This window comes from Phreatobacter sp. AB_2022a (assembly GCF_026847585.1).
Classification (GTDB): domain Bacteria; phylum Pseudomonadota; class Alphaproteobacteria; order Rhizobiales; family Phreatobacteraceae; genus Phreatobacter.
The window spans coordinates 1-55,143 of record NZ_JAPSET010000034.1; the positions used below are offsets into that span (position 1 = coordinate 1).

Sequence of the window (55,143 nt, forward strand, 5' to 3'; positions counted from 1 at the left end):
CCGCAGGCGGTCGAGCCGCAGGGCGAGGTCGATACGGCGACAGGCGCGGAGCGCCGTCCGGTGCGGATCATCGGGCCCATCCTCGCGCCGCGCGCGGAGGCGCCGCGCGCGCCGAGCGGCGGCTGACCGGCGCCGCGGCAGGGCCATGCTGACCTCCATCCTTGCCTGGACCGCGCTCGCCGCCTCGATCCTGTGGCTCGCCTCGTTCTGGCCGCGTTATGTCGCCAATGAGCTCGGCCTGCCGGCGAAGGCGGTGCTGCTGCGCCCGTGGACGCCGGGTCTTGCGCCCTATCGCACCCACTGGCCCTTCCTTTCCTATGGCTTCTATCGGTTTCTCATCCGGCGCGGTCATGTGCTTGAAATGATTCTCGCCGTGATCGTCTTCGTCATGGTGTCGCGGGCGCTCAGCGTGTTCCTGAAGACGGCCAGCGCGGTCGCCCGCGTGCAGGCATGACGGAGTGGTTCGGGCGGAAGCCGCAGGTCGGCTCGCGCTGCGGTTGTCGCTGAACAGGATCATGGGCGCCCGCGCGCGCCTCAGCTTGCGTTGCAGCGCTTGCTGAACAGGATGATGCAACGCCCGTCGCGCTCGAAGGCCTTGAGCATGCAGCCCGCGCGGCCCAGCCGGCACCATTCGCCGCCGCCCGGCGCCGAGGCATGGGCTCCGGCCATGATCGGCTGCTCGCGCCACGCAGCGGCGTCTTTCCAAGGCGGAGGCGCCGGTGTCGCCGAAGCGATCCGGACGAGGCGCCTCGACAAGGCCCGCGCGAAGCCTGCGGCCGAGCCCGGAGCGGCCATTGCCGATATCGCCGTCCACCGCGGCTTCCTCGATCCGGCGAATGTCAACCGCATGTCAAGCGCCGCTTCGGCGCCCACCGCCGGTGCGGTGAGGCGGGGCTGGCCGCGCCCGGCCGCATCGGCGAGTGTGGACGGCCCGGCCGCGATGGTGCATGAAGGCGGCCGTCGTTGCATCTGTAACTATCTGCGGACGCTGATGAGACCGACCTCCGTGAGCGAGCCGGCGGAGCCGGCCTTCCAGTTCGCCTATCGGCGCTGCGCCGATCAGGACGCCTGCCCGCGCACGCGCCATCAGGTCGTCGTCGTCGGGGCCGGCCCCGTCGGCCTGACCCTGGCGCTCGACCTTGCCGCGCAGGGCGTCCGGGTGGTGTTGCTCGATGATTCCGACCGCATCGGGGAAGGCAGCCGGGCCATCTGCTTCGCCAAGCGCACGCTGGAGATCTTCGACCGGCTCGGCGTCGGCGAGGGCCTCGTCGACAAGGGCGTCACTTGGCAGCGCGGGCGGGTCTTCCTGGGCGAGGGGGAGCTCTACGGCTTCGACCTGCTGCCCGAGGGCGGCCACAAGATGCCGGCCTTCATCAACATCCAGCAATATTACGTCGAGGCCGCGCTCGCGGCGCGGGCACGGGCTCTGCCCGACAGGATCGATCTGCGCTGGCGCAACCGTGTCGCCGGTGTCGCGCAGGCTGCCGACGGCGTGACGCTGACCATCGAGACGCCTGATGGCCCCTATCGGATCGATGCCGACTGGGTGGTCGCCTGCGACGGCTCCCGTTCGCCGATGCGCGGCTTCATGGGGCTCGATTTTGCCGGCGAGGTGTTCGACGACCGCTTCCTGATCGCCGACGTCAAGATGACCGCGGCCTTTCCGACCGAGCGCTGGTTCTGGTTCCAGCCGCCGTTCCATTCTGGCCAGTCGGCGTTGTTGCACAAGCAGCCCGACGACGTCTGGCGCATCGATCTGCAGCTCGGCCGCGACGCGGATGTCGAGACCGAGAGGCGGCCGGACCATGTCGCCGAGCGCATCAGGCGCATGCTCGGCCACGACGACTTCACGCTGGAATGGGTCTCCATCTACACCTTCCAGTGCCGGCGGCTGGAACGCTTCGTCCATGGCCGGGTGATCTTTGCCGGCGACAGTGCCCATCAGGTTTCGCCCTTCGGCGCGCGCGGCGCCAATTCCGGCGTGCAGGATGCCGAAAACCTCGCCTGGAAGCTCAAGGCGGTGCTGGCCGGCGAGGCGGGGCCCGGGCTGATCGCCAGCTACGATGCCGAGCGCGGCGCGGCAGCGGACGAGAACATTCTCAATTCGACCCGCGCCACCGATTTCATCGCGCCGCCGGGGCCCGGCGAGAAGCGCTTGCGCGATGCCGTGCTGGAGCTTGCCCGCGGCACCGCCTTCGCCAAGCGCCTGGTCAATTCGGGCCGCCTGTCCACCGCCACCACCTATGACACCCCGCTGTCGACGCCCGATGACACGGTCTGGGGCGGCGCGGCGCGCCTCGGCGCGCCCGTGCCCGACGCGCCGGTGACCCTGGCCGATGGCCGGGCAGGCTTCCTGTCGGAATGCGCCGCCGGCGGTTTCGTGCTGCTTGCCGCCGGCGATCGGCCGCCGCCGCCGGCGCCCGATATCCGGGTGCTCGCGTGCGGCACCGATTTCAACGACGTCGAGGGACTGTTCGCCAGCCGTTTCGACGCGACGCCGGGAGCGGTCTATCTTCTGCGTCCGGACGGACACCTGACCGCACGCTGGCGCCACTTCGATGCCGGGGCCGTGCGCGCGGCGCGGCGCCGGGCGCTCGGATTTTCCTGACAGGCGGAGGCGCACCATGGCCCACCTCGACACCTCGCCGCGCTTCCCCGATCCCGATGCCGCATTTCGGCTGATCGTCGAGGCGCACCGCGGCCTGACCGAGGCGGCGAGCGCGGATCTGAATGCCCGCCTCGTGCTGCTGCTCGCCAACCACATCGGCGATCCCCAGGTGCTCGCCGAGGCTCTTGCCGCTGCCGCGGCAGCGAGCGAGGGCCGGCGGTCGGACCGCTCCTGAGCACCGTCCCGCACAATCGACTCTCATTGCGCGCAAAGCGGGAAGCGGCTGCGCGCCGCATCTTGCACGCACCGGAATCTTACGCATACGAGCCTCGTGGCCTTGCGCTATTGTGCGGCCACGCGCTGCGAATCTGGAACCTTTCCAACATGCGGCGCGATGATGATGGAGCTGGTCGATGGTCGCAGCCATCTCGCGCAGACGTTTTCTCAACACCACGCTGGTTGCAGGTGTCGCGGTCAAGGTCTCGCTGCTCGCACCGTCGGCCGAAGCCTCGCTGGTCCAGACGCCGCCGAGGCCCGGCCCGGACTGGCTGAAACCGGACGGCCGGCCGCGCTACCGGCTCGACGCGGTTGCCAAGGTGACGGGAGCCAAGACCTTCACACGGGACTACCGCGCGCGCGACCTGGAAGGCTGGCCGAAAGAGCAGTCGCATGCCTTTCTGATCCATGCCACCAAGGCCGACCGCAGCTTCGAGGGCATCGATCTCGCCGTGCTCGGCGAGGACCTGAAGCCCGACCGCGTGGTGCTCCATGAAAACCTGATTGCCGACGGCATCGTCGTGCCCAGCCAGGATTTTTTCGGCGACGTCTTCCTCGTTCCGAAAGGGCAGACGCCGCGGCTGCTCGGCCAGCCGGTCGCGCTGCTGATCTATCGTGATTTCGCCCGCTACGATGCCGCCAAGCGCCGCATCCGTTTCGACGAGAGCGTGGTGCGCTACGGCGCCAGGACCCCCTACAACCCGCCGCCGCATTACGGCGCCTCGCGCTATGTCCGCATCGAGGGCGACAGCCCGCAGGCCGAGGACCGTTTCTCGCCGCTGAAGGACGCGGTCATCTTCGCCAAGTTCAACGGCGACGAGCCGGCCTGGCCGGCCGCGGGCGAGGGCGACGCCATGGCCCGTGGCATGGCCGCGGCGAGCCAGATCGCCGAAGGCGCGGCCAGCGCCGGCCCGGACAAGCTGGTGTTCAAGCGCAACTACTTCTCCCAGTCGATCGATGCCTCGGCCATGGAGGCCGACAACGGCAATGTCTGGTACGATCAGGCGAGCGGCACGCTGCACCTGATGATGGCCACGCAGTCGCCCCAGGAGGTCGCCGAGGTTTCGGCCGAGATCGTCAGGCATTCGCGCTTTCCGCTGAAGGAGGTCGATCTCAAGGCCGGCTATACGGTTGGCTACGGCACCAAGGACCACTGCATCTTCCCCTTCTTCTGCGTCGTTGCCGGGCTCTATGGCGACGGCCGGCCGGTGCGGCTGGCCAACGACCGCTTCGAGCAGTTCCAGATGGGGCTGAAGCGCCACGCCTTCTGGATGGACAAGACGCTGGTCGTCGACCGCAAGACCGGCCGTTTCGAGACGCTGATCGGCCGCTATCGCAGCGATGGCGGCGGCCGGCCGAACTTCTCGTTCTCGGTGACCTTCGTCGGCGCCACCGCGGCGCAGTCGATCTATTATCTGCCGAAAAGCGACGTCTCGGCCATCGCGCTCGCCTCGCGCGGCGTCGAGGCCGGGTCGACGCGCGGCTACGGCACGCTGCAGTCGATGTCGGCGACCGAGATGATGATTGACGAGGTGGCGGCCGAACTCGGCATCGATCCGATCGAGCTGCGCCTGCGCAACGTCTTCAAGTCGGGCATGAAGAACACCCAAGGGGCGATCCCCGGCGGCGCGCTGCGCAACGAGGAGATCCTCGAACGCGCGCGCGCCCATCCGCTCTGGGCGGGCCGCCACGACAAGAAGAAGGCCTATGAGGCGGCCAATCCGGGCAAGCGCTACGGCGTCGGCTACGCCCATGTCCAGAAGGACTACGGCACCGGTGCGGAGGCGGCACTCGCTTCGCTCGAGATCGATCCGAAGGGGCGGCTGTCGTTCCGCCACGTCGCGCATGAAATGGGGCCGGGCGTCACCACCTCCCAGGCGATCATGGTCGGCGAGATCCTCGGCCGGGTTCCCGACGAGACCGAATACGGTGTCACGCGCTGGCCGCAGATGCCGCTGGAAACGGCCGACCAGCCCTATACGACCTCGCAGGAGGAAGAGGACCGGCTGAGCCGCAATCCGCGCTGGACGCCGCGCTTCACCTCGCCGATGAGCGCCACCAACAGCGCCTATTATCTCGGCCACGCCACCCGCGAGGCGGCGCGGCTGCTGCTCGACCAGATGGTCTGGCCGGCGGCCAAGTCGTTGTGGAGCCGCGGCATCGGTGGCGGCGCTATCGCGCCCTACAATGTCCGCCGCGAGGACCTGCGGCTCGCCCGCGGGCTGGTGCAGGCCGGCGGCCTGCCGCCGCTGAGCCTGGAGCAGGTGGCCGCCGAGGCTCATCGCCTCGGCCTCGTCACAGGCGTCACCGTGCACACTTTCAACCGCTGGCAATGGACCGAGGCCGAGTTCGATCTTCCCGGCGAGAGCCGCATGCGCCTGCCGCTCGACGCGCTGGCCCTGCGCTACGGCGAGGGCGCGCCGGCCGAACGCAGGGCGCTGATGACGACCGGGGGCTGGCATTTCGTCGAGCGCGCGGCGGTCCATTATCCGCCGACCCAGCGCAACAATGCCGGCGTCACCTATTATGCGCCGATGGCGACGCTGGCCGAGGTGGCGGTCGATACCGGCACCGGCAAGATCACGCTCCTGTCGCACCATTCCTATCTCGAATGCGGCCGGCAGGTGGTGCCGGAACTGGTGTCGGGCCAGATCCAGGGCGGCCTTGCCATGGGCATCGGCCACGCCCTGACCGAATATCTGCCGCTCTACGAGGACGGGCCGGGCGACGGCACCTGGAACTGGAACCGCTACGAGCTGCCGCGGGCGGCCGATGTCGCGGTCTGGACCCAGACGGCCGAGGTGCTGCCGCCGCTCTCCGACACCGATCCGCCGAAAGGCATGGCGGAAGTGGTGATGATCGCCGTCGTGCCGGCCATCGCCAACGCCGTCGCGCATGCCATCGGCAAGCGCTTCTACGAACTGCCGATCACCGCAGCCAAGATCAGGGGCGCACTGTCATGACCCTTGCCGAGAAGCCCCTGTCGCTCACCGTCAACGGCGAGAAGGTCGGGCCGGTCAGCGTGCCCGAGGATCTGATGATGCAGGATTTCCTGCATGAATATCTGAACCTGACCGGTGCGCGCATGGGCTGCGGGCAGGGCATCTGCCATGCCTGCACCGTCATCGTCGAGCGCGACGACGGCGTGCTGGAGGAGATGCGCACCTGCATCACCGGCGCCCACTGGTTCGAGGGCCGCAAGGTGCGCACCGTCGAGGGGCTCGCGCGGCGCGGCGCGGCCGGTGCGCTCGAGCTGACGCCGGTGCAGCAGGCCTTCATCGAGCATTTCTCGTTCCAGTGCGGCTATTGCACGCCCGGCTTCGTCATCGGCGCGACGGTGCTCATCGACCGGCTGAGGCGCAATCCGGTGCGGCGCGCCGATCTCGAGCGCACCATCACCGAGGCGCTCGACGGCCATATCTGCCGATGCACCGGATATGTCCGCTATTACGAAGCGGTGCACGACGTGGTGTTGAAGACACCTGGACTGGTCCGGGGCTGACGGGGCGAGCATCATGACCATGCGCGGGATCCTCAAGGCCCTGGCCGTCCTCGTCGTGCTGGGCGGCGCCGCAGCGGGCAGTGTCTTTTTCGGTCTGTTCGAGCGCAGCGTCGTGACGCGCGCCGTCGACCAGCCGCTGAGCGCCGACGAGATGAAGCGCCTCGCCGCGCGTGGCGCCTATATTGCCACGGCGGCCGACTGCTACGCCTGCCACACCGCCAAGGACGGCGCGCCCTGGGCCGGCGGCCTGCCGTTCGAGACGCCTTTCGGCACCATCTACGCCACCAACATCTCGCCGCACCGGGAGATGGGCATCGGCAACTGGACCCGTGCGGAATTCCACCGCGCCGTCCGCGACGGCGTCGGCCGGGGCGGCGTGCATCTCTATCCGGCCATGCCCTATGCCTCCTATCGCCTGATGACCGAGGCGGACGTCGATGCCGTCTACGCCTATCTGATGACACGCGAGCCGATGGCGGTGCCGAACGGGCCGAACGGCCTCGGCTTTCCTTTCAACATCAGGCAGTCGCTGACCTTCTGGAACCTCGTCAACCTGTCGGCCAAGACCGATATTGCGGTTGCCGGCCGGTCGGCGCTGTGGAACCGCGGCCGCTACGTGGTTGATGCGCTCGGCCATTGCGGCGAATGCCATACGCCGCGCAACCTCATGCAGGGCATGGAGCCTTCGGCCTATCTGCGCGGCGCGGTGATCGAAGGCGTCGAGGCGCCCGACATCACCAAGCCCGGCCTCATTGCCATGGGCTTCGACCCGGTCTCGCTCGCCCGCTTCATGAAGACCGGGCTGTCGGCCCAGGGTTCGATGACCAACCAGATGTTCGAGGTCGTGCATTTCTCCACCCAATATATGAGCGACGACGACCTGAAGGCGATGTCGGCCTATCTGTTCGACCTCGACACGGTGCCCGACACGGCAACGCCGCCACCGCCGCCGGCGCCCGCCGAGGTGCCGCAGGCGGTCGCGAGCGCCGGGCGCGCCACCTATCTCAACCTCTGTGCCGGCTGCCATGGTTCGGCGGGCGAGGGCATTCCCCACGTTGCCGTGCCGATGGCGACCAATGCCTCGCTGCGGCTCGTCAATGCCCGCAACTTCCTGCACACGACGCTCAACGGCATCCCCGCCCAGAGCTTCCCCGGGCTCGAGCGCATGCAGCCCATGCCCGGCTTCGCCGACAAGCTCGACGACCGGGCGGTGGCCGATCTCGCCAACTGGATGCGCGCGCGCTGGGGCGGCAGGGCACCCGACGTCACGCCTGAGGCGGTCGCGGCGATGCGCCACCGCGGGCATTAGCGGGCGATCGGATCGGACCGATCCGGCTTGCTGCAGGAGCGGCTGCGGCCCCGGGGACCGCCTGCCGGCTCCCACACCCATCCTGGTCAGGCCGCTGCGCCGGCCAGCTCGCCGCGCGTCTCCGGCAGCGGGAAGATGCGGTCATAGGCCAGGTTGAACACGAAGGCGTAGACCACATAGAAGCCGGCAATGGCGATATCCATGATGAAGGCGTCGATCAGGCTGATGCCGAGATACCAGGCGATCGCCGGCAGGAGCACGATCAGCAGGCCTGCCTCGAACAGGATGGCGTGGGCGACGCGCACGGGCAAGCTTTTGGCCACGCTGCCGGTGCGCCACTGCATCAGATGGTCGAAACCGAGATTGTAGAGATAGTTCCAGACGGTCGCGACGATCGAGCTGCCGATGCCGATGACGCCCATCTGCTCCAGGCGGATGCCGAACAGCCAGCTGCCGGCCGGCAGCACGATGGCAAGGCTGACGAGCTCGAACAGGATGGTGTGGCGGATGCGATCGGACGATGTGCGCATGATGAAACAGGCTCTGCATGACAATGGAATCTGCGCGCGTTCTATCGTTATTTGTGCTAGCATCAAGTTAGATACCATCTGATTGAGAGATAGATGGCGATATCCCTCGAGCAGCTCGAAGCCTTTGTCGCGGCAGCTGAAACCGGTTCCTTCTCGGCCGCGGCGCGTCGCCTCGGCCGGGTCCAGTCGGCCGTCAGCACCCATGTCGCCAATCTGGAGGTCGACCTCGGCGTGAAGCTGTTCAGCCGCACCGGCCGCTACCCGGTGCCGACCGCGGCCGGAACGCGGCTGCTGGCCGAGGCCCGGGTCGTGCTGGAGCGGCGCGAGCATTTCATCGGGGTTGCCGCCAGCCTCGAGGAGGGCGTCGAGGACAGGCTCGTGCTGGCCGTCGACGAGCTCTATCCGGAAAGCCGGATCGGCGAGCTGATGGCCTCCTTCGCGGCTGCCTTTCCGTCCGTCGAGCTGGAGATCCTGTTCCCGCTGATGGAGGATGTCAGCCGCATGGTGCTCGACGGCTCCGCCGATCTCGGCATCATGTGGCGGCAGGAGGTGCTGCCGCCCGCGCTCGGCTTCCACACCATCGGCTGGGTGCCGCTGCAGCTCGTCTGTGCGCCGGGCCATCCGCTCGCGCGCCAGCCGGTGGCGTGGGAGGAGCTGAAGCGCCACCGCCAGATCATGCTGGCAACCCGTTCCGACAGCCAGGAGAAGATGCGCCTGCGCGTCGCCGCGGAGGTCTGGTGGGTGGAAAGCCCCTGGGTCATCCTGGAACTGGTCAAGCATGGCATCGGCTGGGCCTTCGTGTCGGACCACGTCATCGCCGCCTCCTCGACCCGTCCCGACATCGTCATGCCGGCGCTTGCCTTCGACAACAGCGACTGGCCGGTGGCGCTGGAGCTCGTCTGGCACAAGCAGCGCAAGGCCGGGCCGGCGGCCTCGTGGCTGCGTGACCGCTTCTCGCGCCAGCCGATCGGCTTCGCCTTCCGCGGCGCCGGCGCCGGCAGGCCGTAGAGGCGCGGCGGAATCAGCTTAAGCTGGGGCCATCGTTCTGTTCGAGCCCTGCTGCAACGGCCGGGTGGCGGCGGGCGGACGGCGGCCGGAAGTCCGGGCGGTTCGTGCGCCTTCGCCCGTCACGGCGCGCCGGCGGAGGGCGGGAGACCATCCATGTTCAGCCATGTCACGGCCGGCACCAACGATATCGAGCGGGCGCGGGCCTTCTATGACGCCGTGCTCGGTACGCTCGGCTATGTCAGGCGCTGGAACTTTCCCGCCTCGTCCGGCTATGCGGCGAAGGACGGCACGCGGCCGCAATACTGGATCCTGAAACCCTTCGACGAAAATCCGGCGCGGGCCGGCAACGGCGCCATGCCGGGTTTCCTGGCGCCCGACCGCGCGGCGGTGGATGCCTTCTACCGGGCGGCGCTCGCCCATGGCGGCCGCGACGAGGGGCCGCCGGGCCTGCGCCCGCATTACCATCCCCACTATTATGGCGCCTATGTCCGCGATCCCGACGGCAACAAGCTCTGCGCCTGCTGCCATCAGGCCTATCCCGGCGACTGACCGCCCGCCGGCGGCCGCGCGCCCCAGGGGCCGCGCTGCTCGACCACGCTCGGCAGGTCCTGCCGGTCGCGGATCGCGGGCGGGTGAGGCGGCATGGCCTGCGGCAGCCGTCCGCCGGCCATGTCGACCAGCGCCTGGACGCGCTTGGTGGTGGAGGGATGGGTCGAGAACAGGTCGCTGAAATCGTCGGGATCGTTCTCGAAGCACATGTCCATGACGCCCGACGGGACGCCGTGGATGTCGGCCCGTCCGGAAATCTTCAGGAGGGCCGAGATCATCGCGTCGGGATTCTTGGTCAGTTCGACGGCGCCGGCATCGGCGAGATATTCGCGCGAGCGTGACAGCGACAGCCGCACCACGATCGCCAGGAACCAGGAGACGACGATCAGGGCGATGCCGATCAGCACCGCTACCATGTTGCCGCGCCGGTCGTCGTTGTTCGACGAGGACGTGCGCACGCCGCCGCTCGCGAACATGCGGAACACGACCTCGCCGATCAGCGACAGGACGCCGGCGATCACCACGGCGATGATCATCAGGCGGACGTCGCCGTTGCGGATATGGGTCAGCTCGTGCGCCAGCACGGCCTCGATCTCGTCGTCGTTGAGATTGGCGAGGAGCCCGGTCGTCACGGTGATCGTGAACTGCCTGTCGTTGACGCCGCTGGCAAAGGCGTTGAGCGCGTCGCTTTCGACGACGGCGAGCTTCGGCACGGTCATGCCGCGGGAGATGCAAAGGTTCTCCAGCATCTTGTAGAGCTTGGGATGATCCGTGCGGGCGATGCCTTGAGCGCCGGTCATGACGCCGATCAGCGCCACGTTGAAGCGGTAGCCGAGGAACACCCAAAGAAGCGTCCCAGCCGTGACGAAGGGCATGGCGCCGAGAAAGGTCCTGAACGTCTCCCACTTCAGGTTGGCGCCATAGGGCAGGCCGTTGAGCCCGTGGAACACCAGGATCAGCCCGAAGGTCATGACATAGGCGAGCAGGAACAGCCCGGCCAGCAGAAAGGCCGAGCGCACCTTGTTGTTGCGGATGTGGCTGTAGAGGCCGAAGGCCTGGCCCGGCATGGCCCTGGTTCCGCGCTGCTCAGAACTTCACGGTGGGCGGGGCCGCGTCCATGCTGGTCCGCGCCTCGGCTCCGACATCGAAGAACTCGCGGGGCGTGAAGCCCATCTGGCTGGCGAACAGCACGGCCGGAAAGGCCTGGATCGCCGCATTGAACTCGCTCACCGCATTGTTGAAGAAGCGGCGGGCGGCGGCAAGCTTGTTCTCGACATCGGTCAGGTCGGTCTGCAATTGCTGGAAATTGGCGCTGGCCTTGAGGTCCGGATAGGCCTCGGCGAGCGCCAGCAGCCGGCCGACCGCGCCGCTCAGCTGCTGTTCGGCGGCGGCCTGGGCCGCCGGGCCCTGAGCGGCCTGGGCGGCGTTGCGCGCCTGCACCACGGCTTCCAGCGTTTCGCGCTCGTGGCCGGCATAGCCCTTCACGGTTTCCACGAGGTTCGGGATCAGGTCGTGACGCTGCTTGAGCTGGACGTCGATGTCGGCAAAGGCCTGATTGACCCGCTGCCGCATGCCGACGAGCCCGTTATAGGTGAAGATGGCATAGACGACGAGAAGAGCGATGACGCCGAGGATAGCCCAGGCCATGAATGATCCCTCTTGAGTGGTCCCGTTTCGCGGGCGAGCCGGCACCGTGGCATGGCCTCGGCCACAAGGGAAGCCATCGCACAGACGCGCCTGTCGGCCCGCCACCCGCGGCCGCCGGCCAGTTTCACCGCGCCGGGCGCGTCCGCCGCGGCCCGGACGAGGCGGGTCTTGCGGGTTCGTCATGGCGCGCGGGACGCGTGCGGGCCACCACGTCGCGGACGCAGTCGATCAGACGGTCGCGGCCGGCATTGGCCTCGGCCGGCGACCAGATGGCGCGCGCCTCGTGCAGGGCGGTCGGGTGGTCGAGCGGCAGGAACACGGTGCCGGCAATGCCGGCATGGGACAGCGCGCGCGGCACCAGCGCCACGCCCAGCTCGTGCGCGACCAGCGCCACCACGGTCAGCCAGTGCCCGACCTCATGGACGATGCGCGGCTCGAAGCCGGCGCCGCGCAGCAGCGAGACGATATGGTCGTGATAGTGCGGCGCGAGCGGCCGGGCGAAGATGATCAAGGGCTCGAGGGCGAGGGAGGCCAGCGGAACGCGCCGCGAACGGGCCAGGGGATGCGAGGCCGGCAGGCAGCAGACGAAGGGCTCGTCCATGATCAGCAGCGATTCCATGCCCGCCGGCAGGGGCAGGCCATGGATGAAACCGATATCGATCTTGCTCTCGAACACGGCGGCGATCTGCGCCGCCGAGTTCATCTCGCGGATCTCCACGGTGAAGCCGGCATGGCGCTCGGCGAAGTCGTGCAGCATCTCGGGCAGGCCGCGATAGATCATCGACGGCACCAGGCCGACGCGCACCACGCCGCCCGGGCTCGTCGCGATCCTGCGGGTCAGCGCCTCGGCCTCGGCGAGCTGGCCGAGCAGCATGACCGCCCGTGCCGCAAAGGCTTCGCCGGCCCGGGTAAGGGCGACGCGCCGGCTGCTGCGCTCCAGCAGCTTGACGCCGAGATCCTCCTCGAGCTGCCGCACGCCGGTCGAGAGCGGCGGCTGCGAGATGTTCAGCCGCCGCGCCGCGCGGCCGAAATGCAGCTCCTCGGCCAGCACGGTGAAGTAGCGCAGCTGCCGGAAGGTCGGCGCCATGGCGGGTCTCCGCAGGTTCGCGGCCGGCTGGTCGATAGCCTTCTCGCTATTGCCGGATGCTAATTCAATATTGGAACCGGCGCACCCGCCGCGATAACGCTCGCCCCTGACCCGGGAGGAGCCAGATGATCGCCGAGACAGCTCTCGTCCACCGCAACATTCCCGACAGCACCGGCACCAATGCCTATCTCGGCGACCCCGACTTCGGCCGCCTGCTGCGCATCTACGCCGAGCCCGCGCTGGTCGCTGCGGTGGAGCCTCATTTCGTCCGCCTCGGCGCGCTGGTCCGTGCCGAGCTGGAGCAACTTGCGCTTGCCGCCGACGCCAATCCGCCGAAGCTGAGGAGCCGGACGCGCACCGGCGCCGACATCCAGATGGTCGACAAGCATCCGAGCTATGTGCAGCTCGAGCACTATGCCTTCGGCACGTTCGGGCTCGCCGCCATGTCGCACCGCGCCGGCGTCTTCGGCTGGCCCGAGCCGCTGCCGCCGGTCGTCAAATACGGCCTGACCATGCTCTTCGTGCAGGCTGAATTCGGCCTCTGCTGTCCCTTGAGCATGACCGATTCGCTGACGCGCACGCTCACCCGGTTCGGCGCTCCCGCGCTGGTGGCGCAGTTCCGCGAGCGGCTGGTCTCGCAGGACTTCGAGGACCTGTTCCAGGGCGCGATGTTCATGACCGAGCAGGATGCCGGCTCGGATGTCGGCGCCATCACCACTCGCGCAGCGCGGGCGCCCGACGGCACGTGGCGGCTCACCGGCGACAAGTGGTTCTGCTCCAATGCCGGCGCGGACCTTGCCATGGTGCTGGCCCGGCCCGAGGGCGCGGAGGCCGGCACGCGCGGCCTGTCGCTGTTCCTGCTGCCGCGCGTTCTCGCCGACGGCAGCCGCAACAGCTACCGGATCGTCCGGCTGAAGGACAAGCTGGGCACCCGCTCCATGGCGAGCGGCGAGATCGTGCTGGAAGGAGCGCAGGCCTATCTGGTCGGCGAGGAGGGCGCCGGCTTCAAGCAGATGACCGATATGATCAACATGTCGCGCCTGTCCAATGCCGTGCGCGCCGCCGGCCTGATGCTGCGTTCCGCCCACGAGGCGCTGTTCATCGCCCGGCACCGGCAGGCCTTCGGCCGCCATCTCGTCGACCTGCCGCTGATGCGCCGCCAGCTCGTCAAGCTGATCGTGCCCGCCGAGCAGGGCCGCTCCATGGCGCTGCACACGGCCGAGTGCCTGAAGCGCGCCGATGCGGGCGACGGCGAGGCGGCGAAGCTCATGCGCATCCTGACCCCGCTGCTCAAGTTCCGTACCTGCCGCGATGCCCGCAAGGTGGCCGGCGACGGCATGGAGGTGCGCGGCGGCAGCGGCTATATCGAGGAATGGTCGGACGCACGGGTGCTGCGCGATGCCCATCTCGGCTCGATCTGGGAGGGCACCAGCAATATCGTGGCGCTCGACGTGACCCGTTCCATCCGCCGGGAAGGCACGCTGGGCCCGCTGAAGGCGCATCTCGCCGGGCTTCTGGAGAGGCCGGGCATCCCCGCGGACTCGAAGGCCGCGCTCGGCCGGGCCTTGGAGCGCGCCGCAAGCCTCGCCGAGACGGTCGCCAACGACCGGGCCCGCGAGATCGAGACGCGGCGCATGGCGAGCGGCCTCTATCACGTCGCCTCCGCCATCGTGATGGCGCACGAGGCCGCGCGCATCGGCACCGACATGCGCCGCCTGGCGCTCGCCCATCTGGTGCTGGCCCACCGCCTGATGCCGCAGGATCCGCTCGGCCCTGCGCCGGATGGCGAGGCCGCCGCCATCGCGGCGCTCGTCGCCCAGCACGCCATCGACGAAGGCCTGGCGCTCAGCCTGCTGCCGGGCCGCAGGGCGTGAACGCGGGCGGCGGCGCGACGCTGGCTTCCACAGGGACGAGGCCGGCGGCCCCGGGCTGGATGGCCTGAACACCTCGGCCCGACCGGCCGTCGCGATCAAGAGCCGGGACGAACCCGGACATGACCGGAGGAGGACTTTCCATGAAACTGCTCTCGGCGCTGCTCGCGCCGGTCCTGTGCCTCGCCGCCCTTGCCGGCGCGCCGCCGGCCGTCGCCGATGATGGCCGGGTGATCCGGCTCGTCGTGCCCTTCGCCGCCGGCGGACCGACCGACGCGCAGGCCCGGCATCTTGCCAACGGCCTGCAGCAGCGGCTCGGCCGCAGCGTGGTGGTGGAGAACAAGCCGGGGGCGGGCGGCAATCTCGGCGCCGTCGAGGTGGCGCGTGCCGCGCCTGACGGCACCACCATCCTGTTCGGCACGTCGGGCCCGCTCGCCATCAATGTCAGCCTCTACCGCAACCTCGGCTATCACCCCATCGACAGTTTCGAGCCGGTGGTGATGGTCGGCGCGCTGCCCAACGTGCTCGCGGTCCATCCCAAGGTGCCGGCGCGCAGCCTCTCCGAGCTCGTCGCCTATGCCCGCGAGCGGCCGGGCCGGCTGTTCTTCGCCTCCTCGGGCAACGGCGCGTCCTCGCATCTGGCGGGCGTGCTGTTCAACGGCCGGCTCGGCACCGAGATCAAGCACGTGCCCTATCGGGGCACGGGACCCGCGCTCAACGACCTGATCGCCGGGCACGTGCACATGACCTTCACCGACGTGCTGACCGCCGCTCCGCACATCCAGGCCGGCACGATCAACGCCATCGGCGTGACCACGCTGGCGCGCTCCGATGCGCTGCCACAGGTGCCGACGCTGCACGAGCAGGGGCTTTCGCAGTTCGACGTCAGCGTCTTCTTCGGCATCGTCGCGCCCAGGAACACGCCGCGTGCGGTGATCGATCAGCTCAACAGGGCCTTCGTCGACTCCATGGCCGATCCCGCCCTGGCTGGGGTCCTGCGCGAGCAGGGCATCATCCGCGAACCGGACACCAGGCCGGAGCGGCTCACCGCGGTGATGCGTGCGGAGATCGACAAGTGGCGCGAGGTGGTGGCCGCCTCAGGCGCCCAGCTCGATTGAGCGCGACCGGCTTCGAGTTGACGGGATACCCCGGCCGTGCGGCGCCTAATGGCGGCTGCGGCCAGTGAGCCAGGGACCGATGGCGCTCCACGGCCGCTTCAGCGGCGTGCCGTGGGCCGGCCGCTCGTCGCGCGGCAGGGTCAGCGGGTGGATTTCGAGGATCGGCAGGGTGGGACCTGAATAGTTCTCGCTGACAAGAAGGCCCGATTTGGCGCCGCGCACCAGCACCGCGTCGGAGGGCGCGGCCGAAAAGACGGCTTCCCCGGGCACGCGCTCGCGGCCGATCAGCTTGGTTTCCTCGAAGGCGACGGCGCCGCCATTGTCGGCATGCAGGATATAGAGCAGCGGCAGCTGTTCCGCCTCCTGGTAGCCGATCGCCTCGACGAAGCGCCAGCTCTCCTCGATCACCTCCTCGGAAGCGATGTCGGCGGCGAGCGCCCGCCGCGCCGCGTTCATGCGGGCGCGTTTCGCGAAGACGCGGACCAGGCCCGTGCCGCCCCAGGCGGCGATCCACAGCAGCGCCGCGATCAGCCAGGTCCGGTCGGTTCCGAAGCTGAGGCCGGTGAGGAACTGCAGTCCCCAGGCCGCCAGCAGCACCAGCGGACCGATGAAGATCAGCGAGACGAGGCCGAGGCCGACGCCCGAGCCGACCTCGGCGAGGTCGGCCTGCGGCTGCAGGCGCAACTGGTCGAGCGCGCGCTCCAGGGCGGCGCGTTCGATCGTATCGGCGGGCCGCCGATAGGACAGTGACAGGGGCCTTTCGCGTGCCTCGACCATGGGTTTCATTCCGCAGCTTCCTGCGGCGTCTTGCCAGATGTTTCGTTCAGCAGTTCACGGATGGATTCTTGCGATTGTGAGGCGGACGGTTGCAGGCTCGGTTCCTGGGCGCGGGCGGGCGTGCCGCGGTCGAGCCCCGCCATCTTTTCCTGGGCCTCCGCCGCCTCGCGCTGGCGGTTCCACAATCCCGCATAGAGGCCGCCGCGCGCAAGCAGTTCCGCATGGGTGCCGCGTTCAGCCACCCGTCCTCCGTCGAGCACGATGATCTGGTCTGCGCCGACGATGGTGGAGAGCCGATGCGCGATGACGATGGCGGTGCGGCCCTCGGCCACCTTGTCGAGGGCGCCCTGGATCTCGCGTTCGGTATGGCTGTCGAGGGCGGAGGTCGCCTCGTCGAGAACGAGAATCGGCGGCGATTTCAGGATGGTCCTGGCGATCGCCACGCGCTGCTTCTCGCCGCCGGACAGTTTCAGGCCGCGCTCGCCGACCTCGGTCTCGTAGCCGTCGGGGCTGCGCAGGATGAAATCGTGGATCTGGGCGAGCTTTGCCGCAGTCTCCACCTCCGCATCGCTCGCGTCCCAGCGGCCGTAGCGGATGTTGTAGCGGATCGTGTCGTTGAACAGGACGGTATCCTGCGGCACCATGCCGATGGCCTGGCGCAGCGAGCCCTGGGTGACCTCGCGGATGTCCTGGCCGTCGATGGTGATGCGTCCGCCGGATATCTCGTAGAAGCGGAACAGCAGCCGGGAAATGGTCGATTTGCCGGCCCCCGAGGGGCCGACGATGGCGACCGTCTGGCCGGCCTCGACGTCGAAGCTGACCCCGTTGAGGATCGGCCGCGCCGGATCGTAGGCGAAGGAGACGTTGTCGAACCGGATGGCGCCGCCCTTGACCGCCAGCGCCGGAGCTCCGGGCCGGTCCTGGATTTCCGGGCTGCGCTCCAGGATGTGGAACATGGCCTCGATGTCGGTCACCGCCTGCTTGATCTCGCGATAGACCATGCCCATGAAGTTCAGCGGCTGGTAGAGCTGGATCATCATGGCGTTGACCATGACGAAATCGCCGACCGTGTTGCGGCCGGCGGCAATGTCGATCGCGCACATGACCATGGCCGCGGTCATGCCCAGGGTGAAGATGACGGCCTGGCCGGCATTGAGCACGGCGAGCGAGGTATAGGCCTTGGTCGAGGCGGCCTCGTATTTCGCTATGGAGACGTCGTAGCGGGCCTTTTCGCGCGCTTCCGCGCCGAAATATTTCACCGTCTCGTAGTTGAGCAGCGAGTCGATCGCCTTGACGTTGGCATTGTTGTCGCTGTCGTTCATGTCGCGGCGGATGCTGATGCGCCACTCGGTCGCCGCATAGGTGAACCAGAGGTACAGCGCCACCGTGACGAGAATGACCAGCACGTAACGCCAGTCGAACATCCACAGGAGCACGCCGATGATCATCGCGAGCTCGATGACCGTCGGCGCGAGCTGCAGCATCAGCATGCGCACGATGGTCTCGATGCCGTTGCGGCCGCGCTCCAGCACCCGCGTCAGGCCGCCGGTCTTGCGCTCCAGATGAAAGCGCAGCGACAGCTTGTGCATGTGCTCGAAGGTGATCAGCGCAAGCCGGCGTACGGCGTGCATCGAGACCTTGGCGAACAGCCCGTCGCGCATCTGGGTGATCAGCGCCATGACGATGCGGGCCAGGCCATAGGCGAGGGTGAGGACCACGGCCGGCGCCATCAGCCACAGCCACCAGGAGGCATCCTGGACCCGCGGCGCGGTCAGGGCATCGGTCGCCCATTTGAACGTGAAGGGCACGACCATGGTCACGACCTTCGCGACCACCAGCATCGCCATGGCCCAGACGACGCGCAGCTTCAGATCGGCCCGGTCCTGCGGCCAGATGAACGGCCACAGATGCACGATGGTGCGCGACAGCGCGCCGCCATCGGCGGAAACACGGGGGCGGTCGGGCGCGCGCGCCGGGCTGGGAGCGGATGTCGACAAGCGGGTCTCTGGTCCTTGGGCGCTCGTATCCCTCATCCGAAACACAGACGGAGCCCGGTTTTCGGGGCGAAGCGCTTCGGGATCGCGACACTTACGGCGTCTTTTCTGGAACCGATATAAGCATGAGTGCGGGCCTTTGCAGCGGCCGGGGCGCATGTCAGCCGCGCCATCGCCTTCGCCGGCCTTCGCTGCGGCGCAACAAAGGCCGATTTGGCAGGCTGACCGAAGCCGAGAGGCCGGCTATGGTGCAGGCGAGATTCACGCCCGGGGACCCGCCATGGCCACCATCCGTTCCATTTGCGTCTATTGCGGCTCGGGCAACGGCCATGCCGCGGTCCATCTGCAGGCCGCCAAGGAACTGGGAGCCGCCATGGCCACGGCCGGCATCCGCCTCGTCTATGGCGGCGGCGGCACGGGCCTGATGGGCGCGCTGGCCGGTGCGGTGCTGCAGAACGGCGGCCAGGTGACGGGCATCATTCCCGAATTCCTGAAGCGCAAGGAAATGGCGATGGACGGCGTTCAGGAGCTGATCACGGTTCCCGACATGCACGTCCGCAAGATGATGATGTTCCACAAGGCCGACAGTTTCGTCGCCCTCCCGGGCGGCATCGGCACGCTCGAGGAACTCGTCGAGCAGCTCACCTGGGCGCAGCTCGGCCGGCACCGCAAGCCGGTGGTGATCGCCAATATCGACGGCTTCTGGGATCCCCTCAAGGTGCTGCTCACCCATATGCGCGAAGAGGGCTTCATCCGCCCGGAGCTGGCGGTGAAATATACCCTTGTCCAGCACGCCCGTGACATCGTCCCGACCCTGCAGGCGGCGGTCGCCGACCTGCCCGATGAGGCGCTCGCCGAAGAGCACGAGCCGGTGCTGATCGGCAAGATGTAGGCCGCGGCGAGCCCTGCCATGAGGATGGTCCCGTGGGGAGTGCTGATCGTCGTCATCCTCGCGGGCCTGTTGATCGCGGCGGGCGGGCCGGGCCGGTTCCTGTGTCGTCATGATCGTGACGGCTGGCTGAACCAATGGCTGGAGGCGCGCGGCTCCGCCGCGTGCTACCGCGTGGAATAGCCGGCGATCGCCGTCATCTCGAAACGCCATGCCGGTTCGTGATCGCCGGCGCGCCATGGTGGCGCGCCGGACGGGAGGCGTCAGGACCGCAGCCAGGTCTGCTTGTAGATGTAGCCGTTGCGGTCGACATGCAGCACCACCTCGTCGCCCTCGCGCGTCGCTGCCCGCGCGACGACATGGCGGGGCTTTTCCTCGACGATGCGCCGGAACGTGAAGCCCGCCGCCGAGACGACGCGTTCCACCGCGGCCGGTTCCAGGTCGCGCCATTCGGCCACCCGATCCGCATCGTGATCGGCATCCTCGATTTCCCAGAGCCGGCCTGCAAGGTCGAAGGACACCGAAAGCCGGCGGCCGTCGGCGGCACGCGCTTCCGTCTCCAGATGGTCCTCGTCGCGGGTGAGCGGCGCGATCGGCGTCAGGCCGAGTGCCCGCAGCGTCTGCAGCGGCTCGGTCGCCCGCGTGCCGGCGGCGGGCTGCTGCACCTGCGCGGACGGCGGCCCGAGGATCTGGGCGGGCGCGGCCGAGGCGGCCAGCAGGCCGGCGGCGAGCGTGGCGGCCATGGCCGCAAGGGACGGTTTCGACGGGATCATTGCCATATTCTCCGGTTGAGTGACGCAGGCAGGATCACCGAAGGCTCCCGAACCCTTGCTGTTGACGCCGGTTCAGGTGCGGTTCAGGCCGCAGGCAGGCTCACCTCGACCCGCAGACCGGTCTCCGGCGGTGCGCGGTTCGACAGGACGAGGCCGCCGCCGATATCCGCGGCGATGTCGCGCGCAATGGCGAGCCCGAGGCCCGTTCCGAGCGACAGTTCGTCCAGCCGCCGTCCGCGCTGCGGCAAGGCCCGCAGCACGGTCTCGGGAATGCCGGAGCCGTCATCGCAGATCGTGACATGGATCAGGCCGGCGTCCGCCTCGACGCGGATCGCCACGGATCTGCGCGCATGTCTGAAGGCGTTGTCGACGAGGCCGCCGAAGATCTCGTCGAGGTCGTCGCGGGTCGCGTCTACCGTCAGCCCGCCCGGGGCGTCCAGCGTCACGGTGATCGACCGCTGGCCGTGGACGCGGCTGGCGACCAGCACTGCGTCGTCGAGCGCCGGCCGCAGGGCCGTCGCCCGTTGCCCGAAGGCGAGCCGGCCGCCGGCGCCTGCGCGCGCCAGCCGCCGGTCGACCTGTCTCCGGATCAGGTCCGCGGCGGCGGCCACCTCCCGGTCGGGCGTCGTTCCGCCGGCCGCGGAGCGCAAGGCGATGACCGACAACGGGGTCCTGATCGCATGCGCGAGGTTCTGTGCGTCTTCGCGTCCGCGCTCGGCGGCCTTCACCAGCGCGGCATGCAGGCGGTTCACGGCGTTGCCGACCGAATCCAGGTTGGCGATGCCCGTCGCGGGCACCCGCTCGCGCCGTCCCTTGCCGAGATCCTCGATGGCGCTCACCAGCGAACGCAAGGGCTTCAGCGCGTGGTGGATGAGCAGGCTCGTGCCGAGCACCAGAATGGTCCCGAGCGCGCCGGCGATCAGGAAGACCAGCCAGCGCGTCGCCGCGACTTCCGCGCCGATGCTATCCAGCGGGGCGGCGACGAAGAGCCTCGCATCGGCGGTGCCGGCAAGGCCGCGCTGCCGTATCGCGACCCGTTCGCCGAACGGACCGGTCGCCGGGCCGTCCCCTCCGCTCGCGAGGGCCATGGCGTTCCGGCCGGCGGTCGACCGCGACTGTCCGATGACCGCGTCACCGCGCCGGACGATCCAGTACCAGCCGGAGCGAGCGCGGTCGAAGGCGATCTCGTCCACGGGCCTGACGATTTCGAGCGTGCCGTCCACGTTGACGACGAGCGCGGTGGCGAGATCGCCGGCAATCCGTTCGAGCCGCGCCTCCAGTTCGCGCCGGGCGTAACCCTCGGCGAGCGTGCCGAGGACCCAGGCGAAGACGACGAGCGCGGCGAGCGTGCCGAGGGCGACGAGGCCTGCGACCCGCACCTCGATCGAGCGCATCACGGCGGCGGCGTCGCGTTCATGCGGTAGCCCGCGCCGCGGATCGTCTGGATCAGATCGTCGCCGAGCTTTTTCCGCAGCCGCGAGATGATGACCTCCAGCGAATTGAAGTCGCGGTCGTGGTCGTGGTCATAGACGTGCTCGGTCAGTTCGGCGCGCGAGACGGTCTGCCGCGGCCGATGGGCGAGATAAAGCAGGATCCGCGTCTCCAGCGCCGTCAGCCGGACCGACAGGCCTTCCCGCTCGACGCTGCCGGTCAGCGTGTCGATCGAGACGTCGCCGATGGCGATATGCGGCGAGGCATGGCCGCCCGCGCGCCGGATCAGGGCGTCGAGGCGCAGGAGCAGTTCCTCGATCCGGAACGGCTTGGTCAGATAGTCGTCGGCGCCGGCGCGGAAGGCGGCGGCCTTGTCGGCCAGCCGGTCGCGCGCGGTGAGCACCAGCACCGGCACCTTGGCCCCCGAGGCCCGCAGCCGGGACAGGATCGTCACGCCGTCGAGCACCGGCAGGCCGAGATCCAGGATCACCGCCGCATAGGGGCCTTCGCTGGCCTGATGCAGCGCATCCTCGCCGTTGCGGCTGACGTCGACGGCATAGCGGTCCGCGCGCAGGCGCCTTGCCACCTCGTCCGCAAGCGTTGCATCGTCCTCGACGAGCAGCAGCCTCATCTCCAATCCGCTCCGTCGCCCCGATGGATCCGGTTAGGCCGGGCGAGCTTAACCCAGCTTGAACCGCGCACGTCAGCAAAGGTTGGGGCAGGCCGTGGCGGTATCGGCAGCGCCAGGATCGTCAGCGAGGACAGGATGCCTCCGTTCACCCGCAGCTTCCATCCACCAGTCCTTCGCCTGTCATCAGCCGTGGCGGCTCTCGTCTCGTTTTTGGCGGTCGGGCTGGCCGGTCCGGCGCCGGCTCGGGCGCAAACGCGCCTTGCGCAGGTGACGATCGAGCAGGCGCTGAGCAACGAGGTACAGGTGAGGGGCCGGGTGGCCGAGATTTTCGGCGACCGGCTGCTGGTCGAGGACGCAACCGGCCGGATTCTCGTCGAACTGGCGGAGACGACCGAGAAGCCGGCCGCCGTCGCGGTTGGCCAGATCCTTCTGATCGAGGGCAGGCTGCGCGGCCGGACCATCGAGGCACGGCGCGTTGCGCTCGTCACCGAGGACGCTGCGTCCGGGCCTCCCGCCGCAGAAGGCCCGGCCGACGCCGCGCGGGTCGACAGGCTGCTCGGCGCATTGTCCCGCCCGGCGGATACCGCGACGATCCGCTCGACGCTGGAGGCGATCGGCCTCAGTCCCGCGGGGGCGCCGGTCCGCCGCAACAAGCATACCGAGATCCCTGCGCGCGATGCCCGAGGGCAGGCCTGGAGCGCTTCGCTCGATCGGTTCGGCCGGCTGGAGGAGATCGAGCTCGAGGATTACGACGACGACGATGTCCCGCCGCAGCCGCGCTTCGATCCGGCCGAGCTGGCGCGCATCGTCGAACGCGAAGGCTACCGGACCCGGGCCGCCGCCGAGCGGCGTCCCGAACATTTCGAGGTCATCGCCCTCAATCGGCAGGGCGACCTCGTCGAGGTTCACGTCGACTTCGCCGGCGTGATCTACAAGATCGTCTGGATCCGCTGATCGCGGAACCGCCGCGGTCCGCACCGCCGTTCATCGGCTGCCGGCGCCTTCGGCCGTGCCCGGATCTTCGGACCAGCAAGGCGGGCGCGGTGCGTGGCCGGGCCTGGTGTCGCTCATGTCGCGCGCGGGGATCGGGGCGTTCCGTCTTCCCGATTTCGGTCGATGCCGGCCACTGGCATTTGCCAGTATCGTCCGCGCGAGCGTGGACGTTATCTGGGCATTCAGCTGCCCCGTCCGGTCTCGTTTGCGCTTTTCCCGAGAAAATACTGAAATTATGAAGTGTTTTTGTTCGCGTCGACCCTGGTGAACGGGGCGGAAAGGATGGTTCATCCGGAAGCGGTGCGATTTCTACTCCAAGCCTCCGTTAAGGAAGGACTCGCGATGAGAAAGCTCCCGGCCGACCCCATCGGCGTGAAATCACTCGACGATCTGCGAAAATGCGAGGCCGAGATCGTCAGGCGCATCGCCGCTATGCCGAATGGCGGCAATCTCTTCTTGCTCGACCCGATGCGGCTTTTGAAGGATGTCGGCGTCGTTCTGGCGCCTGCGGTGGAAGTTGCGGTGCGCAAGTTGCATCCCGAACTCCCCGACGGCGTGGCCGAGGATGTTTACAAGGCGCTCGCCGCTGCGCCGCGCCAGAGCGTGCGGATCAACATCGAAGGGCTGTTCCGACTGCCGGCCAAGGGGGCGAAGTCATGACCGAGCTCGCCGGCTACGACCTGGTCACCGAAATCCGCGCCGGTCTGGTGGCGGATATGCTCGAAGCCAATATCGACATTCCCGGTCGCGGCCGGGTCGTCACCCCGTTCATGCACACGATGGTCCATGCGGACAATGGCCAGACCTTCAGCCTACAGATCATCGTCACGGCATTGGATGTCGATCTGCGGACGAACCAGCCGATCGCCGTCGAGATCCGGTTCGCCGATTCCGACGTCTCGACAGAGGGGATCCGCGTCTCGCCGCTCGACGGTACGGTGCGGGCGACTTTCGATCACCGCATCGAGGTGGGCGGAGGCACCGCCGTCCTTGTTCTGCGCGCGCGCCCCGAAAGCGCGGACGTCGCCTTCAGCGATGTGGCGAAAGGCGCGATCCGCAACGCGCTTGCCGGCACCGGCATGGACGCCGTCCGCTTCGAGGATACCGCCGATGAGGCCCTTCGCGGACTCGCAACGCTCGTCGGCGAGTTCAGGCTCGACCTCGGCATACCCGTAACGCCCGGCGTCGACGGCAGCATCATGCCGCGCACGGCCTATGCGGGGCTGGAGGTGTTTCCCTTCGGCGGAGCCGATCGTGCGGAACAGGCCATGGTGCTGGCTGGATTTCTGTTTGCCGGCAATGTCGGCAAGGGGCGCCCGCGGACGAAGTCCAGGCTCGCCCTGCCCATCGACCAGACGATAGCGGTGACGCTGTCGCCGCAGGCGTTCTGCCGTTTCTGCTTCTGCCCGAGCCTGATGGAAGGGCTGATGCCATCGTCCGTTACGATCGGCGGGATACGCATCCAGCGTGATCAGGCCTATCTCGACGGGCGTTGGGACCGGTTGCCCTCCATCTGCGCCGGGGCGAAAGAATTCGAGGTGCAGGACGGACTGCGGCTGACTCGGGTGGCCGACGCGCTGGGCGAGGGGCAGGTGATCCTCGACCTGGACTTCTACACGACCGGCTTCTGCTACAAGGCCTCCGGCTCGGTCCGCGCCTATCTCACCTTCGACATACGCGACAACCAGCTGGTGCCGTCAGCCAGGAACGACGAACCGGACGTCGATGTCAGCATTCCCTGGTACTGCTGGGTCGCCGCCTGGGTGGTGGGCAAGATCTATGCTGTCGCCGCGCTCGGCATTGCCAATGCGGTGGCGACGCTCGCGGCCGACGGCATCGCCAATGGTCTCGTGAAGTCCGCGCTGGCTGAGAATCTCTCCGCGATGAATGCCGGGTCTGCGGCGACGGGCCAGCTTGCCGTCACCTTCGAGCGCAGCGAGATCAAGCCGGACAGGTTCACGTTGAGCGGCAATGCCACCGTCAACATGACCGGGCACCGCGGGCATCGTTCGATCCGGCTCGAGGGCGGCGAAGGCACCCGGCAGCTGGTGAGCATGGAGACCGGCGAATGGACGACCAGGATCCCCTGCGACACCAAAATGGGGACCTTCCCGTACACCATTTCGCGCCTGGTCATCCCCTTCGAATACCGGGTCGTCACGTCCATGCTGCCGGCGCTGCGCTGCCAGTTCGTGCTGGGCATCTATACCGCGTCGGGCTACCGCGAGGTCGTGCTCGACCCCAAGGCGACCGCGGTGACGGTCGACAATGCGCTCGTCGAATTTCCGCAGCCGCTCGAGACCGGTGGCACCAAGATGGCGAAGGCGGTGCGGATCGAATATGCAATCGAGGGGCAGACGTTAAGCTTCCGGAACCGGCCGGAAGACGGCAACTATACGATCGAACTGCACGTTCGCGATTTCCGTGACTATCTCGGACGGCCGGTCGATGTGCGCCTGAGCGAGCTGCTGGCCTTTGCCTATGTCGACGGCCATTCGCTGTCGGTGGGAGGACTGTACGATTCCCTGGTGAAGATGTGCATCCTCAAGAAGCTGGAGAAGGCGAAGGTCGACCGCGATTTTCGCGAGGGCATGATCACCCGGCAGGACATCGTCAATCCCGTCATCACCGGCGATCCGGGGCCGGACATCCGCGACCTGTTCGAGCAGATTGCGTTTTCCGGCATGAAGCAGAGCGAGATGATGCCGCTTCTGGCCCAGTTGGGCGCGCTTGGCGGCGGCGCGGCAGCGCGCGCGCCGAATGTCCGCCAGCTGCAGGGACCATCGGTTCAAGGCCGGGTGGCGGCGATCCGACAGCAGGCCGCGGAGGATATTGCCGAGGCGATCAGGTCCTTGGGGGCCGGCGGCGGCCGGCACCGGACATTGCGGCGGAACGATTTCTGACCGCCCTTGGCGCCACCGGCGCGCAACGGGTCGCAGGCCCGCTTCGAAAGGCCGCCGGCCCCGGCACCCCCCGCCGGCCGGACCGGCGGGAGGTGCCTGTGCTCAGCTCGTGAAGAACTGCTGGGTCCCGTGCGCCTGGATGGCGTTGGCGAGCCGCGAGAGCGCATGGACATAGGCTGCGCTGCGCAGGGAAATGCCGCGATCCCGGGCAATGGCCCAGACGGCCGCGCCTTCGCGCTCCATCATGGTCTTGAGGCGCTCGTGCACCTCCTCGACCGGCCAGTAGAAGCCCTGCCGGTTCTGCACCCATTCGAAATAGGAGACGGTGACGCCGCCGGCATTGGCGAGAATGTCGGGCAGGACCACGATCTTCTTGCGTTCCAGGATGGCGTCGGCCTCCGGCGTGATCGGGCCGTTGGCGAGCTCGAGCACGACGCGCGCCTTCACCCGGTCGGCATTGCGCGCGTGGATCATGTCTTCCAGCGCGGCGGGAACCAGGATATCGCAGTCGACCGCGATGAGGTCGTCGGCGGAAAGCGCGGTAATGCCGTTCGTGCCCGCGAGCGCGACGAGGCTGCCCTGATTCTTCGCCGCCAGCAGGGCCTCGACGTCGAGGCCGTCGGCGCGCTGGATCGCGCCCTTGGAGTCGCTCGCCGCGACGATCCGGTAGCCGTCGGCGGCGAGCAGGCGCGCAATATGCTGGCCGGCATTGCCGAAACCCTGGACCGCGACACGCGCGCCAGGCTCCAGGCCGAGCTGATCGGCGAGGCGCCGGACGAGATAGTAGCCGCCGCGGGCGGTGGCGTCGTCGCGGCCGAGCGAGCCGCCGAGCGAGATCGGCTTGCCGGTGATCACGGCCGGCGCGGATTCGCCGACGATCGAGGCATATTCATCGGCCATCCAGCCCATGATCATCGAATTGGTGTAGACGTCGGGCGCCGGAATATCGCGATCCGGGCCGATGATCCTGGCGAAGGCCTGGATATAGGCGCGCGACAGGCGTTCCAGCTCGGCTTTCGACAGGGCATGCGAGTCGACGCGCACCGCGCCCTTGCCGCCGCCATAGGGCAGGTTCATCACCGCGCATTTGAAGGTCATCCAGAAGGCGAGGGTCTCGACCTCCTCGGCGGTCGATTCCGGATGGAAACGGATGCCGCCCTTGGTGGGCCCGCGCGTGTCGTCATAGCGGCAGCGCCAGGCCATGAACGATTTGCGCGAACCGTCGTCCATGCGGATCATGAGGCGGACCTTGGTCGTCTCGCGCGGATATTTCAGCTTTTCCAACACGTCGGGATCGAGAGCGACATGGGCTGCGGCTTCATCGAGGCGCAGGAGCGCCTGGTCGAGCATGGAAGTGGCCTGCAATTAATCTCACTCCTCGAGGGAAGGGCGCCTGTGGCCGGGCGGCAGTCTTGAAGGCCCGCCGTCGCATTCGACTGTCAGGTCGGTGAGGCGCCTATGTGCCGGAAACCGGCCGCCGGAGGCAAGCGGCCGGCCTCGTCCATTGGTCGGAGGCGCCCGGATGGCTGCGGTGACGTCCGGGCAGGCCGCTCAGACGTCGACGCCGTCCTTCATCAGCTTGTAGGTAATGCTGTCGGTCAGCGCCTGGAAGCTCGCGTCGATGATGTTGGCGGAGACGCCGACCGTGGTCCAGGTGTCGCCGAGGCCGTCCTTGCTTTCAATAAGCACGCGGGTGATGGCGCCGGTGCCGCCGTTGAGGATGCGGACGCGGAAGTCGACGAGTTCGAGATCTTCGATGAAGCGCTGGTACTTGCCGAGATCCTTGCGCAGCGCGGCGTCGAGCGCATTGATCGGGCCGTTGCCCTCGGCCGCGGAGATCAGCTCCTCATCGCCGACCTTCACCTTCACGGTGGCTTCGGAGAAGGAAACGAGGTCGCCGAGGGCGTTCCAGCGCCGCTCGACATTCACCTTGAAGCGCTCGACCTCGAAGAACACGGGCACCTCGCCCAGCATGCGCTTGGCGAGCAGGAAGAACGAGGCGTCCGCGCCCTCATAGGTATAGCCGAGGCTTTCCTGCTCCTTGATCGCCTCCAGGATGCGCACCACGCGCGGATCATCCTTCTCGACGGTCAGGCCGACGCGTTCGAGCTCGGCCAGCACGTTGGACTTGCCGGCCTGCTCGGAGACCAGCACGTGGCGACGGTTGCCGACGCTGGCCGGCGGCACGTGCTCGTAGGTTTCCGGCTCTTTCAGCACGGCGGAGGCGTGGATGCCGGCCTTGGTGGCGAAGGCGGAGGCGCCGACATAGGGCGCGTGCCGATTGGGCGAGCGGTTGAGCAGTTCGTCGAGCTTGCGCGAGAGCGTCGTCAGCTCGGCCAGTGCCGCCTGGCTGACGCCGGTCTCGAAGCGCTCCGCATAGGCCTGCTTGAGCATGAGGGTCGGGATGATCGAGGCGAGATTGGCATTGCCGCAGCGCTCGCCGAGCCCGTTCATCGTGCCCTGGATCTGGCGGCAGCCGGCCCGCACGGCGGCGAGCGAGTTCGCCACCGCCTGTTCGGTGTCGTTATGGGCGTGGATGCCGAGATGGTCGCCCGGCACGTGCTGCGTCACGGCGCTGACGATCTCGTAGACCTCCTCCGGCAGGGTGCCGCCATTGGTGTCGCACAGCACCACCCAGCGCGCGCCGGCCTCGTAGGCGGCGCGGGCGCAGGCCAGGGCATAGTCGGCATTGGCCTTGTAGCCGTCGAAGAAGTGCTCGCAGTCGAGCATGACCTCGAAGCCGCGGGCTTTCGCCGCCTCGACCGATTCCCTGATGCCGGCGAGGTTCTCCTCGAGTGTCGTGCCGAGCGCGACATGGACGTGATAGTCCCAGGCCTTGGCGACGAAGCAGATGGCATCGGCGCGGGCATCGAGGAGCGCCGCGACGCCCGGATCGTTGGCGACGGAGCGGCCGGCACGCTTGGTCATGCCGAAAGCGGTGAAGCCGGCCTTCGTGTTGCGCGGTTCGGAGAACAGCGCCGTATCGGTCGGATTGGCTCCGGGATAGCCGCCCTCGATATAGTCGACGCCGAGCGCGTCGAGCAGGGCGGCGATCTTCAGCTTGTCGTCCAGGGTGAAGTCGACGCCGGTCGTCTGCGCGCCGTCACGCAGGGTGGTGTCGAAAAGATAGAGGCGTTCGCTCATCGGGCGGTCTCGCGAGGGGCGTCCGGTCGGGCTCACGGGCCGCGCACCGGATCGCTTTGAGGGCAGGGGATCGGGGGCCGGTTCGCACTGCCGGCGGAACGGTCCTGGGGCCGGCCGCCGGCGGGAAGCGACGCGCTCAGCGCGTCACCTCCCAGGTGGTAATCGGCTCGCCCGTCGCCTTGTCCTTGCCGTCCTTCAGTTGAATGCCGAGCGCTGCGAGCTCGTCGCGCAGCCGGTCGGACAGTGCGAAGTCCTTGGCCTTGCGCGCGGCGAGCCGCGCGGCGACCAGGGTCTCGACCTTCGCCGTGTCGACGGCGTCGAGCGCCGTGGCCCCGGCGAGCTCTCCGGCGCGTGCCGGATCGAAGCCCATCAGGCGGAGGGCGGCGGCAAGGCCGGGGGCGTCCCCCGCCTTGTCCAGCGCATGCAGCTCGGCGATCGCCTTGGCCGTGTTGAGATCGTCGGACAGGGCGTCGAGGACCGGCGCGGGGACCGGGCCGGGCGCGATCCCGCCGATGGTCCGATACCAGCCTTCGAGCGTTTTCCAGCTCTCCTCCATCGCCTTCACCGTCCAGTCGATCGGCTGGCGGTAATGGCCCTTGAGCATGGTCAGGCGCAGCACCTCGCCCGGCCAGGCCTGGCCCTGCCAGCCGTCGAGCAGCTCCTGGATGGTGACGAAATTGCCGAGGCTCTTCGACATCTTGTCGCCCTCGACCTGCAGGAAGCCGTTGTGCATCCAGACATTGGCCATGACCTGGTGGCCGAAGGCGCAGGTCGTCTGCGCGACCTCGTTCTCGTGGTGCGGGAAGACGAGGTCGATGCCGCCGCCATGGATGTCGAAGACCTCGCCGAGGTGCTTCCAGCTCATGGCCGAGCACTCGATGTGCCAGCCCGGCCGGCCCGGCTCGACGATGCCGCACGGGCTCGGCCAGCCCGGCTCATGCGCCTCGCGCGAAGGCTTCCAGAGCACGAAGTCCATTTCCGAACGCTTGTAGGGCGCGACGTCGACGCGCGCGCCGGCGATCATGTCGTCCAGCGGCCGTTTCGACAGCTTGCCGTAGTCGGGCATGGACGGCACCGAGAACAGCACATGGCCCTCGGCGACATAGGCGTGGCCGGCGGCGACGAGGCGCTCGCACAGTGCCTTCATCTCCTCGATATGGTCGGTCGCGCGCGGCTCGACGGTCGGCCGCAAGGCGCCGAGGGCGTCAATCGCCCGGTGGAACCGCGCGGTGGTCTCTTCCGTCAGCTGGCGGATGGTGATGCCGCGCTCATGGGCGCGCTTGTTGATCTTGTCGTCGAGGTCGGTGATGTTGCGCGCATAGGTGACGCGGGCCTCGCCATAGGTCGCGCGCAGCAGCCGGAACAGCAGGTCGAAGACGATCACCGGCCGGGCATTGCCGATATGGGCGTCGTCATAGACGGTCGGGCCGCAGACATACATGCGCACGTTGTCCGGATCGATCGGACGGAACGCGTCCTTCGACCGGGTCAGCGTGTTGTAGAGCCTGATCGTCATGGCCATCCTCGCACAGCACGAACCGAGCACTCCGCTGGCCGGGCGTGATCTTTGGCTTCAGAAGGATGAGGCAAAGAACGTCTGCCGGCCAGCGCTGTCGCTCAGCCGCAAATAATCCCGGAAATGCAAATCATCCCCGCAGGGACCGAGAAACCGTTCATGGCGCTGAGATAGCGCAGATGAAAGGCGCGTCGTCAAGCTCGTCGATGGCCGTCCTGCCGCCGGAAGCGGGCTATCTGATCCACTCGCTGCAGCGCTGGATGTCGGCATTGGCGCCCCAGGGCATGATCGGAACCGACGAGGTCGAGTTCTGCGGCGAGCCGTCGATCAGCTTGTCCGAATAGATCATGTAGACCAGCACGTTGCGGCGGGCGTCGCAGCCGCGCACGATCTGCACGCGCTTGAAGAAGAACGAGCGCCCTTCGGAGAAGACCACGTCGCCCTGGCCGGTGCGGTTGCGGAAGCGGATCGGGCCGATCTGCCGGCACGACAGCGAAACTTCCGACAGTTGCTCGGCAAAGCCGAACGTGCCGGCCCAGCCGCCTTTTTCCGGCACGGTGAAGTGGCAGGCGACGCCCTCCACATCGGGGTCGTCGATGCCGTAGGTGGCCAGCTTGTCGTTCGGCGAGAGCAGGCGGAACACGGTGGAGCGGCGGAAGATCAGGTCGGGCCGCTCGCCGGCGGCCGGCGCTTCGCTGGCCGGCAGCGCGGCGGAGAGGGCGACGAGAAGGGGGGCGAGCACGGCGGCGGCAAGGCGGTGAAACATGGCGAAAGCTCTCTCGTCGAACCGGGGGCGGGAACGGCGTCTTGTCGGCGCAAGTCTAGCCGGCGCCTGCCATGTCCGGATAGCGTCTTTGGCGCGCAGGAGCTACGGGGCCGAGACGGAGAAGCTGCCGGCGTCAGCCGCCGTGGCCGCCGCCATGGCCGGGCGTACCCGCGGCTGCCTCCCGTGCCTCGTAATAGCCGGCGGTGAACTTCACCGACCAGCGCTGGAAGAACGAGCGGGTGCGCGTGCTGAGCGTTTCCGCATGGGGTTCGTGGGTCCGGCGGTACTCGATGGCGTAACGCGCCACCACCGGCCCGAGCACCGGCAGCCGGGCGAGACGCTTCACCAGCCAGCGCAGCGCGACGCGCAGGCCGCTGGCCGCCGCATCGACGAGGCGCCACAGGGCGTCGCGCAGGCCATGGAGGGCGCGGGTGGCGCCGGTCGCCCGGCCGGCGCGGCGGGTGGCGTGGATCGCGGCGATCGCGGCCTCGTCGCTCTGGCGATAGCGCAGGCCGAGCCTTGCGGCGATCGGCAGCGCCGCGATCCGCCGGCAGATCGCGGCAATGGCCTCCACCAGCGGGTGCTTGCGTGCCTGCGGCCAGGCGGCCGGATAGACCGGCAGGACCAGCAGCTTGCTCTTGGCGAGAATGGTCGCAACGCCGTGAAAAAGCTGCATCCAGGGCGGCAGGACGGCGGCCTTGGCGATCAGCAGCGCATGCACGGCGGTCGCCGCGCCGAACGAGATGGGGATCCAGAGCACTGCCGCCACGATGACCAGCAGCGCTGTGCTGGGGCTCAATGTCTTGCAGGTCCTGAACACCCAGGCCATGCCCGCCTCGAAGGCGTGATGCACCGCCTCCTCGAACGCCTTGTAGCTGATCTTGGCCCGCAGCCAGGCCCAGCCGCGGGCGAGCGCCTCGCGCCAGGCGCGCTTCTTGTCGCCGCCGAGCGGCAGGATGGCGACGATAGCCTGCATCAGGCGCGTCAGTCCGTCGCCGATCATCCGCAGGGTGAACAGCGGAAAGCGCATCACCTGCAGGAGGATCGGAAACAGGAAGTCGATGAGGCGGACGAGCAGGATGATCAGGGCGCGCGTCAGGCGCTTCAGCGCGACGAGGGCCGCCGCCAGCGGAATGAGCACGATGTCGTCGAGCGCCATGCCTCCGCGGATTCCGGCCGGCTGGGAAGCGGATTGCGGCGCATCGGTGCTCACTACGGGTCTCCGGAAGCAGGGAACTGACCGTCCATAGTTAGGCCGGGGAGTTGTGGCGAAAAGAGGTTGACGTTGCGGCATGTGCGCGCACCGGATCGTATTGCCGGCGGCCCGCAGGCCCCTCGATACGGCCCGGCCTGACGCCGCGGGCGTCCACAGGCACCGGCCGGGAAAAGGTTCCTTGCTTGTTCCCCTTGCCTTGCCGGCCTAATCAGAGGATCTGAGCGTCCCCCGATTCGCGAGGCCAAGACCCATGGGCGAACGTGTCCAGCCGCCCGGCGGCGGTGATGACGGCGTGGAAAGCATCAATCTGCGCGATGCGCTGGAGGAGCGCTATCTGTCCTATGCGCTGTCCACGATCATGGGACGGGCGCTGCCGGATGCGCGCGACGGCCTGAAACCGGTGCACCGGCGCATCCTGCACGCCATGCGGCTCCTGAAGCTGGACCCCGGGACGGCATTCAAGAAGTGCGCGCGCATCGTCGGCGACGTCATCGGCAAGTTCCATCCCCACGGCGACCAGTCGGTCTACGACGCGCTGGTGCGGCTCGCGCAGGATTTCGCCCAGCGCTACCCGCTGGTCGACGGCCAGGGCAATTTCGGCAATATCGACGGCGACGGCGCGGCGGCCTACCGCTACACCGAAGCGCGCATGACCGAGGTCGCGGCGCTGCTGCTGGAAGGCATCAACGAGGACGCGGTCGATTTCCGCAAGACCTACAACGAGGAGGACGAGGAGCCGGTCGTCCTGCCGGGCGCCTTCCCGAACCTGCTCGCCAACGGCTCCCAGGGCATCGCGGTCGGCATGGCGACGTCGATCCCGCCGCACAATGCGGCCGAGATCTGCGACGCGGCGCTGCATCTCATCGCCAATCCGAAATGCACGACGCACGACCTCCTGGCCCATGTGCCGGGGCCGGATTTCCCGACCGGCGGCATCATCATCGAGGGCAGGGCCTCCATCGCGGAAGCCTATGAGACCGGGCGCGGCGGCTTCCGCACGCGCGCCCGCTGGCACCAGGAGGATACCGGCCGCGGCACCTACCACATCGTGGTGACCGAGATCCCCTACGGGGTCACCAAGGGCCGCCTCATCGAAAAGATCGCCGAGCTGATCGTCGACAAGAAGCTGCCGCTGGTCGCCGATTTCCGTGACGAGAGCGCCGAGGACATCCGGCTCGTCTTCGAGCCGCGCTCGCGCAATGTCGACGGCACCTTGATGATGGAGAGCCTGTTCCGGCTCACCGAGCTGGAGAGCCGCGTCCCGCTCAACATGAATGTGCTGATGGACGGCAAGATCCCGCGCGTGGTCGGCCTGAAGGACGTGCTGCGCGCCTGGGTCGACCATCGCCGCGACGTCCTGCTGCGCCGCTCGCGCCATCGCCTGGCGGAGATCGAGCGGCGGCTGGAGGTGCTGGCCGGCCTGATCATCGCCTATCTCAACATCGACGAGGTGATCCGCATCATCCGCACTGCGGACGAGCCGAAAAAGGCGCTCGTCGCCCGGTTCGACCTGACCGAGGTGCAGGTCGAGGCGATCCTCAACATGCGCCTGCGGTCTCTTGCCAAGCTCGAGGAGATCGAGCTGCGCAAGGAGTATGACGAGCTGACGAAGGAGAAGGACGGCATCGTCAAGCTGCTCGGCTCGGAAGCGCTGCAGTGGAAGACGATTTCCTGGGAGATCGGGCGGGTCAAGAAGCAGTTCAGCAAGGACACGCCGCTCGGCAGGCGCCGCACCACGTTCGGCGAGGCCGTCGAGCATGACGAGGGTGCCATTGCCGAAGCTCTGGTGGAGCGCGAGCCGATCACCGTCGTCGTGTCCGAGAAGGGCTGGATCCGGGCGCTCAAGGGCCATGTCCAGGACCTCTCCTCGCTGTCGTTCAAGACCGACGACCGGCTGAAGATCTCGTTCCCCGCGGAGACCACCTCCAAGCTCCTGGTCTTTGCCACCAACGGCAAGGTGTTCACCCTCGAAGGCTCCAAGCTGCCGGGCGGACGCGGCGCGGGCGAGCCGATCCGCCTGATGATCGATCTCGAGCAGGAGCACGACATCGCCGACGTCATGCCCTTCAAGGGGGGCCGGAAGGTCCTGCTCGCCTCCCGCGAGGGCCGCGGGTTCGTGGTCGCGGAGGACGATCTCGTCGCCAATACCCGCAAGGGCAAGGGCGTCATGGGCATCGATCAGCCCGACGAGCTCGTGGCCGTGCGGGTGGTCGAGGGCGAGCATGTCGCGGTCGTCGGCGAGAACCGCAAGCTCGTCGTCTTCCCGCTCAGCCAGGTGCCGGAAATGGCCCGTGGCAAGGGCGTGCGCCTGCAGAAGTACAAGGGCGGGGGCCTTGCCGACGTGAAGACCTTCGCGCTCGCCGAGGGCCTGACCTGGAAGGATTCCTCCGACCGGACCTGGACTGTGGCCGAGAAGGATCTGGCCGACTGGCTCGGCAATCGCGCCGATGCCGGCCGGCTGCCGCCGAAGGGCTTCCCGAAGAACAACAAGTTCGGTTGAATACCCGCTCGATGCGGCAGCTCAAGCCGCACGCCAGAGCGGGAACCGATCATCATGAGCTTTTCGAAGAGCCTGGCGGCGGTCGCCGCCGTCGCCGCCCTCGGCCTTGCCGGCACGTTCGGAACCGGCGTGGTCGGTCCGGCGCCGGCGCTGGCGCAGAATACCGGCCAGGGCGCGACGCTGCAGAAGATCCGCGAGCGCGGCTACATCATGTGCGGGGCGAGCCAGGGCGTGCCCGGCTTTTCCCAGCCCGACGACAAGGGCGTCTGGCGCGGCTTCGACACCGACTTCTGCCGGGCGCTGGCCGCGGCCATCTTCGATGATCCCGACAAGGCGCGTTATCTGCCGCTCGCCTCCAAGGACCGCCTGATCTCGCTGCAGGGCGGCAATATCGACGTGCTCGCCCGCACCACCACCTGGTCGATCGGCCGCGAAACCAGCCAGGGTCTCGCCTTCACCGCGATCAACTACTACGACGGCCAGGGTTTCCTGGTGCGCAAATCGGCCGGCCTCAAATCGGTGCGCGAGCTCGACGGCGCGACCATCTGCGTGTCGCAGGGCACGACCAACGAGCTCAATCTCGCGGACTATTTCCGCACCCACAACCTCACCTACAAGGTGATCACCTTCGGCAGCCTGGACGAGGTCGCCAAGGCCTATGAGAACGGCCGCTGCGACGCCTACACCACGGACATGTCGCAGCTCGCGACGAACCGCTTCCTGATGCAGAACCCGGAGGACCACGTGATCCTGCCGGAGATCATCTCCAAGGAGCCGCTCGGGCCCTGGGTGCGCAAGGGCGACCAGCAATGGTTCGACATCGTGCGCTGGAGCCTGTTCGCCATGCTCGCGGCCGAGGAGCTCGGCATCACCCGCGCCAATGTGCAGGAGCAGCTCGCCAGCACCAATCCGGAAGTGCGCCGGCTGCTCGGCGTCGACGGCAGTTTCGGTGAGACCATGGGCCTCACCCGCGATTGGGTGGTGCGCATCGTCAGGCATGTCGGCAATTACGGCGAAAGCTTCGAGCGCAATCTCGGCTCCGGCAGCCGCATCGGCCTGCCGCGCGGCCCCAACCAGCTGTGGAACCGCGGCGGCCTGCAATATTCACCGCCGTTCAGGTGAAGGGTGGGGTGGCGAGTAGAATTTCTCTGATAATCTTGACTATTCCTAGCCGGCCCTAATTCGCCATTCGCCGCTCGCTATGCACCACTCGCCGCGTCCATCATCCCGGGCAGGGCCGCGGCCAGCGCGTCGACGGCGAGGCGCACCTTCTGCGGCAGGCGCGGGGTTTTGAGCCAGAGGACGTGGCTGTCGTAGAGAAAGGGGCGCCGCCCGGGCATGAGCGGCACCAGCGCGCCGCTCCGCAGCTGCTCGCGCATCAGCCAGCGCGGCAGCCAGGCGAGCCCCATGCCGGCGACCGCGGCATCGCGGACGGCGGCGAGATCGTCGAGCTTCAGCCGGCTCGGCGGCAGGATTTCGCGCGGCGGCCCGGCATCCTCCGGGAACAGCCATGGCCGCAGCCTGCCAGGACGGCCATAGAGGATCGCCTGGTGGCCACTGAGATCCTCGATCCGCTCCGGCCGGCCATTGCGGTCGAGATAGGCGGGCGCAGCGCAGACGGTCATCGGCTGGCGCGCGACGAGCCGGCCGACGACGCCGGCCCGGTCGTCCAGCGGGCCTGTGCGGATCGCCAGGTCGAAGCCCGTTTCGGCAAGATCGGTGATCGGATCGCTCAGGGAGAGTTCGAGCGCGAGGCTCGGATGGCGGCGGGCGAGGTCGATCAGCACCGGCGCCGCGCAGAGCTGGCCGAACAGGACGGGCATGGCCACTTTCAGCGTGCCGCGCGGCTCGCCCCGCTCGTCGTCGGCGAGGGCGTCGGCGGCCTCGGCCTCCGCGAGCACCAGGCGGCAGCGCTCATAGTAGGCCTGCCCGAGATTGGTCAGGCTCTGCCGGCGCGTCGTGCGGTTGATCAGGCGCGCGCCGAGCCGCTCCTCGAGGAAGCGCACGTGCTTGCCGACCATCGGCGCGGACAGGTCGAGCGCTGCAGCGGCCGCCGCGAACGAGCCGAGATCCACCGCCCGGACGAACACGGCCATGCTGGTGAGTCGATCCATTTTTCGAAACTCCTGGTTTCGACTGAATGTCGCATTCGCTGATTTATCAAAGGGCGAAGGTACGCACATAGATCATTCCGCCTATTTGATTTGGAGTGAGCCCGTGACACGCGTCGTTCGTTTTCATCGTCATGGCGGCCCGGACGTGCTGCGCATCGAAGAGGTCGAGATGCCCCACCCCGGACCGGGCGAGGTGCAGATCCGCGTCAAGGCGCTGGGACTCAACCGGGCCGAGGCCCTCATGCGCCAGGGCCGCTACATCCAGACGCCGCGCCTGCCTTCGGGCCTCGGCCTGGAGGCGGCCGGCACCGTCGAGCGGCTGGGCGCGGGGGTTGCAGGCTTCGCCCCGGGCGACGCCGTCAGCGTCGTGCCGCCGGTTTCGATGGAGCGCTGGCCGGCCTATGGCGAGCTTGCGACCTTCCCCATGGAGCTCGTCGTCCATCATCCCGACGCGCTGAGCTTTGAGCAGGCCGCGGCCACCTGGATGGCCTATGTCACGGCCTATGGCGCATTGATCGACATTGCCGGGCTCGGCCGCGGGGACGTCGTCGTGGTCACGGCCGCATCGAGCAGCGTCGGGCTGGCCGCGCTGCAGATCGCCCGGCGCGTCGGCGCGACGGCGGTCGCCGTCACCCGCACGTCGACCAAGCGCATGGCGCTGCTGGCGGCGGGCGCGCCGCATGTGGTGGCGGCGGCGGAAGAGGACCTCGCCGAGCGTCTGAAGGCGATTGCCGGCCCGGACGGGGTGCGGGTCGTCTTCGACGCCGTCGGCGGTCCGCTGTTCGGGCCGCTCGCCGCGAGCATGGCGCGCGGCGGCATCCTGATCGAATATGGCGGCCTCAGCCCCGAGCCGACGCCGTTCCCGCTGCTCGATGTGCTGGCGAAGAGCCTGACCTTCCGCGGCTATCTCATGCACGAAATCGTCGGGGATCCCGCCCGCCTTGCGGCTGCGAAGGCCTTCATTCTCGACGGACTGGCGGCGGGAGCGTTCCGTCCGACGGTCGCCAGGACCTTCCGTTTCGACGCGATCGTCGAGGCCCATCGGTTTCTGGAATCGAACGAGCAGTTCGGCAAGATCGTCGTCACCCTGTGACGGCGACGCGCGCCGGCCGCGGCGGTCATCCGCCCGGCGGCATCGTTTCGAAGACCGTCAGCGACGGATCCATCACGTCCCAGGCATGGCCGCGGATCGCATAGGTCACGGCTTTGGGCCGGAACCGGCCGGGATCGTCCAGGCTGCCGGGATGGAACGCGATGACGTCGGGCGAAGCCTCGAAGTCGAGATAGACGGGCGAGCCGCAGGTCGGGCAGAAGGCGTGGATCTTCACATTGCCGCTGTCGCCGGCGACCCGCCAGGTCGTCGCCTGGCCCTCGATCCGCACGCTGCCGCGCGGGCTGAAAGCGAGATAGGAGGAATGGCCGGTGCCGCTGCGCTTCTGGCATTCGCGGCACTGGCAATGGATCTGGGCGACCGGTTCGCTCGTCGCCTCGTAGCGGATGGCGCCGCAGGCGCATCCGCCGGTCAGGGGCTTGGTCATCGTCTCGGACCTTTCGGACATGGAGGGTTCACGCCGCCGCCGCGGCGCCGTCGATGGGTTTTGCGAAAACGTTCAGCGGCCGGCCGGTTTCGAGGAAGGACTTCAGGCTGGAGAGCACGCACGGCCAGCCCTTGCTGACGCCTGCCGCCATGGCGCCGCCGGCCTCCAGCTCGTCGTGGGTGACGGTGAGGCGCACCATGCCGTCGTCGTAAGGGGTGATGTCGAAGGTGACGCGGCTGTGCTTTTTCGGGTCGGGAAAGCTTGCCGGGCTGGCCCAGGTGATGACGAGCCGCTTCGGCGGCGTGTTCTCCACCACATGGCCCGAGATCTTGACGCTGCGATCGGAGACCGCGACGTGGTCCCAGCGCGAGCCGGGGGCCCAGTCGGACACGTTTTCGTGCCCCCAGTAGCGGCCGGCGATCTCCGGCCTGGCGATCGCCTCGAACACCCTCTGCGGCGTCGCGGCGATATAGGTCACATAGACGAAGCTGGTGGTCGCCTCGGTCATTCTACTCTCCTTCGAGTTCTTTCTTGAGGTCGTGCAGAAGACTGAGGCGCGGGCGTTCGAACTTGCGCACCCAGCGCTCGTAGACCTCGTGCAGGGGGACGGGGTTGATGAAATGAAGCTTCTCCCGGCCACGCTTCAGCGTGGTCACGAGATTCGCGGCCTCCAGCAGGTCCAGGTGCTGCGTGACGGACTGGCGCGCCATGTCCAGGTTTTCGCAAAGCTGGCCGAGCGTCTGTCCGTTCCTGCCATGCAGAAGGTCCAGGAGCCTCCTCCGGGTCGGATCGCCCAGAGCCTTGAAGACCTTGTCAGCGTCCATCGTCCTCAACCTTCATTGCGGCGAGAATATGCAGGTAAATACCTGCATGTCAAGGCGAGCTGATCCGGCGACCGGCGCGACCGGCATCCGGCGCCGGCCGACGGGCAGGGGGCAGCTCAGGCGGGACGACGATGTCGCGATGGTTGTCGGCAGGGGAGATCGAGCCCGATCGGACGGGCGGGCTTAAGCCCTAGCCCCGCGCGGGCTCGTCATGGCGCACCCAGCCTTCCGGATGCAGCCGTTCCTGCGGCAGGAAGCGGGCCTTGTAGTCCATCTTGCGCGAGCCCTCGACCCAGTAGCCGAGATAGACGTAGGGCAGGCCCATGGCGCGGGCCCGGGCGATGTGGTCGAGGATGACCAGCGTGCCGAGCGAGCGGTCGGCAAGCTCCGGCTCGAAGAAGGAATAGACCAGCGACAGGCCGTCCGCGAGCACGTCGGTCAGGACGCAGGCGACGAGCTCGCCTTTCGACCGGCCCGTCACGGCGGTGTCGGCGTCGCGGCGGCGATATTCGACCAGGCGCGTCGTCACGTGGCTGTCCTCGACCATCAGCGCATAGTCGAGCACGGTCATGTCGGCCATGCCGCCGGAGCGGTGGCGCCAGTCGAGATAGGCGCGGAAGATCGAATATTGCTCCGAGGTCGGCACGGCCGCGCGCATCTCGCCGGTCAGGTCGGCATTGGCCTTCATCACCCGGCGGAACGAACGGGTCATGACGAAGTCGGCCACCGGTACGCGCACGGAGATGCAGGCCCGGCAATTCTCGCAGGCCGGCCGGTAGGCGATCGACTGTGAGCGGCGGAAACCGCCCTGGGTCAGGATGTCGTTGAGCTCGCCGGCCCTCGGACCGACGAGATGGGTGAACACCTTGCGCTCCATCTGGCCGGGCAGATAGGGGCAGTCCGTCGGCGCGGTCAGGTAGAATTGCGGTGTGTCGCGCGGCTGCTGGGTCACGGCTTCAGGCTCGCTCCACGGAATCGGGGCCACGCCACCCATCCGGCCCTTTTCATACGATAGTATGCGCGGGCGCGATCACAAGAGGATTGCGGGCGAAGGCTAGCCGTGCATGCCGGGATGGAGCTGCCGCGCCTGGCCGGGCGTGAGGCCGAACTGTGCGCGGAACGCCGCGCCGAAGGCAGGCACGCTGTCGAAGCCGGCAATGGCCGCGGCCCGGGCCGGCGTGGCCCCCGTCGCCAGGGCGCTCAGCGCCGCGGTCAGCCGGACCTGCTGGCGCCATTGGCGGAAGCTCATGCCGGTCTCGGCCCTGAACATGCGCGCCAGCGTCCTGCTCGAGGCATTGGCGACGGTCGCCCAGTCCTCGAGGTTGCGGGTGTCATCGGGGCGCGCGAGCAGCGCGCTCACCACCCGCCGGAGCCGGGCGTCCCGCGGCAGCGGCAGGCCGAGCGGCAGGGGGGAGGCGCGGCCGATCTCGTCGAGGGCCAGTTCCGAGAGGTGATGGCCGCGTCCGCCCGGCTCCCAGTCCACCGGCTCGGCGCAGGCGGCGAGAATGACCTCGCGCAGCAGGCCCGAGACGGCGATGACCTTGGCCGCCCTCGCGACGCGGCTTGCCGCGTCCTCGCGCATGAACAGGGCGCGCATCGCCACCGGCCCGTCCATGCTGATCGCGTGCTCCGCATCCGCCGGCAGAAACAGGCCGGTGGTCGGCGGGACCAGATAGTTCGATCCGCCGGTGTCCACCCGCATGACGCCGGAGATGGCATAGAGCAGCTGCGCGCGCGGGTGGCTGTGCATGCCCGTCGACAGGCCGGCCGGATAGTTGCGCGCGAAGCCGACGACCGGCCGCGGCGCGGTCTCGAACGGCAGGATCTCGGCCTGTCTGGTTGGCGACAGGAATTGGCCAATTGTCTCCATTCGACCAGACTAGACTAAAGGCCGCTCCGCTCAAGGGACGGGCGGAAGCCACGAGGACAATGCCATGGATGCAGGCCTGTTTCAGAAGATCGGCTTCGTCACAGCCGACCAGCTCACCGATGGTCCGAATACACCCGGCCAGAACCGCAGGAAGGCGCTGGAGGCCGGGCCGCTCTGGGTCGGCCAGTGCCACGTGACGGCGCTCGCCGCGCCGAGCCAATGGCACCACCACCAGGAGTTCGACAGCGTCATGTACATGCTGTCGGGCCGCATTCGTGTCGACTACGGCGAGGACGGCACCGAATCCTTCGAGATCGGCAAGGGTGACTACGCCTATTTCCCGCGGCGGGCGATCCATCGCTGCCAGATCGTCGAGGGCGGCGACGATGTCCACTACGTCTTCGTCCGCCTCGGCGAGGGCGAGACCGTCGTCAATGTCGACGGACCCGGCGGATTTGCGCCCGGGCCGTCGCCGCGCGGCCAGGCCCGCTAGCGCCGGTCGGCCGCCTTGCCATAGTCGGTGATGTTGGGCGAGCCGAAGCCGGCTCGCCCCCTGACGTCGCGGAGCAGCAGCCAGCCGCGCGCGCCATTGGCGCAGCGCAGCTGCAGCCATTCGTCGTCGGGAACGCGCGCGCCGGCATCGACCTCCACCGACTTGTCGAACAGCTCCTGCGAGCCGGTATAGGTCCGGCCGTCGTAGCGGAAGCGGAACTGGCCTTCGGCGAGGCCGGCCAGATAGGTCCAGGTGGCGCCGGCGGGCAGGTCGAGCGTCCGCGCGCCCCGGCTGTCGCTGACACGGGCGGTGAAGGGCGTGCTGACGCGGTAGGACGCGGTCTTCGTATAGGTCACGTAGCGCAGGCCGTCGCTCGCGTTGCGGGCGGCATTCCAGGGGTGGTAGGTCGCGCCGCGGCGCATCCGGCAGGTGAGGGTTGCGGGCGCCTGCGGATCGGGCCGGTTGCGGATGGAGATGGTGACATCGTCATCCAGGGTGAAACCACCGGGATATTCGCCGGGCCAGAAGTTCGACCGGTGCCAGTCCGGACCATAGGCCGCAGGGCGTGGGGCGGCGCTGGCCACCGGTGGCAGGGCCAATGACGCGACGAGGCCGACGATCGCGACGCGCAGTTCCATGGGCGCCTCCAAGGGTTGCGGCCGACCGGCGCCCTGCGCGCGGGCACCCCGACCCCGGGACAGGGACGGCCGGCGGCATTGGGCACGATGGCCGCGGCCGATTGATGGCACCGATCCGACCAGCCGCCTCGGCCCGCCGCCATTGCCGCGCCTTGCGGGGGCTTGCGGAGGGCGCCGCGCCGGCCATCATCGCCGCTGCCGGCGCCTGCGCGGCCGGGTCCGCGCTCAGCTGATGTCGCCCCTGCCGGCACCCGCGCGGCGGCCGTATCCGCCCTCAGCTGATGTCGCCCCTGCCGGCACCTGTGCGGCCGGGTCCGCACTCAGCTGATGTCGTCACTGCCGGCGCCTGCGCGGCCGGGTCCGCGCTCAGCTGATATCGTCACTGCCGGCGCTTGCGCCTCCGGGGCCGCGCTCAGCTGATATCGTCGCTGCCGGCGCTGATCCGGGTCGCCGGCAGGCCTTCGGCCGCCAGCGCCTCCATGATCTCGTGCGCATGATTGCTGTCGCGGGTTTCCAGGGTGATGTCGAGCTTGGTGCCCTTGGCCGGCGTGTCGAGAAAATGCCGGCGGTGCTCGACCTCGAGGATATTGGCGCCCATCCGGCCGATCAGCGTCGCGATGCTGCCGAGCAGGCCGGGCCGGTCGGGAATGGTCATGCGGATCGCGACGATGCGGTCCTCGCGCTCGAGCTCGCGCACCATGATCGAGGCGAGGATCCGCGGGTCGATATTGCCGCCGGTGAGGATGATGCCGACCCGCTTGCCGCGGAACCGGCCGGGTTCGGCGAGCAGCGCCGCGATGCCGGCGGCGCCGGCGCCCTCGGCGATCAGCTTCTGCTGGGTGAGGCAGAAATTGACGGCCCGTTCGAGCTGGCTCTCGCTGACGAGGACGATGCCGGAAACGTGCTCGCGGACGATCGGCAGCGTGGTCTTGCCGGTGAACTTGACCGCGATGCCCTCGGCGAGCGTCGGGCCGCCGCAGGGCCGGTCGCCGCCGTGGATGGCGTTCCACATGGACGGATAGAGCTCGGCCTCGACGCCCACGCATTCGATCGACGGGCGGATCGCCTTGGCGGCGAGCGCATTGCCGGCGATCAGGCCGCCGCCGCCGATCGGCACGATCAGCATGTCGAGATCGGGCTGGTCCTCGAGCATTTCGCAGGCGACCGTGCCCTGGCCCGCCACCACGTGCGGGTCGTCGTAGGGATGGACCCAGACGAGGCCCTCGGCGGCCTGGATCGCCTCGGCCCGGGCCTGCGCCTCCGCCAGCGTCTCGCCGTCCAGCACCACCCGGGCGCCATGGCTGCGCGTCGCCGCCACCTTCACGAAAGGCGTGGTCACCGGCATGACGATGGTGGCGGGGATGCCGAGGCGGCTGGCGTGCAGCGCCACCGCCTGCGCATGGTTGCCGGCCGACATGGCGATGACGCCGCGCTGGCGCTCCTTCTCGCCGAGGCTGGCGAGCTTGACCAGGGCGCCGCGCTCCTTGAACGAGTTGGTGACCTGCAGGTTCTCGTATTTGATGAAGACCTCGGCGCCGGACATTGCCGACAGCGCCGGCGCGGGCAGCATGGGCGTGCGCATGACCCGGCCCCTGATGGTCTCGCGCGCGGTCTCGATGGCGGCAAAGGACAGCATCACACGGGCCTCCCATTCGTGTCGAACAGGCCGGTGGGCCTGACGACGATCAACAAGACGAGCGCGGTATAGACGGCTATGTCGCGCCATTCGATAGGCAAATAGCTCGACCAGGCGGTTTCCGCGAGGCCGAGCACCAGGCCGCCGACGAAGGCGCCGGGCACCGAGCCGACGCCACCGAGAATGGCGGCGACCAGGGCCTTCAGGCCGAACACCGTGCTGATGCCGAAATGGACGGAGCCGAAATGCATGGCATGGGCGAAGCCGGCGGCGCCGGCCACCGCGCCCGACAGCGCAAAGGTAAGGGCGATCAGCCGGCCCTGGTCGATGCCGCACAGCGCGGCCATGCCGGGATCGTCGGCGAAGGCGCGCCAGGACCGGCCGAACCGGGACGCGCGCATCAGCCAGACGAGGCCGAGCGCGGTGGCGAGCGCGAAGCCGGCGACGCTCATCTGGTTGAGCGTGACGGTCGTCACGAAGTCGCCCGCGCGCACGACCGGGATCGGGCCGGAGGCGATCGGTGGTGCCCACCGGGCGGCCGCGCCATGCGTCAGGCGCAGGGCCTCGCCCAGGGCCACGGCGAGGCCGACCGTGGCCATCAGCACGGCCTGGCCGTTCCGCCGGCGACCGATGAGCGGCGCGACGACTGCGCGGCCGACGGCGAGATTGGTGGCCGCGGCGGTCAGCGCGCCGACGGCGAGCGCCAGACCGAGCGCCGGGCCCGGCCCGAGGCTCGTCGCCGTGATGGCGACGAGGCCGATGGCGGCATAGGCGCCGGCAACGGCAATCTCGCCGAAGGCCAGGTTGATGCGGCCGATGAGGCCGTAGACGAGGGCGAAGGCGGTGGCGAGCAGGCCGTAGAGCGTGGCCGGCACCAGCCCGTTCGCCGCCTGCTGGAGGCCGTAGGCGAGCGGCATCGGCACGGCGGGGACGGCAGCTTCCGCCTGCCGGCGGGCTGCGGCCGCGGCGGTGATCGCGGCATTGCCGAGCCACCAGCGCTTCAGGATCTGCAGCCGGACCGGGCTGAGCGGCCCGCGTTCGGTCTCCAGTCGCACGAGGTCGAAGCGGGCGGTGTCGGCGCCGCCGCCCGCGAAGACGCAGATGAGGTGATGCGATCTGTTCTCCTGGCCGGGCTCGCGCGCGAGATAGGCGATGCGCACGGCGTGCTCGTAACCGGCGACCGGGCCGTAGCGGATCTCGCGGATCGCCGTGCCCTCGGCATGCAGCGCCGGCATCACGTCGCGGCAGATGCGCAGGTGGTCGGGCGCGACCACGCTGGTGCAGGCGCCGAGCGCGAGGCCGGCAGCCATGATCGGCCAGAGCCGCCAGGAGAGCCTGGCGCTCCGGGCGAGCGCCCGGCGCGGCCGGCCCGGCTGCGCGGCCGGCTTCAGCTCAGCCTCTGGCGTTGAGGAGGTCGGCCGCCCGCGGCGCGAAATAGGTCAGGATGCCGTCGCAGCCGGCGCGCTTGAAGCCGATGAGGCTCTCCATCATCGCCCGGTCGCCGTCGATATAGCCGGCCCGCGCGGCGCCCTCGATCATCGCGTATTCGCCCGACACCTGATAGGCGTAGGTCGGCACGCCGAAGGCGTCTTTGACGCGCCTGCAGATGTCGAGATAGGGCATGCCGGGCTTCACCATCACCATGTCGGCGCCCTCGGCGAGATCGAGCTCGACTTCGCGCAGGGCTTCGTCGCTGTTGGCCGGGTCCATCTGGTAGGTGCGCTTGTCGCCGATCAGCGTCGCCTTGGTGCCGATCGCGTCGCGGAACGGCGCGTAGAAGCCCGAGGCATATTTGGCCGCATAGCTCATGATCTGCGTCTCCTCGAAGCCGGCGGCGTCGAGGGCCGACCGGATCGCACCGATCCGGCCGTCCATCATGTCGGACGGGGCGATGCAGTCGGCGCCGGCCTCGGCCAGCGCCAGCGACTGCCGGCAGAGGATGGCCACCGTCTCGTCGTTCAGGATCCGGCCGTCCGCGGTCAGGACGCCGTCATGGCCGTGCGAGGTGTAGGGATCGAGCGCGGCATCGGTGATCAGCCCGATCTCGGGCACGGCCTGCTTGATCGCGCGCACCGCCCGGCACATCAGATTGTGCCGGTTCTCGGCTTCCGACCCGGTCGGGTCGCGCAGCGCCGGGTCGACATAGGGGAAGGGGGCGAGCGCGGGAATGCCGAGCTTGGCCGCCCGCTCGGCCTCGCGCACCGCTTCGTCGATGGTGATGCGATCGACGCCCGGCATGCTGTCGATCGGGGTGCGCGGCTCCGGCGCATCGATCAGGAACAGCGGCCAGATCAGGTCGTCGACGGTCAGCGTCGTCTCGCGCACCAGGCGGCGGGTCCAGTCGGCCTTGCGGTTGCGGCGCAGGCGCGTGGCCAGCGACAGTTTTTCTGCTGATACGGCCGAGGGCAGCGGCGGGTGGCCGCGGAGCGCGCGGATCGACATGGTTTTCTTCCCTTAGGGCGCCGAGCGTGTCCGAAGCCCAGGCAGGATCAGCCCTAGCATCCCGGTCCGGTCGCGAACAGCCCCGCCGGCGATGTTCTGCGATACGTATTCGGCGAGGGCTGGCCAGTTATCTCACTTGTGTGCCTCAATTGTTCTGCGGTCTCGGCCGAAGTGCCGAGTCGCGCGACGCGAAAGGGAGCACAGTGATGGAAAGTCTTCTTCCTATTCTGATCCAGCTTATCGCAGGCGCCGTTGGCGGCAATATCGCCGGCAAATCAGCCCCCAGTCTCGACCAGGGCACCTTGATCAACTCTATCGGCGGTCTGCTGGGCGGCGGTCTCGGCGGGCAGATCGTCGCGGCGGTCCTGCCCGGGTTGCTGGCCGGCGGCGGACTTTCTCTTAGCGGTATTCTCTCCAGCCTCGTATCGGGCGGTGTCGGCGGCGGTGTTCTGCTGGCGATCATCGGAGCGGTCAAGAACGCCATGGGCAGCCGCTGACCGACCTTTCCGAATTCCCTCCGGCCTCTGCCGGGCGGCCGTATTGACCGCACCGGCGCCGGGCTCCTAATCCATTGGCGGAGGTGACCGCCAATGGATTTCGTTCTGTCCGAAGACCAACAGGCCTTCCAGGCCGTCGCGCGCGACTTCGCGCGGGACGAGATGGAGCCGCATGCGCGCGACTGGGATGCCGGCTCGGTCTTCCCCGAGGAGACGCTGCGCAAGGCGGCGGCATTGGGATTCGCCGGCATCTATGTGAAGGAGGACGTCGGCGGCACCGGCCTGTCGCGGCTCGACGCGGCGGTCATCTTCGAGGAACTGGCCAAGGGCTGTGTCTCCACGACCGCCTATATCTCGATCCACAACATGGCCGCCTGGATGATCGACACGTTCGGCCATGAGGACCTGCGCCGGCGCTACCTGCCCGATCTCTGCAGCATGAAGCACTTCGCCAGCTATTGCCTGACGGAGGCGGGCGCGGGCTCCGATGCGGCCTCGCTGCGCACGCGCGCCGTCAAGGACGGCAATTCCTACGTGATCAACGGCGCCAAGGCCTTCATATCCGGCGGCGGGCGCTCCGACGTCTATGTCGTCATGGCCCGCACTGGCGGCGAGGGCGCGCGTGGCGTCTCCTGTTTCGTGGTCGACAAGGACACGCCGGGCCTCAGCTTCGGCGCCCAGGAAAAGAAGCTCGGCTGGAAGAGCCAGCCCACCGCCGTCGTCGATTTCGACAATGTCCGGGTGCCGGCCGAGAATCTCGTCGGCGAGGAGGGCCAGGGCTTCAAGATCGCCATGGCCGGTCTCGACGGCGGCCGCCTGAACATTGCCGCCTGTTCGCTCGGCGGCGCCCAGTTCTGCCTCGACCGCACGATCGGCTACATGAAGGACCGCAAGCAGTTCGGCGCGCCCCTGAGCGATTTCCAGGCCCTGCGCTTCCGGCTCGCCGACTATGCGACGGACCTGGAGGCGGCGCGCCTGATGGTGCATCGCGCCGCCGTCGCGGTCGGCGCCAAGGAGCCGCGCGCCACCACCATGGCAGCCATGGCGAAACGGTTCGCGACCGATGTCGGTTTCGAGGTGGTCAACGGCTGTCTTCAATTGCATGGCGGCTACGGCTATCTCAACGACCATCCGATCGAGCGCATCCTGCGCGACGTCAGGGTCCACCAGATCCTGGAAGGCACCAACGAGATCATGCGCGTCATCGTCTCGCGCGACCTTCTCGGCTCCTGACAGCAAACGGTTCAATTTCCCGCCCCATGTCCTCATCGAACAGCCGATCCGATACCTCCGAAATCCTCATCGAGCGGCGCGGCAAGGCCGGCTTGATCACGCTCAACCGGCCGGCGGCGCTCAACGCCCTGACGCTCGGCATGGTGCGCGCCATGCGTCCCGTGCTGGAGGCCTGGGCGGTCGATCCGGCCGTCACCCGGGTCATGATCATGGGCGCCGGCGACAAGGCCTTCTGCGCCGGCGGCGACATCCGCGTGCTGCACGATCTCGGCAAGGCCGGGCGGCAGGACGAGGCGCTGACCTTCTGGCGCGAGGAATATGAGCTCAACATCCTGATCAAGCGCTTCCCCAAGCCGTTCATCGCGCTTGTCGACGGCATCGTCATGGGCGGGGGCGTCGGCGTCTCGGTCCATGGCAGCCACGTCGTGGCGGGCGAAAAATTCGCCTTCGCCATGCCCGAGGTCGGCATCGGCTTCTTCCCCGATGTCGGAGGCACCTATTTCCTGCCGCGGATTCCCGGCGAGATCGGCACCTATTTCGCGCTCACCGGCGCGCGCATGAAACAGGGCGACGCGCTGTCGACGGGCCTTGCGACCCATGCGGCGGCCTCGGCCGCCTTCCCCGCGCTGATCGACGCCCTGACGCAGGCGGATGCGGTCGATTCGGTGCTCGAGGCCGTCGCCCGCACCTCGACCGTGCCGCAGTCGATCACGGCCCGCCGCGGCCTCATCGACCGCGCGTTCCGTTTCGATAGGGTCGAGGAGATTCTCGCCGCGCTCGATGCCGAAGCCGCCGCCGAGCCCTGGGCCGGCGAGACCGCCGCGTCGATCCGCCTGAAATCGCCGACCTCGCTCAAGATCGCACTCGCCCAGGTGCGCGCCGGCAAGGCGATGAGCTTCGAAGCGGCGATGGCCGCCGAGTTCCGCATCGTTTCGCGCCTCTGCCGTGGCCACGACTTCTACGAGGGCGTGCGCGCCGTGATCATCGACAAGGACAACCGGCCGGCCTGGCGGCCGGCCGAGCTCGCCGCGGTGACACGCGAGATGGTCGCCGGCTATTTCGCACCGCTCGGCGCAGGCGAGCTGGTGCCGCCGGCGGGACCTGCCTCATGAGCACGACCAAGCCGAGGCTTGGCGGCGATGCGCCGATCCAGGCCCATGCCGCCGCGCGTCTCGACTGGGTGCGGATCCTGACCTGGTTCCTGCGCGGACTGGCCCTGCTCGCGCTCGGCCGAGGCCTGTTCCATTGGGCGGTGATCTGCGGCTTCCAGCAGCTCGACGGCGTGGAGTTCGAGCAGCTTGCTCCGGGATTGCAGACCGCGACGGTGTTTTTCGCCGTCATCGAGCTCGTCGCCGGCGTCGGCCTCTGGCTCACCGCCGCCTGGGGCGGCGTCGTGTGGATCCTCGCCACCATGGTGGCGCTGGTGATCGACGTCTCCGCGCCGATGGGCATGCAGGGCTGGGTGGAGACCGCCGGCCGGCCGCCGCTGGCATCGGCCGGCGATGTCGCGCTCGTTCTCATCTATATCGTGGTGGCCACCATGGCCGCCCGCCAGATCGACCAGGGCAGCGCAGACTGACCCGCAGCACCCGGGCAGGACCCGTGAGGAGGATATCATGAGCACCATCGCGTTCATCGGCCTCGGCAATATGGGCGGCCCGATGGCGGCCAACCTCGTCAAGGCCGGCCATACCGTGATCGGCGTCGACGTCACGGAGGCCGCGATCGCGCGCCATGTCGCCGCCGGCGGCGCGCGCGCCGCATCGATCGCCGAGGCGGTCGCCGGCGCCGATGCCGTCGTCACCATGCTGCCCTCCGGCCGCGAGGTGAGCGCGCTCTATCTCGGGCCGCAGGGCATCGTCGCCCACGCCAAGGCCGGGGCGCTCTTCATCGATTCCTCGACCATCGACGTCGACACCGCCCGGGCGGTGGCCAAGGCCGCGGCGGAGAAGGGTTTCGCCATGCTCGACGGGCCGGTCTCCGGCGGCGTCGGCGGGGCCGCCGCCGGCACGCTCACCTTCATGTGCGGCGGCGAGGACGACACCTTCGCCCGTGCCAAGCCGCTGCTCGAACAGATGGGCAAGACCATCGTCCATGCCGGCGGTCCCGGCAACGGCCAGGCGGCCAAGATCTGCAACAACATGATCCTCGGCATCACCATGATCGCCACTTCGGAGGCTTTCGTGCTCGCCGAGAAGCTCGGGCTCGACGCCCAGAAGCTGTTCGACATCGCCGCCAAGTCGTCGGGGCAGTCCTGGTCGCTCACCACCTATTGCCCGGTGCCCGGCCCGGTGCCGACGAGCCCGGCCAACCGCGACTATCAGCCGGGCTTCACCGCGGCGATGATGCTGAAGGACCTGAAGCTCGCCCAGGACGCGGCGCGCTCGGCCAATGCGGTAACGCCGCTCGGCGCCGAGGCGGCCTCGCTCTACGGCCTGTTCGCGGCGCAGGGCGGCGCACAGACCGACTTTTCCGGCATCGTCCGGTTCCTGCGCGGCCAGTGAGCGATCCGCTCAGCGGTGGGGCACGACGCCCCACGGCTGCAGCACACTGGACGAGCCGGCCCAGGTGATCCGCTCGATGCGCCAGTCGCCGGTGGTCAGCCGCCGCAGGCCGACCGCGATCCGCTGCGGCTCACCGTCGGTGGCGATGCCGGCAATGGCGGTGGTGTCGCCCGCGTCGATGCTGCTGATCTGAGCGGCCGGCCCGAAGGTGAACGGCAGGACGCCGGCCCGGTCGGCCGCCAGCATGATGTTGTCGAACGAGACGGCAGGATCGGCGAGCGCATCGTCGCTTTCGTCGCCGCCATTGCGTTCGCCGACATGCGCGCCGGGCAGATTCATGCCCCGGACCTTGGGAAACAGCGGCTGCAGGCTGAAATAGCGCGCGATCGTGCCGGAAAAGCCGGCCTTCGCCCGCGGCGACAGCAGAAAGAACACGGCGAAATAGTCCGACCGGCGATAGGTCCGGATCAGCGTCGTCAGGGTCGCCGCCGGCGAGCTCATGTCGAGCCTGTCGAGAAAGGTGCGCTGCGGCGACGGGCTCTGGGCCCGGCTGGTGGCGACGCTGAACGGCGCGGCACAGGCGAGTGCGAGCAGAACCGCCGCAGGCCGCAGCAGTCCGGTCATCCTTCGGGCCGTAGCTCCGGCAGCCGATAGTCCGCGAGAGTGGTGATCGTCGCCATTCGCCATGTCCTCAAGCCCACCAGGAATTCCCGTGCCCCGCCGCCATAGCCGCGCCGGCTGATGGCGAACAGGTTCACGCCGTCGCGGCGTGGAGTGTACCGGTAGGCATTCCATTCGATGATCGTGGCATCGCCTTGTCCGGCGCTCATCACGAAATCGAGGATGATCTCGCCGCGCGCCTCGTTGCGCAGGACCTGGTAGTTGACGACGGGATCATTCGCCTTGCGGCGGTCGAGCGTATTGATCTGGCTGCCGGCAGCGGCCGCGACGGTGATGCCGGAGGTCAGCGTTTCCACGATCAGCATGGCGGCATAGCGTTCCAGCCGCTGGCCGGCGGGCAGGTATTCCTGTTTGACGTAGGTCGGGTTCGGCCGCGCGCTCCAGGCGAGGAAATAGTCGGCACCGTCGAAGCGGATCGGTCCGGGCAGGCCGATATGGTCCTTGGCCGGGCCCGCCTGCGCCGCGGCCGGCCCGCTGCCGGCAAGGGCGACAAGCGCGGCGGTCAGCGTGCGGCGGCTCAAGCAGCGGTGCGTTTCGGACATGGCGCGGCTCTCCATCACTCCTGGCCTCGACTTTGGCCATCATCTGCGGCCGGCGCCGCGCCTCCCGCCAGTGCCGGGGCTTGGGCGCGCTTGCTGGCCATGGCGCGGGGGGCGGCATCGCGCCGGATATGCCCAAGGAAGTATAAATGGCCGATGGTTGATTGAACCTATCCGCCATCAGGCCGATGGTTGACCGTCCCTTGCCGAATTCGGCGGTGGTCGCGATCGAATTCGAGTCAAATCCGTCAGGACCGGGCTTCGGATCGTGAATCGTTTCTTGCCGCAATTGCCTGAGGTTTATGAAGAGAAAACAAGAGATTTTCAAAAGATCAATTCAAGATCTTGTTCAGCCTGTGAGGGTTAAGCCGCCTTCATCTTGTTTTTTGGGCAGCTCTTAAAACTCGCGGGCCTAACTTGGCTGCCGACACGGACGGAGAACAGGGCCGTCCAGCCGAGGGCAAAAAAACGCTCCGGCACCCGCAACAGGATATGAGGCGTCACCATGACCACGGCTGCAAAGACCCGCGATGTTACCGCCCCCCCCATTTCGCCGGAGCGCCAGGAGCGCTTCGAGGCGATCAGCCCGGCCTATCTGGAAGCGCTCACCCTCATCGAGCGCCTGCACCGCCGCCTGCTCGACGTGATCAAGGACGAGTTCGACCGGCGCAACCGGTCCGACATCAATGCCGTCCAGGCGCTGCTGCTGTTCAATATCGGCGACCGCGAGCTGACCGCCGGCGAACTGCGCACCAAGGGCTACTATCTCGGCTCCAACGTCTCCTACAATCTCAAGAAGCTGGTCGAGATGGGCTATCTGTCCCACCAGCGCTCGCGCGTCGACCGCCGTTCCGTGCGTATCAGCTTGACCGACAAGGGCCACGAGGTCGCCGATGTCGTCGGCGCGCTCTATGCCAAGCACGTGCGCACCGTGGAGCAGGTCGGCGGCATCTCGCTCGACGACTTCAAGGGCCTGAACAAGGCGCTGCTGCGGCTCGAGCGGTTCTGGACCGACCAGATCCTCTACCGGCTCTGACGTTCGAGGGGCGGGGGCACCCATGACGTCTATCCTGTCGGATTGGTCGATGCTGCTGGCCGGCATCGCGCTTGTGGTCATCCTCGGCGAGAACGCGCTCGCCGTGGTGGGCGGCGGCGGCTGGTTCGGCCGCGACGGAAGGTAGGCGGACGACCTTTTGGCGCCGCCGCGCCGGACTGCCGGAAGGCCCCGCGCCTTGCGGAGCGGAGTGTCGATTTGCAGGGCGAAGCCGACGGCGGTTGCGATGTCCGTCGGCTATGATACGGACGACCGAGCCGGCAGGCCCCAGGGCCGTTCGCCGGCTTTTTCTATCCGAGGCCCGGCAGGGCTTGCGCGACGGCGGCTCCGGCGAGAGCCGCGATGAGCGTGGCGGTCGCCTCTGCCGGGCGCTCCGGTGTCGAGAGGCTCGCGAAGAAGCCGTAGCTCGTCAGGGCGAACAGCACGTCGACGAGATCCTTGGTTGCGCCGTCGGGCGGCGTCCGATCCTTCGTCATACGCGCGACCAGCACGGCGAGGGCCTGGCGGCGGCGCTCGTTGCGCGCCTTCAGGGCCTCGACGAATTCCGCGTCGCCGAGGCTTTCGGCGTGGACACGCTCGGTCACGCCGCGCTCGAAATCCCAGAAATGGCAGAAGACGGCGACCAGCCGCCGCAGGCCGGCATGCGGATCCGGGTCGGCCATGGCCTCGCCCAGCCGGTGCAGGCCGGCCCGCCGCGCGCGATCGTCGAATACGGCTTCGAGCAGCGCCCGGCGCGAGCCGAACTGGTTGTAGACGGTCAGCCGCGTCACCCCGGCCGCCTTCGCCGTTGCTTCCAGCGAAAAGGCGCCGGCCGCGCCGGGGCTGCCCAGCACGGCGGTGGCGGCGGCCACGATCCGGTCGCGCGTCTGCGCGGCGGCTTCGGCCCGGCGCGGGCTCTTGTAGGGGCGCGAGCTCACGGTTCTTGACACTCCGAATTGACTATACGATATGTATATCAAATTTCGTCCTGGCCGGGAGGACTTGTCGATATGCAGTTTCCGATCATCGTCGTTATCGCATTGCACGTCATGGCCGCCACGTTCTGGGCGGGATCGACCTTTGCCCTCGCTCGCCTCGGCGGCGCCGGGGCAGGCCCGCTGTTCCGGCCGCAGATGGGCGCCGCGACGGTCGCCATCATCACCGGCGGGCTGCTCTGGTGGTTTCTGCATGGGGGCCTGTCCGGCGCGCCGGAATGGGTGCTCGGCGCCGGCGCATTCGCCGCCCTGGCCGCGGTCGCCGTGCAGGCCGCGGTCATCGGCCCCGTCCATGGCCGCCTCGACAGGGGCGAGGGGCAGGGGATGTCCGGCGCGTCGCCGCGCGTTGCGATCGGTCATCGGGTGGCGGCGGGCCTGCTCGCGGTCACAGCGCTCACCATGGCGATCGCCCGTTTCGTCTGACCGGCAGTCGATCGTCACCCCGGCCAAGGAGCCCATCATGTCCAGCGATCTCGCTCGCCCTGTCATCTATCCCGATCTCGAGGGCCGCACGGCCTTCGTTACGGGCGGCTCCGGCGGCATCGGCGCCGAGACCTGCCGCTGGCTTGCGGCGAACGGCGTGAATGTCGCGGTCGGCGGCCGGAACGCCGAAGCCCTCGAGCGTGTCGTCGGCGGCATCGCGGCGGCAGGCGGGGAGGCGGTCGCCATCGCCGCCGACTGTACCGATGCGGCGGCGCTGGATGCGGCGCGCGTGGCGATCGGCCGGCGTTTCGGGCCGGTCGACATTCTCATGGCCTTCGCCGGCGGCGGCACGGCGCGGCCGGCACCGGTCGACGGGACCGCCGAGGCGGACTGGCGCTCCGGGATCGACCACAATCTCACGGCGACCTTCCTGACCGTGAAGGCATTTCTCCCGGGCATGCGGGAGCGCGGCGCCGGCACCATCGTCACCATGGCGTCGACGGCCGGCCGCCAGGCCTCGCCGGCATCCTCGGCCTATGCGGCGGCGAAGGCCGGCGTGATCATGCTGACCCGGCATCTCGCCGCCGAGGTCGGCCCGTCCGGGATCCGGGTCAATTGTGTTTCGCCGTCGGCGATCCTGACCGG

The 55,143-nt window shown here is 68.6% G+C and carries 55 protein-coding genes (1 of these 55 only partly in view); 27 read left to right on the forward strand and 28 right to left on the reverse strand.

The features are described 5' to 3' along the window. Positions 1-145 precede the first annotated feature (145 nt). Complete coding sequence (locus OZ671_RS21955; RefSeq protein WP_268862696.1) at positions 146-454, forward strand: hypothetical protein; 309 nt, start codon at positions 146-148, stop codon at positions 452-454. Between the two features lie 80 nt (positions 455-534). Here OZ671_RS21955 and OZ671_RS21960 read toward each other — a convergent pair whose 3' ends face one another. Next, positions 535-969 (reverse strand): hypothetical protein, encoded by a 435-nt coding sequence (locus OZ671_RS21960; RefSeq protein ID WP_268862697.1) that lies wholly within the window; start codon positions 967-969, stop codon positions 535-537. A 37-nt stretch (positions 970-1,006) separates the two neighbouring features. Here OZ671_RS21960 and OZ671_RS21965 point away from each other — a divergent pair, with 37 nt between their 5' ends. From OZ671_RS21965 to OZ671_RS21985, 5 genes are all read left to right on the forward strand, one after another. Then, on the forward strand, positions 1,007-2,608 hold the full coding sequence (locus tag OZ671_RS21965; protein ID WP_268862698.1) for an FAD-dependent oxidoreductase: 1,602 nt from the start codon (positions 1,007-1,009) through the stop codon (positions 2,606-2,608). A gap of 16 nt (positions 2,609-2,624) precedes the next feature. After that, a complete protein-coding gene (locus OZ671_RS21970; protein ID WP_268862699.1) occupies positions 2,625-2,843 on the forward strand; it encodes a DUF2783 domain-containing protein in 219 nt (72 codons plus the stop codon). A 178-nt stretch (positions 2,844-3,021) separates the two neighbouring features. Continuing rightward, positions 3,022-5,847 carry a xanthine dehydrogenase family protein molybdopterin-binding subunit gene (locus OZ671_RS21975; RefSeq protein WP_268862700.1) on the forward strand — a complete coding sequence of 942 codons (2,826 nt, stop codon included), beginning with the start codon at positions 3,022-3,024 and terminating at the stop codon, positions 5,845-5,847. Next, positions 5,844-6,386, forward strand: a complete 543-nt coding sequence (locus OZ671_RS21980) for a (2Fe-2S)-binding protein (protein WP_268862701.1) — start codon at positions 5,844-5,846, stop codon at positions 6,384-6,386. The genes OZ671_RS21975 and OZ671_RS21980 overlap by 4 nt, the downstream gene beginning before the upstream one ends. Positions 6,387-6,399: 13 nt before the next feature. After that, complete coding sequence (locus OZ671_RS21985; RefSeq protein WP_268862702.1) at positions 6,400-7,695, forward strand: cytochrome c; 1,296 nt, start codon at positions 6,400-6,402, stop codon at positions 7,693-7,695. Between the two features lie 86 nt (positions 7,696-7,781). Here the strand turns inward: OZ671_RS21985 and OZ671_RS21990 are convergent, their stop codons facing one another. Then, a complete protein-coding gene (locus OZ671_RS21990) occupies positions 7,782-8,225 on the reverse strand; it encodes a PACE efflux transporter (RefSeq protein WP_268862703.1) in 444 nt (147 codons plus the stop codon). 93 nt (positions 8,226-8,318) lie between these two features. Between OZ671_RS21990 and OZ671_RS21995 the strand changes: the two genes are divergently transcribed. Both OZ671_RS21995 and OZ671_RS22000 read left to right on the forward strand, forming a co-directional pair. Next, positions 8,319-9,233 (forward strand): LysR family transcriptional regulator, encoded by a 915-nt coding sequence (locus OZ671_RS21995; RefSeq protein WP_268862704.1) that lies wholly within the window; start codon positions 8,319-8,321, stop codon positions 9,231-9,233. A gap of 153 nt (positions 9,234-9,386) precedes the next feature. After that, entirely contained in the window at positions 9,387-9,782 is a 396-nt protein-coding gene (locus OZ671_RS22000; protein WP_268862705.1) for a VOC family protein, read from the forward strand. Here the strand turns inward: OZ671_RS22000 and OZ671_RS22005 are convergent. The 3 genes from OZ671_RS22005 to OZ671_RS22015 all read right to left on the reverse strand — a co-directional run bounded on the left by OZ671_RS22005 (position 9,767) and on the right by OZ671_RS22015 (position 12,516). Beyond that, complete coding sequence (locus OZ671_RS22005; protein WP_268862706.1) at positions 9,767-10,849, reverse strand: M48 family metallopeptidase; 1,083 nt, start codon at positions 10,847-10,849, stop codon at positions 9,767-9,769. The genes OZ671_RS22000 and OZ671_RS22005 overlap by 16 nt on opposite strands. Before the next feature lie 19 nt (positions 10,850-10,868). After that, positions 10,869-11,429, reverse strand: a complete 561-nt coding sequence (locus tag OZ671_RS22010) for a LemA family protein (protein WP_038311536.1) — start codon at positions 11,427-11,429, stop codon at positions 10,869-10,871. A 124-nt stretch (positions 11,430-11,553) separates the two neighbouring features. Next, a complete protein-coding gene (locus OZ671_RS22015) occupies positions 11,554-12,516 on the reverse strand; it encodes a LysR family transcriptional regulator (protein WP_268862707.1) in 963 nt (320 codons plus the stop codon). Between the two features lie 125 nt (positions 12,517-12,641). On the opposite strand from OZ671_RS22015, the gene OZ671_RS22020 reads away from it, so the two are divergent. Both OZ671_RS22020 and OZ671_RS22025 read left to right on the forward strand, forming a co-directional pair. After that, on the forward strand, positions 12,642-14,390 hold the full coding sequence (locus OZ671_RS22020) for an acyl-CoA dehydrogenase family protein (RefSeq protein ID WP_268862708.1): 1,749 nt from the start codon (positions 12,642-12,644) through the stop codon (positions 14,388-14,390). 140 nt (positions 14,391-14,530) lie between these two features. Then, a complete protein-coding gene (locus OZ671_RS22025; protein WP_268862709.1) occupies positions 14,531-15,505 on the forward strand; it encodes a Bug family tripartite tricarboxylate transporter substrate binding protein in 975 nt (324 codons plus the stop codon). Between the two features lie 45 nt (positions 15,506-15,550). Here OZ671_RS22025 and OZ671_RS22030 read toward each other — a convergent pair whose 3' ends face one another. Both OZ671_RS22030 and OZ671_RS22035 read right to left on the reverse strand, forming a co-directional pair. Then, positions 15,551-16,291 (reverse strand): hypothetical protein, encoded by a 741-nt coding sequence (locus OZ671_RS22030; protein WP_268862710.1) that lies wholly within the window; start codon positions 16,289-16,291, stop codon positions 15,551-15,553. Beyond that, entirely contained in the window at positions 16,288-18,315 is a 2,028-nt protein-coding gene (locus tag OZ671_RS22035; protein WP_268862711.1) for an ABCB family ABC transporter ATP-binding protein/permease, read from the reverse strand. Before OZ671_RS22035 ends, OZ671_RS22030 begins: the two co-directional genes overlap by 4 nt. A 241-nt stretch (positions 18,316-18,556) precedes the next feature. On the opposite strand from OZ671_RS22035, the gene OZ671_RS22040 reads away from it, so the two are divergent. Together OZ671_RS22040 and OZ671_RS22045 are read left to right on the forward strand one after the other, a co-directional pair. Further along, on the forward strand, positions 18,557-19,168 hold the full coding sequence (locus tag OZ671_RS22040; protein ID WP_268862712.1) for a TIGR00730 family Rossman fold protein: 612 nt from the start codon (positions 18,557-18,559) through the stop codon (positions 19,166-19,168). 39 nt (positions 19,169-19,207) lie between these two features. Further along, complete coding sequence (locus OZ671_RS22045; RefSeq protein WP_268862713.1) at positions 19,208-19,348, forward strand: hypothetical protein; 141 nt, start codon at positions 19,208-19,210, stop codon at positions 19,346-19,348. 80 nt (positions 19,349-19,428) lie between these two features. Here the strand turns inward: OZ671_RS22045 and OZ671_RS22050 are convergent, their stop codons facing one another. The 3 genes from OZ671_RS22050 to OZ671_RS22060 all read right to left on the reverse strand — a co-directional run bounded on the left by OZ671_RS22050 (position 19,429) and on the right by OZ671_RS22060 (position 22,000). Beyond that, positions 19,429-19,938 carry a hypothetical protein gene (locus tag OZ671_RS22050; protein WP_268862714.1) on the reverse strand — a complete coding sequence of 170 codons (510 nt, stop codon included), beginning with the start codon at positions 19,936-19,938 and terminating at the stop codon, positions 19,429-19,431. Between the two features lie 83 nt (positions 19,939-20,021). Then, positions 20,022-21,332: a sensor histidine kinase gene (locus OZ671_RS22055; RefSeq protein WP_268862760.1), complete on the reverse strand. Its 1,311-nt coding sequence runs from the start codon at positions 21,330-21,332 to the stop codon at positions 20,022-20,024. After that, on the reverse strand, positions 21,332-22,000 hold the full coding sequence (locus OZ671_RS22060; protein WP_268862715.1) for a response regulator transcription factor: 669 nt from the start codon (positions 21,998-22,000) through the stop codon (positions 21,332-21,334). The genes OZ671_RS22055 and OZ671_RS22060 overlap by 1 nt, the downstream gene beginning before the upstream one ends. A gap of 267 nt (positions 22,001-22,267) precedes the next feature. On the opposite strand from OZ671_RS22060, the gene OZ671_RS22065 reads away from it, so the two are divergent. Then, positions 22,268-22,954, forward strand: a complete 687-nt coding sequence (locus OZ671_RS22065) for a hypothetical protein (RefSeq protein ID WP_268862716.1) — start codon at positions 22,268-22,270, stop codon at positions 22,952-22,954. A 437-nt stretch (positions 22,955-23,391) separates the two neighbouring features. Next, positions 23,392-25,896: a hypothetical protein gene (locus OZ671_RS22070; protein ID WP_268862717.1), complete on the forward strand. Its 2,505-nt coding sequence runs from the start codon at positions 23,392-23,394 to the stop codon at positions 25,894-25,896. A gap of 102 nt (positions 25,897-25,998) precedes the next feature. Here the strand turns inward: OZ671_RS22070 and OZ671_RS22075 are convergent, their stop codons facing one another. The 5 genes from OZ671_RS22075 to OZ671_RS22095 form a co-directional block, all read right to left on the reverse strand. Beyond that, entirely contained in the window at positions 25,999-27,246 is a 1,248-nt protein-coding gene (locus OZ671_RS22075; RefSeq protein ID WP_268862761.1) for a Glu/Leu/Phe/Val family dehydrogenase, read from the reverse strand. A 201-nt stretch (positions 27,247-27,447) separates the two neighbouring features. Then, the gene (gene cimA / locus OZ671_RS22080; protein ID WP_268862718.1) at positions 27,448-29,040 is read right to left on the reverse strand and encodes a citramalate synthase; all 1,593 of its coding nucleotides are present in this window, start codon (positions 29,038-29,040) and stop codon (positions 27,448-27,450) included. 136 nt (positions 29,041-29,176) lie between these two features. After that, positions 29,177-30,562 carry a cysteine--tRNA ligase gene (gene cysS / locus OZ671_RS22085; protein WP_268862719.1) on the reverse strand — a complete coding sequence of 462 codons (1,386 nt, stop codon included), beginning with the start codon at positions 30,560-30,562 and terminating at the stop codon, positions 29,177-29,179. A gap of 226 nt (positions 30,563-30,788) precedes the next feature. Further along, positions 30,789-31,322: a CreA family protein gene (locus OZ671_RS22090; protein ID WP_268862720.1), complete on the reverse strand. Its 534-nt coding sequence runs from the start codon at positions 31,320-31,322 to the stop codon at positions 30,789-30,791. Positions 31,323-31,455: 133 nt separating this feature from the next. Further along, positions 31,456-32,481: a hypothetical protein gene (locus tag OZ671_RS22095; protein WP_268862721.1), complete on the reverse strand. Its 1,026-nt coding sequence runs from the start codon at positions 32,479-32,481 to the stop codon at positions 31,456-31,458. 307 nt (positions 32,482-32,788) lie between these two features. Between OZ671_RS22095 and parC the strand changes: the two genes are divergently transcribed. Then, on the forward strand, positions 32,789-35,038 hold the full coding sequence (gene parC / locus OZ671_RS22100; RefSeq protein ID WP_268862722.1) for a DNA topoisomerase IV subunit A: 2,250 nt from the start codon (positions 32,789-32,791) through the stop codon (positions 35,036-35,038). A gap of 54 nt (positions 35,039-35,092) precedes the next feature. Then, positions 35,093-36,160: an amino acid ABC transporter substrate-binding protein gene (locus tag OZ671_RS22105; RefSeq protein WP_268862723.1), complete on the forward strand. Its 1,068-nt coding sequence runs from the start codon at positions 35,093-35,095 to the stop codon at positions 36,158-36,160. A 77-nt stretch (positions 36,161-36,237) separates the two neighbouring features. Here the strand turns inward: OZ671_RS22105 and OZ671_RS22110 are convergent, their stop codons facing one another. Continuing rightward, on the reverse strand, positions 36,238-37,152 hold the full coding sequence (locus OZ671_RS22110) for a LysR family transcriptional regulator (RefSeq protein ID WP_268862724.1): 915 nt from the start codon (positions 37,150-37,152) through the stop codon (positions 36,238-36,240). Positions 37,153-37,255: 103 nt separating this feature from the next. On the opposite strand from OZ671_RS22110, the gene OZ671_RS22115 reads away from it, so the two are divergent. Continuing rightward, positions 37,256-38,245: a zinc-dependent alcohol dehydrogenase family protein gene (locus OZ671_RS22115; RefSeq protein WP_268862725.1), complete on the forward strand. Its 990-nt coding sequence runs from the start codon at positions 37,256-37,258 to the stop codon at positions 38,243-38,245. A gap of 25 nt (positions 38,246-38,270) precedes the next feature. Here the strand turns inward: OZ671_RS22115 and OZ671_RS22120 are convergent, their stop codons facing one another. From OZ671_RS22120 to OZ671_RS22140, 5 genes are all read right to left on the reverse strand, one after another. Further along, positions 38,271-38,690, reverse strand: coding sequence for a GFA family protein (locus OZ671_RS22120; RefSeq protein ID WP_268862762.1), 420 nt, complete (start codon positions 38,688-38,690; stop codon positions 38,271-38,273). Positions 38,691-38,718: 28 nt separating this feature from the next. Further along, the gene (locus OZ671_RS22125; RefSeq protein ID WP_268862726.1) at positions 38,719-39,198 is read right to left on the reverse strand and encodes an SRPBCC family protein; all 480 of its coding nucleotides are present in this window, start codon (positions 39,196-39,198) and stop codon (positions 38,719-38,721) included. A 1-nt stretch (position 39,199) separates the two neighbouring features. Continuing rightward, positions 39,200-39,514, reverse strand: a complete 315-nt coding sequence (locus tag OZ671_RS22130; RefSeq protein ID WP_268862727.1) for an ArsR/SmtB family transcription factor — start codon at positions 39,512-39,514, stop codon at positions 39,200-39,202. Positions 39,515-39,704: 190 nt separating this feature from the next. Continuing rightward, positions 39,705-40,466, reverse strand: a complete 762-nt coding sequence (locus tag OZ671_RS22135) for an arginyltransferase (RefSeq protein WP_268862763.1) — start codon at positions 40,464-40,466, stop codon at positions 39,705-39,707. Positions 40,467-40,568: 102 nt separating this feature from the next. Beyond that, complete coding sequence (locus tag OZ671_RS22140; RefSeq protein WP_268862728.1) at positions 40,569-41,384, reverse strand: AraC family transcriptional regulator; 816 nt, start codon at positions 41,382-41,384, stop codon at positions 40,569-40,571. Between the two features lie 64 nt (positions 41,385-41,448). On the opposite strand from OZ671_RS22140, the gene OZ671_RS22145 reads away from it, so the two are divergent. After that, on the forward strand, positions 41,449-41,877 hold the full coding sequence (locus tag OZ671_RS22145; RefSeq protein WP_268862729.1) for a cupin domain-containing protein: 429 nt from the start codon (positions 41,449-41,451) through the stop codon (positions 41,875-41,877). On the opposite strand, the gene OZ671_RS22150 is transcribed toward OZ671_RS22145, so the two are convergent. The 4 genes from OZ671_RS22150 to hemB all read right to left on the reverse strand — a co-directional run bounded on the left by OZ671_RS22150 (position 41,874) and on the right by hemB (position 46,593). Then, complete coding sequence (locus OZ671_RS22150) at positions 41,874-42,515, reverse strand: hypothetical protein (protein ID WP_268862730.1); 642 nt, start codon at positions 42,513-42,515, stop codon at positions 41,874-41,876. The two genes, OZ671_RS22145 and OZ671_RS22150, sit on opposite strands and share 4 nt — an antisense overlap. Positions 42,516-42,927: 412 nt before the next feature. Continuing rightward, a complete protein-coding gene (locus OZ671_RS22155) occupies positions 42,928-44,151 on the reverse strand; it encodes a threonine ammonia-lyase (protein WP_268862731.1) in 1,224 nt (407 codons plus the stop codon). Continuing rightward, positions 44,151-45,461 (reverse strand): branched-chain amino acid ABC transporter permease, encoded by a 1,311-nt coding sequence (locus tag OZ671_RS22160; protein WP_268862732.1) that lies wholly within the window; start codon positions 45,459-45,461, stop codon positions 44,151-44,153. The genes OZ671_RS22155 and OZ671_RS22160 overlap by 1 nt, the downstream gene beginning before the upstream one ends. An 82-nt stretch (positions 45,462-45,543) precedes the next feature. Continuing rightward, entirely contained in the window at positions 45,544-46,593 is a 1,050-nt protein-coding gene (gene hemB, locus OZ671_RS22165) for a porphobilinogen synthase (RefSeq protein WP_268862733.1), read from the reverse strand. 206 nt (positions 46,594-46,799) lie between these two features. On the opposite strand from hemB, the gene OZ671_RS22170 reads away from it, so the two are divergent. From OZ671_RS22170 to mmsB, 5 genes are all read left to right on the forward strand, one after another. After that, a complete protein-coding gene (locus tag OZ671_RS22170; protein WP_268862734.1) occupies positions 46,800-47,090 on the forward strand; it encodes a hypothetical protein in 291 nt (96 codons plus the stop codon). A gap of 93 nt (positions 47,091-47,183) precedes the next feature. Continuing rightward, the gene (locus OZ671_RS22175) at positions 47,184-48,323 is read left to right on the forward strand and encodes an acyl-CoA dehydrogenase family protein (protein ID WP_268862735.1); all 1,140 of its coding nucleotides are present in this window, start codon (positions 47,184-47,186) and stop codon (positions 48,321-48,323) included. 26 nt (positions 48,324-48,349) lie between these two features. Next, positions 48,350-49,435, forward strand: coding sequence for an enoyl-CoA hydratase/isomerase family protein (locus OZ671_RS22180; protein WP_268862736.1), 1,086 nt, complete (start codon positions 48,350-48,352; stop codon positions 49,433-49,435). Continuing rightward, positions 49,432-49,902, forward strand: coding sequence for a DUF6163 family protein (locus OZ671_RS22185; protein ID WP_268862737.1), 471 nt, complete (start codon positions 49,432-49,434; stop codon positions 49,900-49,902). Before OZ671_RS22180 ends, OZ671_RS22185 begins: the two co-directional genes overlap by 4 nt. A gap of 37 nt (positions 49,903-49,939) precedes the next feature. Next, on the forward strand, positions 49,940-50,827 hold the full coding sequence (mmsB, locus tag OZ671_RS22190) for a 3-hydroxyisobutyrate dehydrogenase (RefSeq protein ID WP_038311588.1): 888 nt from the start codon (positions 49,940-49,942) through the stop codon (positions 50,825-50,827). 9 nt (positions 50,828-50,836) lie between these two features. Here the strand turns inward: mmsB and OZ671_RS22195 are convergent, their stop codons facing one another. Further along, positions 50,837-51,451: a hypothetical protein gene (locus OZ671_RS22195; RefSeq protein ID WP_268862738.1), complete on the reverse strand. Its 615-nt coding sequence runs from the start codon at positions 51,449-51,451 to the stop codon at positions 50,837-50,839. Next, complete coding sequence (locus OZ671_RS22200) at positions 51,448-52,050, reverse strand: hypothetical protein (RefSeq protein WP_268862739.1); 603 nt, start codon at positions 52,048-52,050, stop codon at positions 51,448-51,450. The genes OZ671_RS22195 and OZ671_RS22200 overlap by 4 nt, the downstream gene beginning before the upstream one ends. 502 nt (positions 52,051-52,552) lie before the next feature. Between OZ671_RS22200 and ldtR the strand changes: the two genes are divergently transcribed. Continuing rightward, a complete protein-coding gene (ldtR, locus tag OZ671_RS22205; RefSeq protein ID WP_103168266.1) occupies positions 52,553-53,083 on the forward strand; it encodes a transcriptional regulator LdtR in 531 nt (176 codons plus the stop codon). A 22-nt stretch (positions 53,084-53,105) separates the two neighbouring features. Then, the gene (locus OZ671_RS22210; RefSeq protein ID WP_268862740.1) at positions 53,106-53,228 is read left to right on the forward strand and encodes a hypothetical protein; all 123 of its coding nucleotides are present in this window, start codon (positions 53,106-53,108) and stop codon (positions 53,226-53,228) included. A gap of 163 nt (positions 53,229-53,391) precedes the next feature. On the opposite strand, the gene OZ671_RS22215 is transcribed toward OZ671_RS22210, so the two are convergent. Next, complete coding sequence (locus OZ671_RS22215; protein WP_268862741.1) at positions 53,392-54,018, reverse strand: TetR/AcrR family transcriptional regulator; 627 nt, start codon at positions 54,016-54,018, stop codon at positions 53,392-53,394. A gap of 72 nt (positions 54,019-54,090) precedes the next feature. On the opposite strand from OZ671_RS22215, the gene OZ671_RS22220 reads away from it, so the two are divergent. Both OZ671_RS22220 and OZ671_RS22225 read left to right on the forward strand, forming a co-directional pair. Continuing rightward, positions 54,091-54,498, forward strand: a complete 408-nt coding sequence (locus OZ671_RS22220) for a hypothetical protein (protein ID WP_268862742.1) — start codon at positions 54,091-54,093, stop codon at positions 54,496-54,498. Positions 54,499-54,535: 37 nt separating this feature from the next. Beyond that, positions 54,536-55,143, forward strand: partial view of an SDR family NAD(P)-dependent oxidoreductase gene (locus OZ671_RS22225; protein ID WP_268862743.1) — the 5' portion only. It continues 178 nt past the right edge of the window; only the first 608 of its 786 coding nucleotides appear in the window; the start codon lies at positions 54,536-54,538; its stop codon lies off the right edge, out of view.

Excerpts from the sequence above, each read along its gene's own strand:
- OZ671_RS21955 (WP_268862696.1), top strand. The coding sequence starts at position 146 with ATGCTGACCTCCATCCTTGCCTGGACCGCGCTCGCCGCCTCGATCCTG.
- OZ671_RS21960 (WP_268862697.1), bottom strand. The coding sequence starts at position 969 with ATGCAACGACGGCCGCCTTCATGCACCATCGCGGCCGGGCCGTCCACA.
- OZ671_RS21970 (WP_268862699.1), top strand. The coding sequence starts at position 2,625 with ATGGCCCACCTCGACACCTCGCCGCGCTTCCCCGATCCCGATGCCGCA.
- OZ671_RS21975 (WP_268862700.1), top strand. The coding sequence starts at position 3,022 with ATGGTCGCAGCCATCTCGCGCAGACGTTTTCTCAACACCACGCTGGTT.
- OZ671_RS21980 (WP_268862701.1), top strand. The coding sequence starts at position 5,844 with ATGACCCTTGCCGAGAAGCCCCTGTCGCTCACCGTCAACGGCGAGAAG.
- OZ671_RS21985 (WP_268862702.1), top strand. The coding sequence starts at position 6,400 with ATGACCATGCGCGGGATCCTCAAGGCCCTGGCCGTCCTCGTCGTGCTG.
- OZ671_RS21990 (WP_268862703.1), bottom strand. The coding sequence starts at position 8,225 with ATGCGCACATCGTCCGATCGCATCCGCCACACCATCCTGTTCGAGCTC.
- OZ671_RS21995 (WP_268862704.1), top strand. The coding sequence starts at position 8,319 with ATGGCGATATCCCTCGAGCAGCTCGAAGCCTTTGTCGCGGCAGCTGAA.
- OZ671_RS22000 (WP_268862705.1), top strand. The coding sequence starts at position 9,387 with ATGTTCAGCCATGTCACGGCCGGCACCAACGATATCGAGCGGGCGCGG.
- OZ671_RS22005 (WP_268862706.1), bottom strand. The coding sequence starts at position 10,849 with ATGCCGGGCCAGGCCTTCGGCCTCTACAGCCACATCCGCAACAACAAG.
- OZ671_RS22010 (WP_038311536.1), bottom strand. The coding sequence starts at position 11,429 with ATGGCCTGGGCTATCCTCGGCGTCATCGCTCTTCTCGTCGTCTATGCC.
- OZ671_RS22015 (WP_268862707.1), bottom strand. The coding sequence starts at position 12,516 with ATGGCGCCGACCTTCCGGCAGCTGCGCTACTTCACCGTGCTGGCCGAG.
- OZ671_RS22020 (WP_268862708.1), top strand. The coding sequence starts at position 12,642 with ATGATCGCCGAGACAGCTCTCGTCCACCGCAACATTCCCGACAGCACC.
- OZ671_RS22025 (WP_268862709.1), top strand. The coding sequence starts at position 14,531 with ATGAAACTGCTCTCGGCGCTGCTCGCGCCGGTCCTGTGCCTCGCCGCC.
- OZ671_RS22030 (WP_268862710.1), bottom strand. The coding sequence starts at position 16,291 with ATGAAACCCATGGTCGAGGCACGCGAAAGGCCCCTGTCACTGTCCTAT.
- OZ671_RS22035 (WP_268862711.1), bottom strand. The coding sequence starts at position 18,315 with ATGAGGGATACGAGCGCCCAAGGACCAGAGACCCGCTTGTCGACATCC.
- OZ671_RS22040 (WP_268862712.1), top strand. The coding sequence starts at position 18,557 with ATGGCCACCATCCGTTCCATTTGCGTCTATTGCGGCTCGGGCAACGGC.
- OZ671_RS22050 (WP_268862714.1), bottom strand. The coding sequence starts at position 19,938 with ATGATCCCGTCGAAACCGTCCCTTGCGGCCATGGCCGCCACGCTCGCC.
- OZ671_RS22055 (WP_268862760.1), bottom strand. The coding sequence starts at position 21,332 with ATGCGCTCGATCGAGGTGCGGGTCGCAGGCCTCGTCGCCCTCGGCACG.
- OZ671_RS22060 (WP_268862715.1), bottom strand. The coding sequence starts at position 22,000 with ATGAGGCTGCTGCTCGTCGAGGACGATGCAACGCTTGCGGACGAGGTG.
- OZ671_RS22070 (WP_268862717.1), top strand. The coding sequence starts at position 23,392 with ATGCGAGGCCGAGATCGTCAGGCGCATCGCCGCTATGCCGAATGGCGG.
- OZ671_RS22075 (WP_268862761.1), bottom strand. The coding sequence starts at position 27,246 with ATGCTCGACCAGGCGCTCCTGCGCCTCGATGAAGCCGCAGCCCATGTC.
- cimA (WP_268862718.1), bottom strand. The coding sequence starts at position 29,040 with ATGAGCGAACGCCTCTATCTTTTCGACACCACCCTGCGTGACGGCGCG.
- cysS (WP_268862719.1), bottom strand. The coding sequence starts at position 30,562 with ATGGCCATGACGATCAGGCTCTACAACACGCTGACCCGGTCGAAGGAC.
- OZ671_RS22090 (WP_268862720.1), bottom strand. The coding sequence starts at position 31,322 with ATGTTTCACCGCCTTGCCGCCGCCGTGCTCGCCCCCCTTCTCGTCGCC.
- OZ671_RS22095 (WP_268862721.1), bottom strand. The coding sequence starts at position 32,481 with ATGGCGCTCGACGACATCGTGCTCATTCCGCTGGCGGCGGCCCTCGTC.
- parC (WP_268862722.1), top strand. The coding sequence starts at position 32,789 with ATGGGCGAACGTGTCCAGCCGCCCGGCGGCGGTGATGACGGCGTGGAA.
- OZ671_RS22105 (WP_268862723.1), top strand. The coding sequence starts at position 35,093 with ATGAGCTTTTCGAAGAGCCTGGCGGCGGTCGCCGCCGTCGCCGCCCTC.
- OZ671_RS22110 (WP_268862724.1), bottom strand. The coding sequence starts at position 37,152 with ATGGATCGACTCACCAGCATGGCCGTGTTCGTCCGGGCGGTGGATCTC.
- OZ671_RS22120 (WP_268862762.1), bottom strand. The coding sequence starts at position 38,690 with ATGACCAAGCCCCTGACCGGCGGATGCGCCTGCGGCGCCATCCGCTAC.
- OZ671_RS22125 (WP_268862726.1), bottom strand. The coding sequence starts at position 39,198 with ATGACCGAGGCGACCACCAGCTTCGTCTATGTGACCTATATCGCCGCG.
- OZ671_RS22130 (WP_268862727.1), bottom strand. The coding sequence starts at position 39,514 with ATGGACGCTGACAAGGTCTTCAAGGCTCTGGGCGATCCGACCCGGAGG.
- OZ671_RS22140 (WP_268862728.1), bottom strand. The coding sequence starts at position 41,384 with ATGGAGACAATTGGCCAATTCCTGTCGCCAACCAGACAGGCCGAGATC.
- OZ671_RS22145 (WP_268862729.1), top strand. The coding sequence starts at position 41,449 with ATGGATGCAGGCCTGTTTCAGAAGATCGGCTTCGTCACAGCCGACCAG.
- OZ671_RS22150 (WP_268862730.1), bottom strand. The coding sequence starts at position 42,515 with ATGGAACTGCGCGTCGCGATCGTCGGCCTCGTCGCGTCATTGGCCCTG.
- OZ671_RS22155 (WP_268862731.1), bottom strand. The coding sequence starts at position 44,151 with ATGCTGTCCTTTGCCGCCATCGAGACCGCGCGCGAGACCATCAGGGGC.
- OZ671_RS22160 (WP_268862732.1), bottom strand. The coding sequence starts at position 45,461 with ATGGCTGCCGGCCTCGCGCTCGGCGCCTGCACCAGCGTGGTCGCGCCC.
- hemB (WP_268862733.1), bottom strand. The coding sequence starts at position 46,593 with ATGTCGATCCGCGCGCTCCGCGGCCACCCGCCGCTGCCCTCGGCCGTA.
- OZ671_RS22170 (WP_268862734.1), top strand. The coding sequence starts at position 46,800 with ATGGAAAGTCTTCTTCCTATTCTGATCCAGCTTATCGCAGGCGCCGTT.
- OZ671_RS22175 (WP_268862735.1), top strand. The coding sequence starts at position 47,184 with ATGGATTTCGTTCTGTCCGAAGACCAACAGGCCTTCCAGGCCGTCGCG.
- OZ671_RS22180 (WP_268862736.1), top strand. The coding sequence starts at position 48,350 with ATGTCCTCATCGAACAGCCGATCCGATACCTCCGAAATCCTCATCGAG.
- OZ671_RS22185 (WP_268862737.1), top strand. The coding sequence starts at position 49,432 with ATGAGCACGACCAAGCCGAGGCTTGGCGGCGATGCGCCGATCCAGGCC.
- mmsB (WP_038311588.1), top strand. The coding sequence starts at position 49,940 with ATGAGCACCATCGCGTTCATCGGCCTCGGCAATATGGGCGGCCCGATG.
- OZ671_RS22195 (WP_268862738.1), bottom strand. The coding sequence starts at position 51,451 with ATGACCGGACTGCTGCGGCCTGCGGCGGTTCTGCTCGCACTCGCCTGT.
- OZ671_RS22200 (WP_268862739.1), bottom strand. The coding sequence starts at position 52,050 with ATGTCCGAAACGCACCGCTGCTTGAGCCGCCGCACGCTGACCGCCGCG.
- ldtR (WP_103168266.1), top strand. The coding sequence starts at position 52,553 with ATGACCACGGCTGCAAAGACCCGCGATGTTACCGCCCCCCCCATTTCG.
- OZ671_RS22210 (WP_268862740.1), top strand. The coding sequence starts at position 53,106 with ATGACGTCTATCCTGTCGGATTGGTCGATGCTGCTGGCCGGCATCGCG.
- OZ671_RS22220 (WP_268862742.1), top strand. The coding sequence starts at position 54,091 with ATGCAGTTTCCGATCATCGTCGTTATCGCATTGCACGTCATGGCCGCC.